Origin of the sequence: Bacillus sp. AF62, assembly GCF_050312695.1 — a bacterium.
In the GTDB taxonomy this organism is placed as follows: Bacteria; Bacillota; Bacilli; order Bacillales; family Bacillaceae_G; genus Bacillus_A; species Bacillus_A cereus.
Map to the genome: position 1 here is coordinate 1 of NZ_JBNPJZ010000066.1, position 57,671 is coordinate 57,671.

Here is a 57,671-nt window from a genome sequence, read left to right on the forward strand (position 1 = left end):
ACTTGTATAATTATGTATCATAGAAAATATCCTTTTTTGTACAGATTATACCATAGATTCTAAACAGGTTCTTAGGTGATTCATTCTTGAAAGAACCAGGTCAAGAGTATGCGGAGAGTAATGATGGAGGTAAGACTTGGAACTATATGTGTAGCGGGCTAAAGCATCATTACGCATATCAAATGGCAGTTAACCCAAATGATCCAGAAAATATTATTATCGCGACATCTTCAAATCCACGCGTAGCGCATGATTACAATAATGGAAATTGTGAATCATTTATTTATAAGAAAGAAAAAAATCAGTCTTGGGCAGAAATGAATGCAGGTTTACCAACTCCTAAAGGGACAATCATACCAGTATTAAAGGCAACAAGTGATGGAACGTTTTATCTGTTTAGCAATAAAGGAGTGTATCAGTCAGTAGACGGTGGTTCAAATTGGACATCATTAGAGATTCCTTGGGAGAATAGATTTATGGAACAACATCCATATGAGATGTTAATTATTAAATAAGTGACGGGTATATTTTTTACTACTATTCATTGGTAATGTTTAGTTGAATGTAAATTAAAAATGTAAAAAGCCAGGTAATGTGTTATTCATGCTACCTGGCTTTTTTGACCATCAATTTAAGGTTATTTTCATATTTGTGTAAATATGAAACAAGCAGGATACATGAATAGAGAATGGGTAAAATAATACCGAATGATCACTAGATTGTATCAATGATGCTATAAGAGTTTTTTTAGGTGAACTGAAGCAAGAAGCAGTGATTTAGATTCAGAGTGACTAGCAATTGGTGTTAGGGAGTTCAATGGTTCAAAAATGAACTCATTTCAACTCATATTCTCTTCGCAATGTATCATTTTGAAGAATATTAAAACTTAGGAGGAAATGAATTATGACAAAAGATTTCTATACTGCACTGAAAGAAAGACGTACTTACTATGGAATTAACAAAGAGGTACAAGTATCGGATGAAAAAATTAAAGAAATCGTGGAGTTTGCTGTGAAATATACTCCATCAGCTTTCAATTCTCAAACTGCGCGATTAGTTGTATTATTTGGTGAAGCTCATGATAAATTATGGGATATTACAACTGAAACATTAAGAAAAGTAGTTGGAGATGGAGATTTCTCAGGCACGCAACAAAAAATGGATTCTTTTAAAGCTGGTTATGGAACAGTACTATTCTTTGAAGATGAGGCTATCGTTAAATCGCTTCAAGAAAAATTTGCTGCATATGCTGAAAACTTCCCAATTTGGTCACACCAAGCATCAGGTATGCACCAATTAGTCGTGTGGACAGGTTTAGAAGCAGAGGGATTAGGGGCATCTTTACAACATTATAATCCATTAATTGATGATGAAGTAAAAACAGAATGGAATGTTCCTGCTAATTGGAAACTGATTGCGCAAATGCCATTTGGTAATCCAACGGCTGCACCAGGAGAAAAAGAATTCCAACCACTTGAAGAGCGTGTGAAATTTCATAAGTAACATTCAAATGTAATAAAGTGAAGCTTTAATTAGTAGTGGTCTTACTGTTCGCAAATAGCGGAGGAAGCTAACTGTATTGTGAAAAAAACTGTTTCGTCAAAAAAGTTTATTCGTTCTGTTAAAAACACTATTTTAATCTTTAAAGGAACAAGGTGATCGTTTTGATCACCTTGTTTCATTTCTTAAATTTTATTTTATTCATTCAAAAACGCTAGCTTTTCATAAATGTTTGAAAAACTAGCGTTTTAATTATAGATATTTGTAATTTGATTACTTAAAACTATATACGAAAAAGCTTTTATGCTATTCCTCAAGTTTTACCCATTCCTGTGACCACTCTTCTATTCCACGAATAATGGATTCTAAAGCAAATCCTTTTTGAGTTAAAGAATATTCTATACGAACTGGTGTCTCAGGAAAGACTTTACGTTCGACAATTCCTTCTAGTTCTAATTCTTTCAATCTTTCTGAAAGTAATCTTCCGCTAACAGGAAGAGAAGATTCAAGCGTACAAAAGCGCTGAGATCCAGAAAAAAGTTGGTAAATAATTAGTGCTGTCCATCGTTGGCTAAAAAATTTCATTCCTTTTTCAAAGCGAGGGCATAATGTAGAATCATTCATTTTCCTTCACCTCCTAAAATAAATTATATAACATCTTACTATTAGTAACAAATGTTTTTATAATTAATTACTTGACGTAAATTAATTACGTATGTATACTAACTTACATAAAGTAACTAAGTTGTTTTATGTAACTAAAACTCTTTTCTTTAAATGGCCAAAGTTGTAATGATACATATTGCATATAAGCTGAGAGAAAAAAGAATAGCATCTGTAAAAACACTTACGTTGTGTAAGTTAAACAATAAAAAATATAACAATGGAAGAGAATTTTTAGAGATTCTCAATACTAGGAGGTACCTAATGGTTACAACAGATACAATTCATATGTTAGAAGATAAAATTCAATTTATACATCAAGATGGAAAGGATATTTATTTAGTAGGACCTATCAAATTGCCAATTAATTTATATGGGGAGACTAAAGTTTTTCAATGGTATTCTTGGTTGCAATGTAGTGAGGTTACAAATAGTGTAGAAGGAATTATTGAAAAGCTTTCATCTATTAATTTAGCTGATATGCAGCAATCTAGTGTGCTTGTGTATGGTGATTTTGAGAATTCTGAAGATGCCCTAATTCGTATGCATAGTATTTGTCACACGGGTGATATCTTTGGTAGTAAACGTTGTGATTGTGGATTTCAATTAAAGCAGTCTTTACAAATGATTACAGAACATGGTTCAGGTGCTTTATTTTACTTAGCGAATCATGAAGGAAGAGGAATTGGTTTGTTTAGTAAAGCTATGACGTACCTCTTGCAAGAAAATGGGTTAGATACAGTAGAAGCTAATCTGAACCTAGGCTTTGAAGATGATGTTCGAAACTATGATGATACAATTGAAGTATTAAAAGCGCTACGCTCAAAACCTGTAAAACTTATTACAAATAATCCGAAAAAATTAGAAGCGTTACAAAAAGCTGGATTAAATGTTACGAGTCGTGAACCGTTATGGGGTGATATCTCAGAGTTTAATGAGAAATATTTGCAAACGAAGATTCAGCGTTCTGGACATTTTGAAGGGGGACACTTACATGCTTGAGCATGAATTGTATATGAAGCTAGCACTAGAAAATGCCAAGGCTATGAAGGGACAAACGACTCCAAATCCATTGGTTGGATCTGTAATTGTAAATGATAATCGAATTGTAGGGGTCGGAGCACATATGAAGGCCGGAGAACCACATGCCGAAATACATGCGATACGTATGGCTGGAGAACAGGCACGTGGTGCTACAATCTATGTAACTCTTGAACCTTGTTCTCATTATGGTAGAACAGGGCCTTGTGCTGAAGCAATTGTACAAGCAGGAATTAAGAAGGTAGTAGTTGCTACACTTGATCCAAACCCGCTTGTTTCTGGACGTGGAATTAAAATTCTACAAGATGCAGGTATTGAAGTACTTGTAGGAGTGTGTGAAGAAGAATCTAAAAAAATGAATGAAGTCTTTAATAAATATATTTTGACAAAGCGTCCATTTGTAACGATTAAATCAGGAGTTACATTAGACGGGAAAATCGCTACGTCTTCATCGGATAGTAAGTGGATTACATCTACAGAAGCAAGACAAGAAGTACACCAAATACGAAACGAAAATGCGGCTATTTTAGTAGGAGCGAATACTGTTCAAAAGGATAATCCATCATTGACAACGCGTATTCCAAATGGACGAAATCCACTTCGAATAATATTGGACTCGACATTACGCATACCGATGGAAGCTAACGTTGTTACAGATGGAGAAGCTCCTACCTGGATATTTACAACAAGTAATCATGCAGCGAAAAAAAAGAAAGCATTAGAAAATGCAGGAGTTAAAGTATTTGTTACTAGCGGAGAAAAGCATATAAACTTACATGAAATGCTTGATGTTTTAGGGCAAAAAGGAGTTTCCTCCCTGCTTATTGAAGGTGGTGGAGAGGTAAATGCTTCGTTTATTGAAAATAAATTGATGGATAAACTTATATTATATGTCGCACCAAAAATTATTGGGGGCAGATTGGCGCCTAGCTTTGTAGGGGGGACTGGTATTACTAAAATGCAAGATGCAATTGAATTTAAGGATATATCATTTACCCAGGTTGGAAAAGATTATAGATTTATTGGCTATCCAGAATATCGGAAAATATAAGGAGAATAAAAGCTACTTATATTTTCCGATAAATGGATTGCAGAAAGGAGCGATGAAGAGTGAAGTTTGGATTTGATATCGATGATACATTAATTGATTTAAGGCAGCATGCTTTTCATTTATATAATAAGAAATTAAACAAAAAAGTAGGATTGGATGTATTTCATTCTTTAAAAACAATTGAAATTCATGAAGCATTTGGCATGAATTCGGAGGAAGGCAGTCATATGTGGAATAGTTTGCTGGATGAGATTTATTATACTTCTTGTTCACCGTTTCCATATGCAGTAGAGACATTACAAGAATTAGAAAGACAGGGACATGAAATATACTATATAACAGCTCGGCCTAAAGAGCATGGAGAGCAAACAAAAAAATGGTTAATAGAAAAAGGTTTTCCGGTACATGAAGATCGCTTTTTCTATGGAATGAAAGATGAAGAAAAAATACACTTCATACAAGAAATGAAATTAAACTATTTCTTTGATGATAAGCCAGCTGTCTTAGAAACGTTAATAGGAAAGCCAATAAAAGTGTATGCAAAAACTACTTCTTACAATCAACATCTCAATATCCCGCGTATTACAAGTTGGACAGAGTTAGGAGATATTATAAAGAAAGAAATGTGAGGATTTAACTGGCAAATCAAATAGAGCTAAGAGTATATTGAGTGTTACAATTTTAGAGGAAAGACATAGGTGTTATGTCTTTCCTTATTTTTTAATACTATCGTTTTTATTAGTGCGATGTGCTAGGAGTACTTCTAATAGAGAGAAAATAGAAAAATGAGCAATAAGAAAAATATTTTTAAGCTAGTCTTGTATAGCAGTGTAATTTATATATCAATGATGGGTTCCCCTGGTGCCACAATATTTTTGGATATTTTGGATGAGAAGTTTAAGAATTAATAGGGTGTGTTCATAATCATGAATTTTTGGAAAACCAAAATTACAATGTTAGGTTATTTTGAATCAGTAGTGGATGATATGCAAAATTGCATATCACAAAATAAACATCGTAATTTTTGGATTCTTGGTATAAAATACATTACTTAAACTATATATTAGAATGGAGAAAGTGAATTGGAATTATTAAGAAACAGTAAGGTTGGTACAAAACTAAACATATTAATAACTATATCAAGTATTGCATGTATAGTATTATCCCTAATAGGGTTTTGGGGATTAGAAAGAGGGAAAAGTACTTCCTCTAATATGTATGAGGATAATTTACTACCAATTGAGTGGATTGGTATTGTAGAATCTAATTTTTATCATGTTAATATGAACTTTATGGAAATTATGGTATCAAAAGATGAAAAAAGAATGAATGAATTAATAAGAGAAATGGACGGAATTCGTCAGGAAAATGATCATCTTTTAAAGCAGTTTGAGGCTAAAGTTATTTCTACTAAAGAAAAAGAATTATATAACACGTTTTATGAAACATTTAATGAATTAAGAACTCAAATGAAGAAAGCGCAAGAATTAGGGAAATCTAATAATGAGGAAGCATATGCATATTACCTAAAAGAGATTGAACCTAATATGCAAAAATCAATAAAATCAATTCGGGAATTGATTTTATATAATAGTAATAATGCAGAGCTTTTACAGAAGGAAAATAATAATAGTGCTCAAAATACAATGATAATGTTTATAAGTATTTCGCTTTTAGCAATTTTGATAATTATATTAACTGGATATGTTATTAAATTAACTATCCGAAAACCACTTGTGTTACTACAAAATGATATGGAAAAAGTAGCAGCTGGAGATTTAACAACACGTACTCCTTATAAAGCAAATAATGAATTAGGGCATATTGTTCAGTCTTTTAATAGTATGTTAGATAACCTTCAACAATTAATTGCGAATGTTAAGATGACAACACAAGAGGTTATTTCTACTACGGAGGGCGTATTACAAGATACAAATCGAGCGTCTAGTATTTCAAATGAGGTTGTACAGACTGTTTTAGAAGTAAAAACAAAAATAGAAGGACAGGTAACTAGTATTCAGGAGAGCTCATCCTCAATGGAAGAAATTACAACAGGGGTGCAAACTGTAGCTGAATCTTCAGCAGTAGTCGCTGAGGTAGCAGTAACAACTACAGAACGAATAAATATCGGTAGTGAAGTGATAAATCACTCTATTCTTCAAATGAATAGTGTGCATGATGTTGTTGAGGAAACATCAAAAGTAATAAATAAACTTGTTACACGTACACAACAGATTGATACAGCTCTCGCTGCAATTACTAATATTGCCGAACAAACGAATCTTCTTGCCTTAAATGCCGCTATTGAAGCGGCACGTGCTGGAGAGAATGGGAAAGGATTTGCAGTGGTTGCCGCAGAAGTTCGAGACTTGGCTGAGCAATCTAAAGAATCTGCAAAAGAAGTTAATCATTTAATAAAATCCATTCAAAAAGATACCAAAGATACAGTTAATGTCATGCAAAAAGGACAACAAAAGGCAGTAGAAGGAAAAGAAGCTGCTTACAAAGCGAATCAAACCTTCTTGTCTATTATGAGAGATATTGATAAGATTACAAGTCAAATTCAAGAAGTATCCGCAGCGACAGAAGAGATGTCTGCTGGTACAGAAGAAGTAAATGCTTCTCTTTCGCTAGTTTCTGAAACTGCAACGGATGTGAAAAAGGAGACGCTTCAAACAGTAAATTCAATTCAATCACAGGCCGTATCAATTGAACAAATATCAATCCAATCCAACAAAATGAAAGAAAAGGTGGAAGAATTAACGGAACTGGTTTCAAAATTTAATATTACAGAACAAAAAGGATGAGTAAATCATAAAAGTTTACGTATGGCTATCAGCCTAAAAATAATTGATTTTTCGCGATTAAAAAGATTTTAGTAATTAATTCAATCACAAGTATAAAAACATGAAGACTTAAGGGTCTTCGTGTTTTTTTATTGAATAATGTATGAAAAAAATATTGATCATTATACGATATTTTGGAAGTTATCACAAAATATTCATATATGCAAAATTACATACATTAAATGATTGATAATCATGAATTAATGTAACTATAATAATTACACTTATAAATAACTTACTGGCCATAATTATAAGTGAGGAAGGAGGAATTTGTTTTATTGTATTTTGTATATAAAAAAATAGAAAAGGAGATATGCAAATGAAAAGATTACTTGTTATAGGCATCATGTATACAATGTTTTTCCTCATAGGAAATATACATTTACATGCTGATGAACGAACAAATGTAAAAGAAATTACTAGTTTAGAAGAGCCTACTTGGATATTTCAGGCGGGCATAAGTAAGGGTAAATATCACGATCGACAAGATTTAGGATTTATTTTGCAGAGAAATACACCATTAAAGGTAAGACAAACGAATCCTAATTTTAAAGACAAATTAACATTACGTTTATTGTCTAATGACTCTAAAAATGAAAAATCCATACAAGTAGGAAATGAATGGATTACCATTCAAGGTGATACGCCTTTAGTTCCTTTCATAGATACTCCGTATGGTGAAGAGCACGCTGTACTTGAGTACCAAGTAGGGAATGAAAGTGCTACTAAACCTCTTCCCATTTATAAACAACAAGGAAGTGTATCTCAATTTTTTAGCACATGGGATCAATTTGATGGAGAGTATGCATTAATTCAAGGGAAGAGTTTTCAATTATTTGTACCTAAAAAAGATAAAGAGTTAGTAAGATCTTTAAAAGATTTTCAATCGTTAGATGAGTTAATTGCGTATTATGAAGATATTTTTGCGATGTATGATTCAATTATTGGTTTAGATGGCTCAACTGTTGAAAATAGAAAAAGTCAAAATCGTTATTTCTTAAAAGCAGATATATCCGGTGCTGGCGGTGCCTATTATGGTACAAATTGGACAGCGAATAGTTCAGATAGTACAAAAATGTGGTTAGATAAACTGAGTTGGGGAACTTTACATGAAATCGCTCACGGATACCAAGCTGGTTTTGATAATCAAGGAATATTTACAGGAGAAGTTTCTAATAATCTATTCGGTGTTCAATATCAATATAGCAAATATGGAAAAAAAGCAGATCAAGTTGGTTGGTTGTTTAATTTCGGGAAAAAGGAACAGGTAGAACGGAATTTATATAATGCTTTAATGAAAGAAAATAAAACTTATGATGATTTAGATTTACGACAAAAACTTATTCTTTTAACGATGGCGAAACAAAAAGCTGGCGATGAAGCTTTTGCAAAAATGTATCAAGGTTATCGAAAACTAGCTAGCAATGCTGCTTTCAAAAAAGGTGACCATTCTTTACCAGATTTAATGAATCAGTATTATAGTGAGAATGGACAAGTTGATTTTACACCTGTTTTTGAAAGATGGGGCTTTAAGCTTAATCATAAACAAATAGAGATGAATAGGGCGAAAGGTTTTCCGGCTGTTACTTCTTTAGCTTTTATAGTGCCTGAATCACAATTAGCGAAAGCAAGAGCTATAGTTGATCCGGATATTCCGATAAACTCCAATTTCGAAATAGTTACGAATCAGCAAATTGCTCCACTTGGACTAAAAGGGAATTTGCATATCCATTTAAAAACAAATGAAATAGATACATTGAAAGGAGGAAAAATTAAATTAAAAGAAGGGAATACAGTTGTTCAAGAGAAAACAATTGAAACAACAGATATCAATTTACAAGACGTACCAAATGGAGTTTATACAGTTGAGATTTCAGGTGGGAAAACGGATAGTATGTACCATTTTAGTTCGTATTATGCCTATGTAAAAGAAAAAGATAATAGTCTAACGATTGATGTTAACGAGATGAAAGTGAGTAAGTTGGTAAATCAAACGATTCAATTCCTAGGATTAGGAGATGACCAGTTTGCCGAATTAAATACAGACTTAGAGCAAAAGCAAGCTGTTTTTACAGTTACTACTAAAACTCCTCATAGCTATTATACAGATGAAAAATACGCATCAATAGAGGTGTTTAATGATAAGGGAGAAAAAATTTATACGAAGGAAATGGAAGGAACAAATGTAACGATAGTAAACGATAGCATTTCACTAAAAGAAGGATATAGAATTAAAATCTATCATGATGAAATAAAAAAACGATTAACTAGTAAAGCTACTATTATTAATCCCATGAATAAAACGAATGAATTTATAATGACAAAATGGGGATTGAAAAATACTTATTTGAAAAATAATCCAGAAGAAAATCTTATGCAAAGAATTGATGAAGAAATGGAAGAAATTATAGGTAATCAAGTTTTAAAAGAGATACCAATGCAAAAATTAGAAATGAAAAAGAATGTGTGGATGGCTATAAATATGTTATCAGAACCACAAAAAATAACGTATATAAATAAATATAAAGATAGCTTATATAATGAGTAATTTTTGAGAAATGAAATGAATCTAAAAGTAAAGACGCAATCTATCTATATTATGAGGAATCACAATTCATAAACAGTAGATAAACATAGATAGTTTGAAATACCTATGTTTCCAATTCTGAAAAACATTTATTTAACTTAATAATAAGATTGTAAAGGAGTAAGAATATGAAGAATTTCGTAAAGGTAGGTTTAACTACAGGAGTGGTGTTATCGGCGATTATGCCCTATGGAGGAGTACATGCGGCAACAGAAGATTTAAAAGTGGAAACAAAGGAGGATACGTTCCGAACAGGTAATTTAACAGCACCTTCTCAAAAATCAGCAGAAAATGTAGCAAAGGATGCACTAAAAGGAAAAACAGAACAAGCATTATCATCAAAGCAAGTTAATACGGAATCCAAAGTTAATTATAATGTTACGCAAAGTCGTAAATCTTATGATGGTACTACATTGGTACGTCTTCAACAAACGTATGAAGGACGTGATGTATACGGATATCAACTAACAGCACATATTAATGATGATGGTGTACTTACGAGCGTTTCGGGGGATAGTGCCCAAGATCTACAACAACAGGAAGATTTGAAACAACCTATTACTTTATCAGAAGAGGATGCAAAGAAACAGCTTTTCAACATCTATGGAAATGATCTTACATTTATTGAAGAACCAGAAATTAAACAAGTGGTATATGTAGATGAAAATACAAATAAAGCTACAAACGCATATCAAATTACTTTTAGTGCATCTACACCTGAATATGTATCTGGTACAGTATTAATTGATGCTTTTGGTGGTAATCTATTAAAAGAACTCGTTCAAAAATTGGGTATACAAGTAGATAGTAGTATTGTCCAATCTGCGACAGCAAATAAATCACAAGATCCTTCAAAATTAACAGGTACAGGAAAAGATGACTTAGGTATTAATCGTACGTTTGGAATTACGCAGCGAAGTGATGGAACGTACATGCTTGCAGATTATTCTCGTGGTAAGGGAATTGAAACATATACTGCTAATTATAAAGATTATAATAATTATAGAAGAAATGTATGGGGGTATCTCGATGATTTAGTAACAAGTAATTCTACAAATTTTACTGATCCTAAAGCAGTTAGTGCCCATTATTTAGCAACGAAAGTATATGATTTTTATCAAGAAAAATATGGCCGTAACAGCTTTGATAATAATGGGCAAAAAGTAATTTCTGTCGTTCATGGTTGGAACACAAATGGTACGAATAAAGGAAATCCTAAGCAGTGGTTTAATGCATTTAGTAATGGAGCTATGTTAGTATACGGAGATCCAATTGTTAGAGCATTTGATGTGGCAGGACATGAATTTACACACGCGGTTACAAGAAATGAGTCTGGACTTGAGTATGCAGGAGAAGCTGGTGCAATTAATGAGGCTCTATCTGATATTTTAGGAGTAGCAGTTGAAAAGTATGCCAATAACGGAAAGTTCAATTGGACAATGGGAGAACAATCAGGTCGTATTTTTAGAGATATGAAAAACCCATCATCTATCTCTTCTAGATATCCGGAGGACTATAGACATTATAATAACTTACCTATTGATGCTGACCACGATCATGGTGGTGTACACACGAACTCTAGCATTATTAATAAAGTAGCTTACTTGATTGCTAGTGGTGGAAGCCATAATGGAGTAAATGTACATGGCATTGGAGAAGATAAAATGTTTGATATTTTCTATTATGCAAATACGGATGAATTAAATATGACTTCTGATTTTAAAGAATTAAAAGAAGCTTGTATTCGTGTAGCAACGAACTTATATGGTAAAGACTCATTAGAAGTACAAGCTGTCCAACAAGCCCTTAAAGCAGCTTATATTTAATATTATTGTGATGAATTATAAACTCTTTTATTTTAATATAGTGATTAATTTGTATGTATAGACAAAAACCTTGTAGAATTTTTCTTCAAGGTTTTTTTAAATGTTATCCCGCTATTTGCCGGGAAGTAAGATCCCGCCTCAAAATTCAGCGGAAGCAAAGAAGTTAGGTGGGGGTCGGGCTGATTAAAGTTTCACTTTATGTTATATGGTTTTTAGTTAATTAGGATAAAAAATAATCCTATAACTGTATGTAAGAATGTGTAATTTTACACTCTTTTTTATGATAGAAAAGGATACTACTTTAGTAAATATAAAAAGTTAGAAATTATAGTATATAGGGCACTTTTTTGTTCCTATGGAACTTTAAAGTGCGTAATTTTCTTTCTAGTTAATATAGATCATAATGGTATTTACTGGTTGGTTTTAGCTTTACTCTGTTGTTGATGTGATTTTTTAACATGACAATGATTAGAATCAGGATTATCGATTAGATCTAAATGATGATAATTTCGATTTTTAATTCAGTACAGAGTCCAATAGCTACATAATTTTCGTTTATCCCGCTATTTGCCGGGCAGTAAGACCCCCACCTCAAAATTCAGCGGAAGCAAAGAAGTTAGGTGGGGGATGAAAAAAAACCACTGATTAAAGTTTCACTTTATACTCTTTCGAAAAAAGGGTGGATCTGCTTATTTTTTGTTAAAGATAAGAGAAGTGAACCACAATATAAACGTAATTATTTATTCCAACGTAAGTCAATCATTTAGCACATGAATTTGGAGGGATTTACATGCATATGCAATTAAAAGGAAAAACAGCACTGGTTACTGGATCTACGGCAGGGATTGGAAAAGCAATTGCCACTTCATTAGTAGAGGAAGGAGCTACTGTACTTATTAATGGACGCCGTGAAGAAAATGTTAATCAAACGATAAAAGAAATTCGAGCGCAGTATCCTGATGCTATCCTTCAACCCGTAGTAGCTGATTTAGGAACAGAACAAGGGTGCCAAAATGTGATTGAAAAGTACCCTGAAGTAGACATTCTTATTAACAACTTAGGAATTTTTGAACCTGTAGAATATTTTGATATCCCTGATGAAGATTGGTTTAAATTGTTTGAAGTCAATATTATGAGTGGTGTTCGACTTACTCGCTCATATTTGAAAAAAATGATTGAAAGAAAAGAAGGAAGAGTCATCTTTATTGCTAGCGAAGCAGCTATTATGCCATCTCAAGAAATGGCTCATTATAGTGCGACTAAAACGATGCAACTCTCACTTTCTCGTAGTTTAGCTGAGCTGACGACAGGAACGAATGTGACTGTTAATACTATAATGCCTGGTTCGACTTTAACGGAAGGAGTTGAGACTATGCTAAATAGTCTTTATCCTAATGAGCAATTGACAATAGAAGAAGCTGAGAAGCGATTTATGAAAGAGAATCGACCAACCTCTATTATTCAAAGACTTATTCGACCAGAAGAAATTGCCCAGCTTGTCACTTTCTTAAGTAGCCCACTTTCCTCAGCGATTAATGGTTCCGCGTTGCGAATAGACGGGGGATTAGTACGTAGTATATTCTAATAAAAAAAGCAAATTGCGATATGAAAACAGCCGAATTTTTCTACTATAAGAAAAATTCGGCTGTTATTTTTTACTTGTTGTAAAGGAGGAAAAGCGTTTAGCGTTGTGGCATCTCTCATGTTAAATTGGTAATTAAGAAAAAGGTATGCTCCATTTGAAGCATACCTTTTTAGTTTGCAATTTTATTTATCTGTATTTAGCTCGTCTTGATTATCAAATTTCTCTAAAACCTTTAATAAAATAGTTAAGATAATTGTGGATACGATTGCAATAATTAAAATGCCATGAGGTGATAGTTGAACCGAGGTTAATGCAACTTTAGCTATGCCAAAATATCCTACATAAGTAGCTAAGAATGATGTAACCACTGAAATCGTAAATCCTAAAAATCCTAATTCATCTAGTTTCTTTTCAGGTAATCCACATAAACTTAAAATCTTAGTAAAAATAGCAGCTACTATGAATAACTCAATGGACAGAATAAATAATGACATGACTCCAGAATATACAATTTCATCTGGCATCCATTTCCCTAATGCTAGCATTAGAAGAGCAGGAAGGAAGAGTGGTAAAAATAGTCCTAAAATCATGACTACGATTTCCATTTTATTTGGTGCTTCATTATTATTTTGATTGCTCATAAATCCTCCTAAATAGTAATATGAATGATAGTCTCATGAAGAGTTCAACATATACTATCACATTAAATTATTGAATTTAATATTATTTTTTATTCAGAAAATGGGGTGCAATTGAGGTCCTCAAAATATGGGTTATTTTCGTATTTAAACTGTAAGAAATTATATAGTTGGATTCAGCTGGGGTTTTCAAGGATTAGATAGTTTAACAGTAAATTTTAGATATGTAGGTACTTATGGAAGAGGGACAGTAATTTGAAGTTTTCGTAATTCAGATATATCAATAACTTTTCTGTTGGATATGTATGTAGCATACATGTAGAGGGAATTAAAAACTATAATAAATAAAGTTGCATAAATTGACCTTTACGCAACTTTATTGTTCTTCCAACGATTACTGGCAGCATGAAATTTGATAAATGATGTTAGCAATAAAGGAAGCTTATTTATTCTGTTACTTTCTAGCAACGAGCAATCATTATTTTTATCGAACTATAGTTACCAAACGTTTTTTAACACTATTTTTCCTATTGCTTTATTCGACTCCAAATATTCATGTGCTTGTGCAACTTCATCAAACGTAAAAGATTTAGAATCTAGCAATGGACGAAGTTTTCCTTCTTCTACAATTTGCGTTATTTTCGTTAAGATTTCTCCGCAATCATTACGCTTATCTGTATGTAATATTTTTAACGCCATAAAAGTAACGTGCAGAGAGAGTCCTTTTGCGTGTAAAGGAGAGAGGTCATGGGTTGAACGAGCTGCAATTGTTACGACGGTTCCATTGACCGCAGCAGCTTCAAAAGAATGATCGAGATTCTTGCCACCTACTGTATCAAATATAACTTCAAATCCGTTGCCATTCGTATGTTTTTGCACATATTCTTGAACAGATTCTTCTTTATAATTAATGGCTACGTCAGCTCCCAGACGATGAGCTATTTCAATTTTTTTCTGCTGAGAAGCGGTTGTAAAAACTTTAGCGCCTGCCCATTTAGCTAGTTGAATGGCTACGTGTCCTACGCCACCAGTAGCTCCATGAATGAGGACATTTTGACCAGGTTTAATATTTGCACGATCAAATAAAGATTCCCAAGCTGTAATTGCCACTAATGGTAGAGCAGCTGCTTCTTCCATTGTTAAATTGTTAGGTTTGTGAGCAATTAATCGCGCATCAGCAAGCATAAATTCTGCAAGTGCACCACCAGTTTCTTTAAAACCTCCGGCACATCCGTATACTTCATCCCCTGATTTGAATTTCGAAACACCTTCTCCTACTTCAATAACAATACCAGCTACATCGCCGTGTAATATAGCTGGAAACTCAGGAGCGACTGCTGAAACAGCGCCACTACGCATTTTTGTATCGATTGGATTTACACTTGTTGCTTTTACATTGATTAGAACATGACCTGGTAAAAGTTTTGGTTTTGAAACTTCTTCTAATTGAAATACAGATGAATCCCCAAAAGAATGGATAATTTGTGCTTTCATAGTTTATACCTCCTGTTTGTGGTTATAGCATAGCAAAGTACGAAAAATAAGTATAATATTTTGAATTTGGTTAGTGAGAATTTTATATAAAGAAGAGGAAAGTGCATGAAATGAAATAATGTAACGTACTTCTAAAAACTACTGTAAAGTTTTTTGAAGAAAGGGTAGATGTTATTTTTGCAGCATGATTTATTATTACTCACTTAGTATAGGTACTTAAAAGTGCCTACATCACTTTAAAGTACGTACTGTTATTCATGTTATGGCCGATTTATAATAACACTCGTAGCACAAAGAAAGTTATAACGATTACAATCGGCAACAATGTGGTGTTACAGCATTGTCTATGAAATTTGAAAAGAAATATTAAGAGTAAAGAAAAGTATAGATTTATATGAATGAAGGAAAGTGAGTGAAACACATGGAAAAGTTTGCGAATCATTTTGGATATAATCGTATGTTTGCGAAAGATCAACTTACATTAGGAGTTCACATTCCGATTGAAAATTATCAGTTTCATGCTCCAACGATGGAAAAACAAGTAGAGTTGGTACAAAAAGCGGAACAATACGGTTTTACAGGTGTATGGCTTCGCGATGTATTGCTGCAAGACCCTGATTTTGGTGATCCTGCAACAGGTCAAATTTACGATATGATGATTTATTTGACGTATTTAGCAAGCAAGACAGAGAAAATCGCATTTGGAACGTCGGCAACAGTGTTGTCACTTCGTCATCCATTGCGTGTAGCAAAAGAAATTGCTACATTAGATCAACTATTTCCAGAAAGAATTATGCTTGGCGTTTCATCCGGTGACAGACGTGCCGATTTCAAAGCGTTAGGTGTTAGTCATGAAACACGAGGTGAAAAGTTTAGAGAAGCGTTTGCTTACTTGGAAGAAATTTTGTATAAAAACTTCCCGTCTATCCAGTCGACACTAGGAGAAGTTCATGGTGCGAATTTAGTTCCAAAACCGTCTAAACGTGTTCCAACCTTTATTACAGGTTTTAGTCAGCAAAATATGGAATGGTTTGCTGAACATGGAGATGGATGGATGTACTACCCACGTAGTCCGGTGCATCAGGCGGCAGCAATTGGACAATGGAGAGAACTAGTAGAGGATTATCATCCAGATGTATTCAAACCATTTATACAACCGATGCATTTAGACTTATCTGAAGATCCAAATGAACGTCCTACACCGATACGTTTAGGTTACCGTACCGGACGTAAGGCACTAATTGAATTACTTAATATATATAAAAGTATTGGTGTGAATCATTTATTTCTTGCTCTATTTGATGGTCAACGTCCAGCTGACGAAGTATTGGATGAGCTAGGAGAAGAAGTACTACCGCATTTCCCAGTCTTGTAAAGGAGTGAAAAGAATGAAAGCAATAGGACTTATGCAATATGGAGATAAAAGCGTACTACAAGAGATTGAAATGCAGACACCGCTATTGGGAGACAACGATGTACTGATTGAAGTATATGCAGCTGGTGTAAATCCTGTGGATTGGAAAATACGTGAAGGTTTACTTCAAGACGTAATTTCTTATGACTTCCCGCTCGTTTTAGGATGGGATGTTGCAGGTGTAGTTGCTGCTATAGGGCCAAACGTTACAGCATTTAAAGTGGGGGATGAAGTATATAGTCGTCCAGATATTGAACGAAATGGTACTTATGCAGAGTACGTGGCTGTAGATGAGAAGTATGTAGCGAAAAAACCGAGAAATCTATCTTTTGAGGAAGCAGCATCAATCCCTCTAGTAGGTTTGACAAGTTGGCAAAGTTTAGTGAAATTCGCTAATGTTCAAAAGGGTAATAAGGTTTTAATTCATGCTGGATCTGGCGGGATTGGTACGTTTGCTATTCAACTAGCAAAAAGCTTCGGTGCACATGTTGCAACTACGACTAGTACGAAAAACATACAGTTTGTAAAGGAGCTAGGCGCTGATACTGTCATTGATTACAAAACAGAAGATTTTTCTTTGCTTTTGCATAATTACAATATTGTATTTGATGTGTTAGGCGAGGATGTACTAAAGGATAGTTATAAAGTGCTTGCCCCAAATGGAAAGTTAGCGTCTATCTATGGTCCGAAAGGTATGGAAATTCCGCAAACTGAAGTAGCAAGAGAGAAAAATATTCAGAGTGACCATATATTTACTGAACCTAACGGATATGAACTTTCTCTTATTACAGAATTAATTGAGGACGGGAAGATTAAACCTGTTGTAACACATGTGTTGCCTTTACATGTAGAAGGCGTAAAAAAAGCACACCACATAAGTGAATCAGAACGTGCTCTTGGCAAAATTGTATTAAAGAAACATTGGTAAAGTATGAGGATTTAGAGAGAGCGTTGTGCTAAGTAGCGAATGAGCTAATATATTCTTTTCTAGCAATTGTTTTAAAAAGGGAGATAGCAAATGGATTCAATGACATTTCTTTTATTCGGAGCGACAGGGGATTTAGCGAAACGCAAAATTTACCCTGCTTTATACAAACTATTTAGTAATAAAAATATACCGCAATCTCTTTCGATTATCGGTATTGGCAGAAGGGGAATGTCAGATGTGGAATTTCAAACAATAGTAGGACAATCCCTTACTACATTTTCTAGAAAATCTACTGATGACGAATCAGGAGTAGAAGAATTTATTAGCACATTTCGTTATTGTCAATTAGATACAGCGAATATAGAGGACTATCAAGATTTGTTGAGTCTTGTAAAGAGGCGTGAAATAGAATTAAACATTCCTGAAAACCGCATGTTTTACCTATCTGTTATACCAGAAGTATTTGATGTCATTGCTTTAAATATTAAGGAAAGTGGATTGTGGGCTACAAAAGGATTAAACCGTCTTATTATAGAGAAGCCTTTTGATTATAATGTAACGTCTGCTCGCGAGTTTAATGGAAAATTAATTGAAGATTTTGATGAAACTGATATTTGTTATGTTGATCATTATCTTTGAAAATGAATGGTAACTAGGAATACACTTAGAAAAGTATTATGAAATAAATAGTATTTAATTCAAGACATTTTTATTGACGATAATAATTTATGTGGTTAATATATTAGACATAAGATTACTTAATTACTAAAAGTAATTAGATATAAAATATTTCGTTAAGTTCTATAAATAAGTAAGTTGCAGTAGAAATGCTTTGAATTGCCACTATTAATATTGGGGACAATGAGAGGGCGAAAGGTATAAAAAGAATTGGAATTAGATAACTCTTTGTTTTTTATAAAAACAGGAAGTATAAGAGTATGAGCTTCTGTACAATTCATTTTTAGTATATTGACGAGGATTATACAACAAGAGGGGGACTGAAATTGGAATCAATGACCTTTGTTTTATTTGGAGCGACAGGGGACTTAGCGAAACGCAAAATTTACCCCGCGCTATATAACTTATATAGAGATCAAAAGCTTCCAAAGCAGATATCTGTTATCGGGCTTGGAAGACGTCAAGTATCTCATGAAGATTTTCAAGAAAGAATAAAAGAATCAATAGAGACGTTTTCTCGTCAGAGGGAAGAAGGTACTCCGGAACTCGAAGGTTTTTTAGATAATTTTCGCTATTGTCCATTAGATGTGAGTAAACCGGAAGACTATGAGAGGTTATTACAAGTCGTTCGTCAAAGGGAAGAGGAACTACATATAAAAGGTAATAGAATGTTCTATCTTTCAGTTGCTCCTGAATTTTTCGAGACGATTGCTTTAAATATTAAGGAAAGCGGACTTGATAAAACAGATGGATGGAAACGCCTGATGATTGAGAAACCGTTTGGGCACGACCTTACATCTGCTCGTGAGCTTAATGATAAGCTTAGTCGCACGTTTAAAGAAGACGAGATATACCGTATTGATCACTATTTAGGTAAACCGATGATTCAAAACCTTGAAGCACTAGAATTTGCAAATCCTGTTCTCCAATCGATTTGGAACAAAGAACATATAGCAAATGTACAAATTACAGCTAGTGAAACAGTTGGGGTTGAAGAAAGAGCCGGATATTATGATCATGCAGGAGCCATTCGAGATATGGTTCAAAATCATATGTTACAAATATTAATGATGACTGCTATGAATCTGCCGGAAAAGGTTAATGCATGTGAAATTCGAGAGGAAAAACGAAAGGTAATGGAGACGCTTCGTAAAGTGAAAAAAGAAGACGTTCAAAGCCATATCGTTCGCGGTCAATACGCTTCAGGAGAGATAAAAGGCGGGCAAGTTGTAGCGTATAAAGAGGAGCCAGGAGTAAATCCTTCTTCTAACATAGACACATTTGTTGCTGCTCGTTTGTGGATCGATAATCCATTTTGGACTGGCGTTCCATTTTATATACGAACAGGAAAACGAATGAAAGAAAAGTCCACTCGTATTGTAATCGAGTTTAAAAATACGTTAAAACAGCAATATCAAGATAATAATCCAAATGCAGCACCTAACTTATTAATAATTGAAATTAGCCCAGGTGAGAATGTTTCATTACAGTTAAATAGTAAAAATCCATTGAAAAATGGAGAGATTGAACCGATGCGTATTAACTTTACTTGCGAGCAAGTGGATGTGGGAGTACCTGAAGCGTATGAAAGACTCATTCATGATGCGGTGAGTGGAGACGCTACATTCTTTGCACATTGGAGAGAAGTTGAATTGTCATGGGAATGGGTACAACCAATTCTTGAAGCGTTCGAGGAAAACTTATTACCACTTCATGAATATGAGTCTGGTTCATATGGTCCAGAAGCGTCTAATGAACTGTTGCAAGAAAGTGGATTTAAATGGTGGTTAGATCAAGAGACGGAAAAATAAGTACTTTCTTTCATGAAATCATTTAGGGGGACGATTACTATGACACAAAACATAAATCAATTAGCAGTGAATACACTTCGTACGTTATCGATTGATGCTATTAATGCGGCAAACTCAGGTCATCCAGGTCTTCCGATGGGAGCAGCACCAATGGCTTATGCATTATGGGCGAATCATTTAAATTACAATCCTAATCATCCAAAGTGGTTTAACCGTGATCGTTTCGTTTTATCGGCGGGACATGGATCTAGTCTGTTATATAGCCTACTTCATTTAGCTGGATATGACGTTTCAATTGATGACTTGAAAAACTTCAGAAAGTTAAATAGTAAAACACCAGGACATCCTGAGTTTGGTCATACTCCTGGAGTTGAAGCGACTACAGGCCCGTTAGGACAAGGGATTGCTAATGCTGTCGGAATGGCAATGGCAGAAGCTCATTTAGCAGCGAAGTTTAATAAGGGTGGTCACTCTATTATAGATCACAATACGTATGCTTTAGTCGGAGATGGTGACTTAATGGAGGGTGTCGCTTATGAAGCGATGTCAATGGCAGGACATATGAAACTTGGCAAGTTAATTGTACTGTATGATTCAAATGAAATTTCACTTGATGGTGAATTAGGCATTGCTTTCTCTGAAGATATTCAGAAAAGGGCAGAATCTGTACATTGGCAATATGTAAGAGTTGAAGATGGAAACGATGTCGATGCTATTACAAAAGCCATTACATTAGCGAAAGAAAATACGGATCAACCTACTCTTATAGAAATTAGAACCATTATAGGTTATGGAAGTCCAAAAGTTGCTGGAACGAACAAAGCACATGGTAATCCGCTTGGAGTAGAAGAGGCAACAGCGACAAAACAAGTGTATGGTTGGGATTATGAGGAAGATTTCTTTGTACCTGAAGAAGTAAAAGCTCATTTTAATGAACTGAAACAAAAAGGTATTGAAAAAGAAAATGACTGGAATGAGCAGTTCAACTCATACAGAGAAGCGAATCCTACACTGGCAGATGAATTAGAAAAAGCGATTACAGGTGAGGTTTTAATTGAATCGAAAGACATTCTATCCTTTGATACTGAAAAAACGATTTCCACTCGTGTTGCAAGTGGGGAAGCTATTAATCATTATGTGAAATCGATTCCTTCTATTTTCGGTGGAAGTGCAGATCTTTCTCATTCTACGATGACAGATATAAAAGGTGAAGCAGTATATGCAGTAGAATCATATGCTGGACGAAATATATACTTCGGTGTACGTGAACATGCAATGGGCGCGGCAGCGAATGGACTGGCTCTCCATGGAGGAGTAAAACCTTTCGTAAGTACATTCTTTGTATTTAATGATTACCTTCGTCCATCGATTCGACTGGCTGCACTGCAAAAGTTACCTGTTACTTACGTATTTACACATGATTCGATTGCTGTAGGAGAAGATGGTCCAACGCATGAACCAATTGAACAATTGGCAGCGCTTCGAGCAATTCCTGGTCTAACAGTTATCCGTCCGTCAGATGCAAATGAAACAGCAAGTGCTTGGGCGTATGCTTTACAGCAAACGGATGGTCCAGTCGTTTTAGTACTGAGTCGTCAAAATTTACCGGTGTTTAATGAAACGAAAGCGAACATAGAGAATCTCTCTAAAGGAGCTTACGTATTAACACAAACAAATGAAAATCCGGATGTAATTTTAATTGCGACAGGTTCTGAAGTATCCTTAGCTGCTAGTGCGAAAGCAAAATTAGAAGAAGATCAAGTTTCTGTTCGCATCGTTGCAATGCCGAGCTGGGAGTTATTCGATCGCCAATCGAACGGATATAAAGAATCCATTCTTCCGTCTTCTATAACGAAACGAGTATCTCTTGAGATGGGTGTATCTCTAGGTTGGGAACGTTATGTAGGACAAGAAGGAAAAGTACTATCAATTGAAACATTTGGAGCTTCAGGAACTGGAGCTGAAGTCATGAATCTATTTGGATTTACGACAGAAAATGTTGTTCAAATTACAAAAAATGTGTTGAATTCTTAAGCTATGACTGTGAATACCTTTGTGTACATACTAACATTTCAGTGCTGAAAGGTATTCCAGATTGTAGTGATATGGATTTTTAATAAAAGATGATTTGAGGAGGAATTATATTATGCAAGTAGGATTAATTGGGTTAGGTAAAATGGGATTAAATTTAGGGAAAAATTTAATGGATCATAAACATGAAGTAGTAGCATTTGATTTAAATACGAGCGCAGTAGAAGAAATGAAAGAGTACGGGGCAACAGGTACATCTAGTTTAAGTGAACTTGTTCAGTCATTACAATCACCAAGAATTCTTTGGGTAATGGTACCACACGCTGTTGTTGATTCTGTTATTGATGAGGTTACACCACTTTTATCAAAAGGAGATATTTTAATTGAAGCTGGTAATTCACATTATAAAGAGTCTATCCGCCGATATGAGCAATTAAAGAAAGATGGCATTCACTTTATGGATGCAGGAACTTCTGGCGGAATGGAAGGCGCTCGTAATGGTGCTTGTTACATGATCGGAGGAGATCAAGAAGCTTGGGACATCGTTGAACCTATCTTCCGCGATACTGCTGTAGAAAATGGATTCTTATATGCTGGAAAAGCTGGTAGTGGTCACTTCTTAAAAATGGTTCATAACGGAATTGAATACGGTATGATGGCTGCTATTGGTGAAGGATTTGAGATTCTAGAGAAAAGTGAATTTGACTACGATTATGAAAAAGTATCAAGAGTATGGAACAACGGTTCAGTAATTCGTTCTTGGTTAATGGAATTAACAGAAAATGCATTTTCTAAAGATGCAAAACTGGATGAAATTAAGGGGGTTATGCATTCTTCTGGTGAAGGAAAATGGACAGTAGAAACAGCATTAGACCTTCAAACAGCAACTCCTGTTATCGCAATGTCTCTATTAATGCGCTACCGCTCATTAGACAATGATACATTTACAGGAAAAGTTGTAGCAGCTCTGCGCAATGAATTTGGCGGACATGCAGTAGAAAAGAAATAAAGTGAAACTTTAATAAGTAGGGGCTTTATTCCATACCAATCAGGCTTTTACGGGATAAGCATATTAAACATGTAACTCATCAACGTTTAAAAACTGGAGGGAATTGATCATGAAATTTTTTATTGATACTGCAAATCTTGAGGACATAAAAAAAGCATATAAACTTGGAGTTTTAGCTGGTGTTACAACGAATCCTTCTTTAGTAGCAAAAGAGGGCGTTAAGTTTGAAGACCGTATCGCAGAAATTTGTCAGGCAGTACCTAAAGTTGAATCTGTTTCGGCAGAAGTAACGCCAGATGCTGTTACAGCTGAAGAAATGATTGCTCAAGCAGAAGAATTAATTAAAATTAACGGTGGCGATAAAAATGTCACGATAAAACTTCCAATGACGCTAGCAGGATTAGAAGCTTGTCGCTATCTTACTGAAAAAGGTGTGAAAACGAACGTTACACTTATTTTCACTGTGAACCAAGCACTTTTAGCTGCTCGAGCAGGTGCAACATACGTTTCTCCATTTTTAGGACGCTTAGATGATATTTCTGAAGATGGTGTACTATTAGTTGCTAAAATTGCTGAATTATTCGATGTTCATCAATTAGATACACAAATTATTGCGGCTTCTGTCAGACATCCAGATCACGTAACTCGTGTAGCGATGGCAGGTGCTCACATTGCAACAATCCCTTATAAAGTAATTGAGCAACTTGCTATGCACCCATTAACAGACCAGGGTATTGAGAAATTTGCTGCGGATTGGGCGAAAGCTCCTAAATTATAATGCATGAAAGTGAAGGTGCTTTCAGAAAATTGCTTTTCATGAGAGGACAAATCCTAAGTAACTTCATCGTTTAAACTGGATCCTGAGTTTGTAGTCTTACTACGTGAAAACAGCAGAGAAGAAAGCGTCATTCACTTTTAAAAAGGGAAAAATTGCTCGCGCGAAGCGTTTATCACAATAACATTATAATTATTAAAGAGAAATCCCCTTATTAGAGAGATGAGTTATAGTGTATCTCTAATAAGGGAGATTCTTTTTATATAAATCATTATGATGTGAAGATGCTTTTAAGTGTATAGCAATATGTAAAGGTATCTTTTACTCAAGTAAGAACTATATAGGTTCTTTTAATTATATAGCAATTATGAAAGGGTTTACATAAAGGGGGATTGAGTATGAATATGTACCTTTTAATGATTACATTATTATCAATTGTAATTGTTATTTTAGGGGTATCTTGGTGGAGATGGCATGCGTTTATTAGTTTAACGATTGCAAGTTTGTTTTTAGCAATTATGTCTGGAATGCCAATGGATAAAATAGTGAGTGCTTATGAAACGGGAGTCGGAAGTGTTCTAGGACATTTAGTAGGCATTTTAGTATTAGGTACAATTTTAGGGAAAATTATGGAAGAGTCAGGTGCTGGAATGCAAGTGGCAGAGTTCTTTATTAAATCCTTTGGGATAAAAAACTTACCGTGGGCTATGTTAATTGCAGGTTTTATTATTGGAATTCCGGTGTTTTTTGAAGTAGGTATTTTAATATTACTGCCGTTAGTAATTTCAATTCATAAAACTACGAAACAAAATATTTTATTGATAGCGTTACCAGCAATTGCTGGGCTATCTGTCGTACACGGCCTTGTTCCTCCACATCCAGGGGCAATCGTTGCAATTGGTATTTATAAAGCGAATCTTGGGAAGGTACTAATGTATTCACTCATTATTACATTTTTTGCAGCGATTATCGCAGGTCCTATATTCGCTAAATGGATTCACAAACGTGTAATTCCTGAAAATGAGCCAGAATTGATTCGTGTAAATACAAAATCAACGAAATTACCAGGAATAGGAGTTTCATTTTTAGTTATATTGTTACCTGTTATGTTAATGGTTTTAGCTGCAGCAGCTCCTTATGTGCCTCTTTCTACTACTTTGATGAAGATTGTCACATTAATCGGTAGTCCTATAATTGCACTATTGATTGCATGTTTTGCGGCGTTCTATTTTCTTGGATTTCGTCAAGGTATCGATAAAAAAGCTATTAAGAAGATAACAGAAGATAGCTTATTACCAATCGGTTCAATTGTTGCGATTATTGGTGCTGGCGGGGGATTTAAGCAAATTCTTATCGATAGTGGTGTAGGCAATGCTATTGCTCAAATGTCTGAACATTTAGCTCTATCTCCAATTGTATTAGCATTTATGGTTGCTGGATTAATTCGAATTGCGACAGGGTCAGCGACAGTCGCTTTAACAACAGCAGCGGGTATCGTTTCTCCAATCGTTGAAAATACGACAGGTGTGAACTTAGAGTTACTCGTTATTGCAACAGGTGCAGGAGCACTTATGTTTTCACACGTAAACGATGCTGGTTTTTGGATGGTAAAAGAATACCTAGGGTTAACAGTGAAAGAAACATTTAAAACATGGACGGTATTAGAAACGTTACTTTCATTTATCGCTTTTGGAGGAGTTTTACTACTCGATATGTTTGTTTAAGATAAAGATGTTTCTATTTAGATAATTGTGGCATACAACGTTATCAATAGATAAAAGGAATGTATTTTTATGGTGGGATACTGTAACAATTTTTTGTTAGGAGGAAGAAATGGTGAGCTCAAAATATATGATTGGTGTAGACATTGGGACAACTAGTACAAAATCAGTTCTATTTTCTACTGATGGATCTGTTATTGCTAGTCATGGAATTGAATATCCTTTATATTCTCCTACGCCTGAAACAGCGGAACAAGACCCAGAAGAAATTTTTCGTGCAGTAATAAATACGATTAAAGAAACTGTACGATCAAGTAGTGTACAGCCAAGTGATATTCTTTGTGTCTCTTTTAGTTCGGCAATGCATAGTATCATTGCTGTAGATGAAAAGGGAGAGCCGTTAACGAGATGTATCACTTGGGCAGATAATAGAAGTGCAAGCTGGGCGGAGAAAATAAAGAATGATATGAATGGTCATGAAATTTACCTTCGTACTGGGACACCAATTCATCCGATGTCACCACTTTCGAAATTAGTTTGGCTACAGAATGAGCAGGCAGAGTTATTCGCAAAAAGTTATAAATTCATTTCTATTAAAGAATATGTTTTTTACAAGTTATATAAAGAGTATGTAATTGATTATTCTATAGCGTCAGCAACAGGGATGTTTAATTTAAAATCTTTAAAATGGGATGAAGAGGCTTTACATGTTGCGGGAATTACAGATGAAAAGCTTTCAAAGCTTGTTCCAACAACGCACAGTTTAACAGGATTAGATGAAGAGCTTGCCAAAGAGATGAATGTACTTGTTTCTACGCCTTTTGTAGTAGGAGCGAGTGATGGAGTACTATCTAATTTAGGTGTAAATGCAATAGATCCTGGCGTTGTGGCTGTTACAATTGGTACAAGCGGTGCGATTCGTGCTGTAACAAATCGTCCTGTAACAGATCCAAAAGGGAGAATCTTTTGTTATGCGTTAACTGAAGACCATTGGGTAATCGGTGGACCAGTGAATAACGGCGGTATGATTTTCAGATGGGCTCGTGACCAATTGGGTACTTCAGAGATTGAACTTGCGAAGCGTTTAGGGAAAGATCCATATGAAGTACTTACTGAAATAGCAGCAAAAGTGAATCCTGGATCTGACGGTTTATTGTTTCACCCGTATTTAGCAGGGGAAAGAGCTCCTTTATGGAATGCAAATGCACGAGGATCTTTCTTTGGACTCGGATTGCATCATAAGAAAGAACATCTTATCCGTGCTGTTTTAGAAGGCGTAATTTATAATTTATATACGGTTCTTCTCGCTTTAAAAGAGTTAATTGGCGAACCGAAAAAAATTCAAGCGACAGGCGGCTTTGCAAGGTCGGAACTTTGGAGACAGATGATGGCGGACATCTTCCATCAAGACGTATATGTTCCGGAAAGTTTCGAAAGCTCTTGCTTAGGAGCTGCAATCCTCGGTTTATATAGTTTAGGTGAAATAGATACATTATCCGTAGTTTCTGAAATGGTAGGTGCAGATTTTCATCATGAGCCAAACATGGAAAGTGTGGAAAAATATAAAGATTTAACGCCAATCTATATTCGTCTGTCCCGTCAATTGGAAGAAGAATATGAAAGTATAGCAGCGTACCAAAAAAAGTGGGTTTAAAAGCTATTTACCAAGAAAATATGGTAACGTATAAAGAGGTACTCCGATTTTTTAGGATACTCTTTCAACATAAAATATTTTAAGAAGTATGATGAATGAAAAATATAGGGAGAGAGGGTTATGAAAATGAAGGATAACAAAGAGTTTATTGGATATGTTGGAACTTACACGAAAGAAAATAGCGAAGGAATATATAAGTTTACTTTAGACACAGAAGCAAAAAAAATTAGTAATGTAACACTTGCCGCTAAGCTGGATAACCCTACATATGTAACGATTAACCGAAATAATGAATATCTCTATTCAGTTGTTAAGGAAGGCGAATCTGGCGGTGTAGCTGCTTATTCCATTGATAGTCATACTGGAGAACTAAAAGCGAAAAATAGACAAGTAGTAGAAGGGGCTTCTCCTTGTCATATTAGTGTTGATAGTGGAAATCATACAGTAGTTACAGCAAATTACCATAAAGGAACGATTGAGTCTTTTAAAGTAAATGAAGAAAATGGAACTGTAAATCCTGCTGCATCTATTATGGCACATGAAGGTTCAGGTCCGAATAAAGAAAGACAAGAAAAACCACATGCACATTACGCGGGATATACTCCTGATGAAAAATATGTGATAGGTGTTGATTTAGGGATAGATAAATTAATTACGTATGAAATAAAAGATAGTACATTAATAGACGTGAATAGCCTGTCTGTGAATCCGGGAAGTGGACCAAGACACATTGCTTTTCATCCAAATGGAAAATACGCTTATGTAATGACGGAGCTTAGTTCAGAGGTTATTGCGCTAACATATAACTCGGAAGAAGGATCCTTTACAGAATTACAGTATATTTCTACTCTTCCAGAACAATTTGATGAAAATAGTCAAGGCAGTGCTATCCATATTTCTTCTGACGGCCGCTTTGTATATGCAGGTAATCGTGGTCATAATAGTATTGCTGTTTTCAGTGTGGATCAAAACTCAGGCCAGCTTACATTTGTGGAACATACATCTACAGAAGGAAATTGGCCGAGGGACTTTGTATTAGATCCTACTGAAAAGTTTCTTGTTGCTACAAATGAAAAGTCACATAATCTTGTGCTATTTTCAAGAGATGAATCTACAGGAAAGTTAACACTTTTACAATCTGATGTTGCTGTGCCAGAGCCTGTTTGTGTGAAGTTTTTAAATGTTTAAGTTGTGTCCGATATAATTTCATATACTCAGAAAACAATAAAAAGCAAAGCGATATCGCTTTGCTTTTTATTGTTTCTTTTTCGGTCTACGTACTAACTCACCGCCGCAATTTGGACAAACGTTTTGCCTTTCTTCTGTACATGGTGCGCAAAATGTACATTCGTATACGCAAATGTAAGCTTCAGAATCTTGCTCGAGTGATTGATCGCAAATTTGACAGTTTGTTTTCATTTCTAGTGCCATAATAAGTCTCTTTTTAGTTTGAAAATTTATAATTTAATTATAATTCATTAAATAGAAATAGTCCTTTTCAATTGAAAGGAAATCGAATGATAAAGTTATGAATTGAAATGAAAGATGCTAGTTTATTTTAAAATTGATTATTTATTACAGTTGGAATATTATGAAATAGTCAAAAGACAACAGGGGGTATAGATTTTGACTAATCATAACGATCATTTAAAAGCAAACTGCGAAACATGCTTCGGTCTATGTTGCGTTGCATTACCGTTTGCAGCATCGGTAGATTTTGCAGTGAATAAAGATGGTGGTAAACCATGTTCCAACTTACAATCAGATTTTAAATGTAGTATACATAAAAATCTTAGAGGAAAAGGTTATAAAGGTTGTACAGTATTTGAATGTTTCGGTGCTGGGCAGAAGATTTCTCAGGGTACGTTTAAAGGGATTGATTGGAGGAAAGATGCAAAGCATGCAAGAAAAATGTACGATGCTTTTCCGGTTATGCATCAACTTCATGAAATGCTTTGGTATTTGAATGAAGCGATTCTTTTAAAGGCAACACAGCCAATTCATAAAGAGCTGGAGACCGCAATTGAGGAGACAGAGCGACTTTCGAATTTAAATCCAGATGAGTTAATGAAAATAAATGTTCCAATGCATAGGGCAGAGGTGAACATTCTTCTTTTAGAAACGAGCGAATTAGTATGGAAGGAAATGAATACTGCGCGTAAGAAACGAATCATTCACCGCGGAGCAGACCTTATGGGAGCGAATCTGAAAAAGAAAAATTTACAAGGTGCAAATTTAAGAGGAGCTTACTTAATTGCGGCTAACTTAAATGGTGCAGATTTAAGAGGAGCAGATCTCATCGGAGCAGATTTGCGAGATGCAGATATTCGCGGGGCTGATTTTACTAATAGTATTTTTCTGACGCAAGTTCAAGTTAATGCTGCTAGAGGGGACAAACATACGAAATTACCGAAATTATTGTCTCGTCCATCGCATTGGAGTGCGTAAAGAGTGAGGAGTATTTAGTGTGGATATATTTCAGTATTTAGAAGAGATGCAAGAGGATGTCTTTTCGTTAGCAGTAGAGCAAATAGAAGCGAAGTATTATGATATTTGTTGCATGTTGGCATCTACAGAATATGCAGAACGAATTAAAGTAATTGATGTAGAGTCATATAAGGTAAGTATTCGAGTAGGTTTGGATGCAGCTGTAGAAATGGCTACTAATGAAGAAGCAAAAGCGATTTATTTTGAGTATGACCTTGATAACGAGTGGACTAGTCAGTTTTATATTTGTGAGGAGTATGCTCCACTTGAAGAAGAGGATGATGATTGGGCTTCTGAATGGACATATGATGTTGAGGGACCGGAGTCTGTAGAATTAGCGGATATGTATAATGAAAATGGCTTTGACACAAGTGAAAAAGCAATCGGTATCACTTTATATTTAATTGCTAAAACGCTGTGTAGTTTTATAAGTGTACGTAGTGAAGTGCAAAATAATATACCGATTTGTATTGGTTTTCACGACCAAGATCCAATAATGCGAACAGGCAGAGACTAAGAATCTCTGCCTGCTTTTTATTTCTTTTCAAAAGTAGTAATTAAAACGCTACATATAATAAGAATACCACCAATAAAAAAGTTACTATTTAATGTTTCATTTAAGAGCAACCAACCAAGTAACGATCCAACGATAGGTTGGAAGAAGAAAAATAAGGAACCTATGCTTGCATCCAGTAATTCTAATCCTTTATTCCAAAGGAAAAAGGCACCTGCTGTTGAGACGATTCCTAAGTATAATACGCCTAATATTACGTACGTATTTACTGTTCCGATAGAGGCCGCTTGTAGCTCCCATATCATAAAAGGTGTAATAAAAAAGAGTGAAAAGAAAATTGCGTACGTTGTAATAACTAAGGATGAAAATTGGATTGAAGCGATTTTTACATAAATAGATAGTAAAGCCCACGTAATAGCGGCTCCAACTAAAATGATTGTTCCGATAAAATAGGAGCCAATTTCAATATCCCATCCGATTACGATAATGACACCGATTGTCGCTATTATAGTAGATAAAAGTCTACGAGCAGTTAGTTTTTCTTTCAAAATGAGCGCTGCAAATATAACCATAAATGCAGGTGTAGCTGATGTAACTAACGAGCCTGTATGAGCGTCGGATAATTTTGTTCCGATAAATTGGCATGTGATCGAAATGAAATAGCCGATAAATCCAATCCAAGCGAATAGGAGCCAATCTTTTTTGCGAATGGTTACTTTTTTCTTTTGCTTTTTCTCAGCTAGTTTCAAAATGCCATATAAAACAACAAAAGCGATAATAAAGCGTAGCCAAAGGAGTGTTAGTGGTGGGATAAAATCGAGTACGTATTTGCTAACAACATACATACCGCCCCATATACTTGCTGCTAGTGATAAGTATATAGCTCCTAAAATTGTTTGTTTCATGTAAAGTACCTCCGTCTATTTTTAGGGTATTATGAGTTCCCTAAGACGAGGCGTAGTGTATGTGTTATATGATTGCCCGTCTTAGTTTATAGACGGCCTACAGGTTGATCGTTTTCGAATGAAGTGTTGTAGTACATGCGTGCATTCCTCCTCTTTAAGTTATAATGATATTATAACTTAATTTTCTGATTATTGGAGGTTGTTATGAAATATATCGTTATAAAATCACATGTTAGCAATTATCCTAATCCAATTCGCTTAGAAGAGGGGGATGTAGTGAAAATGATAGAGAGTTACGCTGGTCCGGAAAACTGGATGTTTTGTCACGAAGAGAAGTATAACCGGAAAGGAGGGGTTCCGGAGCAAATTATAAGAAAAGATATGAATAGAACAGGAATTATTATAAAACAATATACTGCGAAAGAATTAAATGTGAGTATTGGAGAAAGATTGATCGGATTAGAAGAATTGAATGGATGGGTTTGGTGCGAAGGAAGAGATGGTGAGAAGGGCTGGGTACCAAAGGAAAACTTACAAAAATATTAATAATAATATTTGATCAATAATTAGGAAACATATTTTTGCTTATGAGTATATTGGTTGTAGGATAAAAAGTAGATTAATAGAGAAAGAGGAGGAGATTGTAATAACTACAACCGTTATTTCTCATTTTTATAACGAAGAGTATTTGCTACCATGGTGGCTTATGCATCACACGAAACTGTTTGATCATGGTATTTTAATTAATAAAGGTTCAACAGATCGTTCCGTTGAGATTTGTAAAAAATTCGCACCGCATTGGGAAGTGCGAGATTCTGTAAATCCAGAGTTTGATGCATATGCGACAGATCATGAAGTGATGAGGATAGAACAAGAAGTACAAGGATGGAAAATGGTTTTAAATACGACTGAGTTTCTTTGCATGCAAGATAAAAATCAGTTTTGGAAATCGCTAAATGAATTGGGGGGGAGGATGTATTGGCTGGACGGGCTTATTATGGTTGATGATCCTAACTACAACTATCCGGACCTTAACTTTGGAATACCTTTAATGAAACAGCGATTTCATGGTTATTTACCAGAAGATTGGCCGTTATGGAGAAGAGGTAGATTTATTCATAATCATGAGCATGGAAGTTATACGGTTGGAAGACATTTATCTGCGCATGAATCGATGATTTATCCACCTCTTGCCTGTATATTATGGTTTGGGTTTAGTCCGTGGAACGATGCGATGAGAAAGAGAAAGTTACAAATTGGTCCAACTCTTTCTGAAGCTAGTAAGCATGGGGGAATGGGGACGCACCATATTATTACGCTGGAAAGATTAGAAGTATGGTATAAGGAATTAGCGAGAGGAACGAAGGATTTACGTTTTAGTGATGCATATCGTTATGTTTTTGTATAAATGATTTCCACCATAAAATTGTTTCTTCTATTCCTGTATTTAAATCGTATGTTGGTTTCCAGTTTACTTCAGTTTTTAAACGTTCTACACTAACGCCGACAAATAAAGGTTCATCCTTAGAGAAAGGAATCGCGTCTAGTTTAATTAAATGTTCTTTTCCTATTTTTTTAGCGATGATAGAAGCTAGTTCTTTAATTTGTACAGATTGACCTGAAGCGATATTGATGGTGCCTGTAACGCCATGTTCTAATATTGTTACGAGAGCGTCAGCGACGTCACTCACATGGAGGAAATCTCTCGATTGTTTTCCATGTGTACATAGTGCTTCCTCATTTTTTAATAAGGAAGTGATAATGTTAGAAACGAGCCGATTACCTTGTTCGTAAGGTCCATACATATGAAAAATGCGGCCCCAACACATGCTGAGGCCTGTTTGTTGTGCATACGTTTCTAACCAGGAGTGCAGTGCGTTTTTACATAATGAATACGGGGTTTTATAAGAAAGAAGCGGCGAATCTTCAAATAATACGCCGTTAAACCATTCATATTCTGCGCCAGTACCTGCAACGACAACACGCTTTCCGCCGCATGTTGTGAAGTGTTGAATCAATGAAATACTAGACTTTAGCCAATAGTAATTATTAATAGATACATAGCATGCTGGTGGCACTGCTTCCCAAGCAAGGTGAATGAGATGGCTAGGCTGAACGTCGGAAATGAATTGTTTTACTTCGTTATCGCGAAGCAAGTTTACTTTATGCCAATGGCAAGGGAGGTGAGAGGGTTTATTTTTATTATACGTGGCGTGCACTTCATATCCCTTTTGTATAAGTGAATGTACAACATATTTACCTATCCAGCCACTACCACCTGTTACAACAACTTTCTTCATGGCTCGATCACCTCAACTTCTGGAACCGTCACTAAAAATTTACCGCCCCATTCACGAATGAAAGAGCATTCTTTCATAATTTCGTCTTTCAAATTCCAAGGAAGTATGAAAATGTAATCCGGTTTTGTACGTTTAATTTCTGCTGGAGATTTTATTGGAATACGAGTTCCTGGTAAAAGGAGATTTTGTTTGTGAGGATTTTTATCTACTGTATAAGCTAGAAACTCTTTACCTATCCCGCAATAATTCAAAAGGGTGTTTCCTTTAGCTGGAGCACCGTAACCGATAATTTGTTTGTTTAAAGTTTTCGCTTCAATAAAAAACTTTAAAATATTTATTTTCAATTGTTCGATGCGTTTAGAAAAAAGGAGATAGCAATCTAAAGTATCTAACCCTTGGTCGACTTCTTTTTGAATTAATTTTGTAACATTGGAATGGATAGTTGATTGGGCACTTAGATGGTTTACAAAAATCCGTAAGGAACCACCATGCGTTGAAAGTTCTTCTACATCAACAATTTGTAAATGATGATGAGCTAAAATTTTTTGAAGGCTTATAAGTGAGAAATAGGAGAAGTGCTCATGATAGATAGTATCGAACTGATTAGATGATATGAGGTTTAATAAGTGCGGGAATTCAATTGTTATCGTTCCATCACGTTTTAATAAGGTTTTTAAACCAGAGACAAAATCATGCAAGTTTGGAACGTGTGCTAATACGTTATTTGCGACGATTAAATCAGCTTGTGGTAATTTTTTTGCTAAGTCATTACTGAAAAAATTCACATGAGTAGGAATTCCTTTTTTGATAGCGATGTCTGCTACGTTTTTTGCTGGTTCAATTCCCAACGCATCGATATTTTCTTTTTGAAAGTATTGTAATAAGTACCCATCGTTACTTGCAATTTCAATCACTTTTGAATGTTTCGTTAAGTTGAAACGCTTAATCGCCATTTCTACATATTGTTTAGCGTGTAGTAGCCAACTTGAGGAGTAAGAGCTGAAGTATAAATAGTTATGAAAAATATTTTGTGGGGATTCAAATTCATCTAGCTGTACGAGTAAACAAGAGTTACAAACAAATGTGTGCAGCGGATAAAAAGGTTCCATTTTATATGAGCTTTCAGGAGCTACAAATGAATTAGCAAGAGGGGAAACGCCCAAATCTAAAAAAGTGTTGGTTAGTAATGAGTGGCAAAAACGGCATTTTTTCTGCTCCATTTTATAGCCCCCTTATAAATTTTTGAATGCATCGATTTGTTGTCGTGTGAAAGATTCTATATTTTCACCAGATGCATATTTTTTGTACCAATCAACAGTCCAAGCGATAGCATCATCTGTTGATAACTTAGGAGTCCAGCCGAGTTTGTTTACTGCTTTTGTACTATCGAGTGTTAAAACAGGTGATTCATAAGGAGTATTTGTAGAGGAGGAAATGATTGTTAGTGGGTTATTCCATAATTTTATTACAGATTCAATGACATCATGAACGGTTCTGTTAGGTTCATTCATTGGGCCGAAATTCCACGCTTCTGCATATTTAGCATCATTCCAAAGTTTCTCAGCTAAAAGGATATAGCCATGTAGAGGATCTAAAACATGTTGCCACGGACGGACGGCATATTTGTTTCGAATACACAAAGTATGCTTGTGCAAATATGCCCGAATGATATCAGGGAATAATCGATCTTCTGCCCAATCACCACCGCCGATGACGTTACCAGCTCTGACTGAGGCGAGTTTCTGGGTATTAGTGCGGAAGAATGATTTTTGATAGGATGTTGCCACTATTTCAGCGCAAGCTTTACTAGCGCTATAAGGGTCGAAACCTCCTAGTCGGTCATTTTCCACGAACGCTCCGTCGCCACTACCGTCATTCTCATAACATTTATCGCTTGTCACATTAATAATGGCACGTACGCTTTCGAAGGACTTTGCTGCTTCTAGCACGTGGACAGTACCTAAAACATTCGTTTTGAATGTATCGATAGGATTTTTGTATGAAGCGGTTACGATTGGCTGAGCTGCTAAATGAAATATTATGTCAGGTTTATGCTGCTTCATGGCATGAAATAAAGAATGGTAATCTGTAATATCGCCTTTCATTGTCGTGCACTCTTTTGCTACGTTACCCTGTTCAAAAATGTTAGGAATGGATGGGGGATGAGAAGAAAAGCCTACTACTTCTGCACCTAAAGAACTTAAGAAAAGGGTGAGCCAGGAGCCTTTAAATCCAGTATGTCCCGTAATAAATACTTTTTTCTTATTCCAAAAAGATGATGAAGCCATATTACCAAACCTTCCACGGAGCGTTATTATTTTCCCATAGCTCGACTAATTTATTTTTATCGGGCAATGTATCCATCGGATGCCAAAAACCAGAATGTTGATATGCGGCCAATTCATTTTTGTTTACTAACTGAACTAAAGTGTCTGTTTCAAAAACAGACTTATCTCCACTAATGTAATTGAAAACTTCAGGATTTAAAACGAAAAATCCACCGTTAACCCATCCGCCATCACCTAATGGTTTTTCTTGAAAAGATGTTACAGACTGTTTATCTAATATGAGAGAACCAAATCTACCAGGAGGTTGTACGGCAGTAACAGTAGCCATTTGCCCATGTTTTTTATGGAATGTAATAAGTTCTTTTATATTTACATTACTTAATCCATCACCATAAGTGAGGCAGAAAGGTTCGTCTCCGACATAATTTTGAATCTTTTTCACTCGGCCACCCGTTTCGGTATTTACACCAGTATCGATTAGTGTAACTTTCCATGGTTCTACACGATGAGAATGGCTAGTAATTGTATTATCGCTTAACTGTATTGTGAAATCAGACATGTGTAAGTTGTAATTTAGAAAGAACTCTTTAATTGCATATCCTTTATAGCCTAAGCAAATAATAAACTCAGTAATCCCGTAATGACTATACAAACTCATAATGTGCCATAGAATGGGCTTTGTTCCAATTTCAATCATAGGTTTCGGTTTTAAATGTGTTTCTTCCCCAATTCTTGTACCGTACCCACCAGCAAGAATAACAGCTTTCATTTTTTCCTCCTAAAATAAAAATTTATTATTTATACAGTATTCATGTTTTATGCAAATGAGATTGTTTTTGATTAAGCGAATGAAAATGTTTGAGGTGATGACGATGCAGAAAATATTACGGTTTGAATTTTGGGAATAATTCTTGATATTCGGGGTTATGACGGAGGTCTTGTGTTAGGTTACTAAGCTCTAAAAAACGTATGTCCAGTACTTCAGGAGATTGACCGTAATGTGTTTGAAGCCCCATTTGAATACCCCTTTTTGAAAGGGTAGGTGTAATTTGTAATTTTCTTGCCTTTGATTGTTCATTCCAAGGGCTAAAATAGAATTTTAAAATAAATGAAGGATAGTCATAAATTATATATCCGTGCCGCGAATGATGTCTACCAGGTAAATATGCACCGTCTAGATGATTGTGAATAAATCTCCAAGCACATCCGAGACTTGGGTTATAAGGGAAGACACCGTGGTATCGCTGTTCTACTAAAGGGATAGAATATCTAGGCTTTGAATAATTATAATTATGATTATCTATCATTAAAATCATTCTAATCGCATACATGTTTTGGCCTAGTGTATGAAGAGATGAAAAAAATTCTTCAGTATTATTACAACAAAAGAATTCAGTAGTATTTAAAACGATTTTCCAACCTGAAACTTCTCTTTCAATTTCCATCACTTCAATATCAGTATTAGTTGGATCAAACTCAAGAAATCTTGAATTTCGTACTTCCCAGTGGGGTGCTAATAGTTTACAAATCTCTACGGAACGATCTGTAGACCCTCTATTAATTAAAATGCCGTGATCGAATATTTTCGTGTGATGCATAAGCCACCATGGAAGTAGGTATTCTTCATTATAAAAATGAGAAATGATTGTCTTTTTCATATTAATTCCCTCCTATACAAGCAATCATTATTAGTAGGATATGCTTTTAAATAAGAAAGGTTAAAAGTGGCAGACAATGTAGTGATTAGGTAGTAGTTTAGTAATTTTATTGTATAAGTGTAGATTACTCGTATTGAATCATCATAGGAGGAGATTGGAATTTTGTATAAATTGTGAATAATAAACCGTCACGTTTGACTGTACAGTTTATGTGTTGTATGATGTAAGTAATATAAACAAGGGGGGAAGATCGTTGGGAAGGTGTATCGAATCGGACAGTTGGCTCTCATGGCTCACGTGTCGAAACGAACGATTGATTATTATACGAATCTAGGTATCTTAAAAGCGGAGCGATCTCAATCTAATTATCGCTATTACGACGAAACAGCATTTGAGACATTACAATTTATTGAGAAGTGCAAAGAAATGCATATGCCGCTTTGTGAGATTAAAGAGAAAATCGAGGAGAAGAAGAAGCTGCTCGGTATCAATGAACACGTTTCGAAACAAGTGAATGAAGTGACAGACCATATTCATCAATTAGAAGTGGAGCTTACTGAGTTAAAGCCGCTTTTAGATGGATTGACTGATTCACAACGTGAAAAAATATCGAAATCTTTATCTGGTCAAACGACAGCTTTAATACAGACACTTGCTCTATTATTATAGAATAAGTGAAATCCGACCTCTTTAATTTTTGTATCGGGCTATGTTTTCTAACAAACAAATAAGAAAACATTATAGTATACAGGAGGTGGACACCTTAGTTTTTTAACTAAGGGGATTCATTGGAAATATTTAATTTAGTCATGGTTGCGATTTTAATCGCATTTACTGGATTTTTCGTAGCAGCAGAGTTTGCGATTGTAAAGATACGTTCAAGCCGTATCGATCAGCTTGTTGCGGAAGGAAAACGCGGTGCTTTAGCAGCGAAAAAGGTAACAACAAATTTAGATGAATATTTATCTGCTTGTCAATTAGGTATTACAGTTACAGCTATGGGATTAGGTTGGTTAGGTGAACCGACAATTGAAAAGTTATTACACCCGTTATTTGAGAAATGGAACTTAAATCCTTCTATTTCATCAGTATTAACATTTGGTCTTGCTTTTATGATTATGACGTATTTACACGTTGTAGTAGGGGAATTAGCTCCGAAAACGATGGCAATTCAAAAGGCTGAAAGGGTAACGTTATTATTGGCAGGTCCATTAATGATGTTCTATAAAGTAATGTATCCATTTATTTGGGTATTGAACGGTTCAGCTCGTGTGATAACTGGTTTATTCGGTTTAAAGCCAGCTTCAGAACATGAAGTAGCTCATACAGAAGAAGAATTACGCCTTATCCTTTCAGATAGCTATGAAAGTGGCGAAATTAATCAAGCTGAATACAAGTATGTAAATAACATTTTTGAATTTGATAACCGTATTGCAAAAGAGATTATGGTACCGCGAACAGAAATCGTTGGTTTCTACCTGGAAGATTCAGTAGAAGAACACATGAAAGTGATCCAAAATGAGCGATACACACGTTATCCGATTTTTGGAGAAGATAAAGATGATATTATCGGTATGGTCAACGTAAAAGATTTCTTTATTCGATATATGACCGAGGATCAAAAAGATTTATCATCTATTCGCTCGTATATGCGTCCGATTATTGAAGTGATGGAAACGACTCCAATTCACGATTTATTACTTCAAATGCAGAAGAAGCGAATTCCAATGGCTGTTTTATATGATGAGTACGGAGGAACAGCCGGAATTGTAACGCTTGAAGATATCTTGGAGGAAATCGTCGGCGAAATTCGTGACGAATATGATGAAGATGAAGCACCGCCAATTCAACATGTGAACGAGCAACATATTATTGTTGATGGAAAAGTGCTTATCTCAGAAGTGAAAGATTTATTTGGATTACACATCGAAGAAGATGATGTGGATACAATCGGTGGATGGATTATGATGCAAAATCATGAAATCGAAGAAGGACAACATGTTGAGGCAGAAGGTTATGAATTTAAAGTGTTAGAAAAAGACGCTTACCAAATTAAACGTGTTGAAATTCGTAAGATGGAACAAGAACAAGAACAAGAAGAAGAGAAAGCAGCAACTGTGTAAGTTGCTGCTTTTCTTCTAAAGTACAAAAAATGAGAACTTAGGAGCGGATATTTTGATTCAAGAAGCCTTACGTGTATATCGATTACAATTGTATGTGATCTTTAGTGGTTTACTACTTATGTGGACGATTACTCCGTTTGGAAAACAAGTGACAGGGTTCGGTATTGGATTAGCAGTAAGCGCCTATTGTCTTTGGTTATTAGCTCGCAGAGTGGAGAAACTCGGGAAAAGTATCGTAATGAAGGAAAAGGCTCCTGGATTAGGAGTTTTAAACCGATTTGCAGCTGCTATTTTAGGAGCTATCATCATGTATGAAATTGAGCATGAAATGGAAATGTGGGCATTCGGTACAGGTATTTTAGGTGGTCACTTTTTAATGATTGCAAATTTAGCTTATGCAAATATACAATTAGTGAAAGAAGAAGAGAAGCAAAGGGAACATGCTTCGAAAAATATAGAGCTATGATGAAAGGGACCTAATCGGGTTCCTTTTTTAGTTTAGCGATAATATACAAGTAATCAAATTAACGACAAATATAATACGCTTCTTTTTTTCGTTTTTCAATAGTATGAAAAATAATAAAAAAATTTTAAAAAACCCATCGATTTCTAAAGGTTATGTATGTTATTATGACAAAAGACTTTTTGAAAGAGGTGGATACCAATGTTACAAGCGCTACTTATTTTTGTGCTTCAAATTATTTACGTTCCAATTTTAACAATCCGTACGATTTTGCTTGTAAAGAATCAAACAAGATCCGCTGCTGGTGTTGGATTGTTAGAAGGAGCTATTTACATTGTCAGTTTAGGTATTGTGTTTCAAGATTTATCAAATTGGATGAACATCGTTGCCTATGTCATTGGCTTTAGTGCGGGGCTGTTATTAGGCGGTTATATAGAGAATAAATTAGCAATTGGTTATATTACGTATCAAGTTAGTTTACTAGACCGTTGTAATGAATTAGTAGATGAATTACGCCACTCTGGATTTGGTGTTACAGTATTTGAAGGCGAAGGTATTAATTCTATACGTTATCGCTTAGATATCGTCGCAAAGCGTTCTAGAGAGAAAGAGCTTTTAGAAATCATTAATGAAATTGCACCGAAAGCGTTTATGTCTTCGTATGAAATTCGCTCGTTTAAGGGTGGATATTTAACGAAGGCGATGAAGAAAAGAGCGTTAATGAAAAAGAAAGATGAACATGCATCGTAAAAAAGAGGAGTAGTGCTGCATTAAAAGCGCAGTATAAGTCCAAATGTAAAAGGGAGGAATCTATTTTGATGTAGATTCCTCCTTTTTCTATGAAAAATATTCATCTATTAATTCAAAAAACTAAATCGTATAATTATTTTTTTTACTCATTCTCAAATTAATGATTAGCCATATAATTTGAAAAAATACCGGTATGATAAACGCAATTAATAAAACGATAAGTGATATTGATTTAATTTCAGGTGTTTGAATAACACCAGCACCATCAACATCTCGTAGCCAAATGATAGCTGCCCATATTCCAAAAACGATAATCCAAAATATGTTACCAATCCACCAAGAAATCCATCGTCTTTTCATGATAGCACCCCTTACATTTATCTACTGTTAAAAGTATATTTTCGTTCGTTACATTTATAATGAAACAACTTTAAAATTAGTTTTTAACTGTATATCTAACTTGTTTGAAGGTTACTATTTCTCCATCATCATTATCATCTTTCGTTTGCAAAAGTTGAACTTTTGGTTTGTAGTCTGTCCGATGAGCGTGTTCGATATCTTTAATGTTAAGCTTGTAGGATTCACCATTCTTTAGCTTTTGTTCTAACACTTTTTTATTAGCAACATAAATAAAAGTTACTTTATTTTCATCAATTCCCTCAGTCTTAATTTCTAACTCATTATCTTTTGTTGTAATCGTTGGTGTTAATAGTGCCATACTGCCGTTTCCAGTTTCTAAAGAATTTTCTGCTATAGTTGAACATCCTGATAGTATGATTCCGGTGAATAGAAGAACAAGTAATTTCCTTTTCATAACATCCCCTTCGATTCTATGTGATTTTTGATTTTGGCATTGTTAGATTGCTAGTGTGGAGCGTAAATGTTTAGCTAGTACTCTTTTTATTGTACCATAATATGTAAATTAAAAAAGGCTGTATATCCAATGTAAGAGAGACTGAAAAATTTACTTATTGTTGTAAATTCGTGTGTTTTAGCTTCTATTTCACTCGAAATGTAGACGAGAGAAAGAAATTTTTTTATAGAAATTACAATTTTTACATTTTACAATAATGATAGGGAATAGATGAATTCATTTACTTCGGAGGTAGTTATTTGAACATTAATGAGAAGGCAATTGAAATGTTTGAACAAAATAAATATGAGGAAGCAATGGAACTGTTTCAACAAGCAGTACATGAATCTAGAGACGTACAATCTCTCAATAATCTGGCTTGGATGTACTTTTATGAGGAAGAGAATGATGATAAAGCTCTTGAATTAATAAGAGAAGTTGTTAAGTTGAATCCTTCTTCATACTTTCCTTATAACATCTTAGGGGACATTTACATGAAACAAGAAAAATGGACAGAAGCGAAAGAAGCATTACAAAAGTCTATTTCGATTCAACCATCAGATGAAGCATATCATAATGTAGCTGTAGCGCATTATAACCTTGGAGAGCTGGAAAAAGCTTCAGAATTTTTCTTGCGAGTTGCAGGGGATTCGGACTATATCATGTATAGCTATGTAAAATGTTTAATTGATTTAGAACGAACGACAGAAGCAAAAGATAAGTTAGATACTTTTAACAGGGAATCTGATAATTTTTTAGGGGAAATTAATGTAGCAGATTTATATGTTGAGTTGAATTGCTATAAAGAAGCAATTGAATGGTTCGAAAAGGGATACAAAGAATGCTGGAAAAGTCCTAATTGGATTAGTAGATTTGTGTATGCTCTATATAAAACGAATAATTTCTCCCGTATAAATGAAGTTATACGGGAATCTATCGAAGCGAAAACAGCAGAAATAAAAGATGTCGAGAATGAAGAAGTAGAAGACAACTGGACAGAGAAAGATAAGAAAGAGTTAATTGAGGAATATACAGAAGCGAATAATGATTATAAAACAATGATAGAACGTATTAAATCTGGATATGTTCCAGGGTTAGAATTTGAAACGGATTTTATAGGTGGGTGCTATTTGTTTGGTTGTAAAAGGCATAATCATCTTGAATATGAACAATAAAAAGATTCGACTGTCACATATGATGGTCGAATCTTTTTATTAATAGAAGAACCTGAACCATTGAGCTCACTTGATGAAGAACTAGCTGAGCCGTCTACGAAATACTATTCTTTATATAAAGCTAGGATGGTGCCAACTACTTTTATTATTAAGGCGAGAAAGTAAAGTGTTTTATAAAAAGCAGCCTATCGTTTCAAATAGATGAAATGATAGGCTGCTTTATTTTTAAAAAAATAAGGTCAGAGGTGTACTTTTTTTATAAAAATGCATTTCATATAAAAGGTGTAATTACTTTTGGGAAGGGGGATTGTTGTGCATCATCATAGAAATTGCAGGAAATTCGGAGTGGCACTGCCTCTTCCACTTATAGGAGCAACTGGCCCAACAGGTAATAGTGGTCCAATCGGTCCAACTGGAGGGCATGAAGGTCCTGTTGGTCCTACAGGGGTGACTGGACCAACGGGAGCAACTGGGCCCCAAGGTCCTCAAGGTATCAGGGGGATACAAGGTCCTCGAGGGACAACAGGAGCACAAGGAATACAAGGAGCTATTGGTGATACAGGAGAGCAAGGTATAACTGGCCCAACTGGTCTTCAAGGTGCTCAAGGATTAATCGGAAACCAAGGTCCAATTGGTGATATTGGAGTACAAGGATTAGAAGGAATACAAGGAGCTACGGGTCCTGCTGGTAGTCAAGGTATACAAGGCACACAAGGAATACAAGGGGAAATAGGTGAGCGAGGACAAACGGGAGCACAAGGAATGCAGGGAGAGAGAGGCATAACTGGAGTCTCGGGTGTAACTGGTCCGCAAGGTCCTCAAGGTGTTCAAGGAATACAAGGAGAGCAAGGGGCTATTGGTATACAAGGAGAAGACGGCCTCCGAGGGATACAAGGAATTACTGGAGAGGAAGGGCCACAAGGAGCTCAAGGAATACAAGGTGAAGTGGGTCCAACTGGTTCTACTGGAATACAAGGTGCTCAAGGGATAAGTGGAATAAAGGGGATAACAGGTGCAATAGGTTTACAAGGCCCACAAGGTGTGCAAGGAATACAAGGTATAACGGGAGCAACAGGCTTTCAAGGGATAAAAGGAATAAGAGGTATAACGGGAGCGACGGGTAGTATTGGTATTCAAGGCTTAGAAGGACCACCGGGCGGTCCGACGGGAACAACCGGTCCAATTGGTCCATCTAGTGGAGTGACTGGTCCATCAGGTCCACCAGGTCCACCAGGAGGTCCACCAGGTCCAACGGGAGCGACTGGTTCAACAGGTGTAAGCGGAGGGATAGGATCAATTGGAGCGCAAGGAGTGCAAGGTATAACAGGTCCAACAGGTCATCAAGGTGTAAGGGGAGCGCAAGGTTCCCAAGGTGTAGTTGGAGCAGTTGGAGTACAAGGGGCACAAGGTCCTCAAGGTAACCAAGGTATAACAGGTCCAACAGGTGCAGAAGGTTCTCAGGGAATACAAGGTCCGCTGGGAGTAATTGGTCCAACAGGTGCAGAAGGTCCTAAAGGTATTCAAGGTATTCAAGGTGTAATAGGTCCAACGGGTGCACAAGGAATGGTGGGAATACAAGGCGTATCCGGTCCAGTTGGTGTTACAGGAGCGGAAGGAACTCAAGGTGCACAAGGAATCCGAGGAGCAACCGGTCCTGCAGGAGCACAAGGTATACAAGGAGTTCAAGGAATTCAAGGGGAGACAGGAGCAGCTGGAACACAAGGTCCTCAAGGGGTTCAAGGAATACAAGGAACTACCGGATTGACAGGTACACAAGGTGCCCAAGGTTCTCAAGGAGTGCAAGGAATACAAGGTGTGCAAGGAATTATCGGTCCAACAGGAGCACAAGGAATTAGAGGCCCCCAAGGAAATACAGGGGAAATTGGTATAACAGGACCTCAAGGAGTCCAAGGAGCGCAAGGTAATCAAGGGCCCCAAGGTCCACAAGGAAATGTTGGAATTACAGGTGCAACGGGTGAAACTGGGGCTACTGGAGCAACCGGGGCAACTGGCCCACAAGGTGTGCAAGGTGTTCAAGGGATTACGGGAATACAAGGAATAACGGGAACGACAGGCAATACAGGTGCAACGGGTCCGCAAGGAATACAAGGTATACAAGGAGTTCAAGGTTTGCAAGGACCAACTGGAACAAGTGGAGTGACAGGTGCTAGTGGTAGTATAGGACCAGTTGGAGCGCAAGGTAGTCAGGGGCAACAGGGGCGACAGGAGCAACAGGAGCAACTGGAATCCAAGGAGTGCAAGGAATACAGGGTCCAACAGGAGCAACCGGTTTAACAGGTTTGCAAGGAGTACAGGGGCCGATGGGAGCAACGGGTCCAACGGGTGACCAAGGCATTCAAGGTCCACAAGGGATACAAGGAGTAACCGGCCCGACAGGTCCGCAAGGTCTACAAGGAATCCAAGGTCCACTCGGCCCAACCGGTCCGAGTGGACCCCAAGGAGTGCAAGGGGCACAGGGGCCAATTGGTCCAACCGGCCCACAAGGGATACAAGGCATACAAGGTGAGCAAGGAGTAAGAGGAGCGACAGGTCCAACTGGTTTACAGGGTCTACAAGGTATACAAGGTCCAAGTGGCCCAACCGGCCCACAAGGCGTGCAAGGCGTACAAGGTCCGAGTGGCATAACAGGTCCAACCGGTCCCCAAGGAATACAAGGTATTCAGGGACCACAAGGAAGTATAGGCCCAACCGGTCCTCAAGGAATACAAGGTGTGCAAGGTCCACAAGGCCCAACCGGCCAGTCGGGAGCAACGGGTCCTCAAGGAATTCAGGGAATTCAAGGTCCAATTGGTCCAACCGGCCCCCAAGGAATTCAGGGGATACAAGGCGTGCAAGGTCCTCAAGGCCCAACCGGTCCAACCGGCCCACAAGGTCTACAAGGTCTACAAGGAATAACTGGCCAGTCGGGGGCAACAGGTCCAACAGGAGCAACCGGCCCGACGGGGGAAACGGGTCCCAAAGGTCCACAAGGAATCCAAGGTCCACAAGTAGCAACGGGTCCAACGGGAGCAACCGGTGAGGCGGGAGTAACCGGTCCTCAAGGAATCCAAGGAATCCAAGGTCCTCAAGGGATAACAGGTCCAACGGGAGCAACCGGACCGACGGGAGAAACGGGTCCCCAAGGTCTACAAGGAATCCAAGGTCCACAAGGGATAACGGGTCCAACAGGAGTAACGGGCCAGACGGGATTGACTGGTGCAACTGGCCCGACCGGAATCCAAGGCATACAAGGAATAACAGGAGCGACAGGGGGAACGGGAGTAACAGGCCCAACAGGTGCAACTGGCCCAACGGGCTTAACTGGAGCGACAGGATCATCTGCTATATCTACAGGTGGTGGCTATTTCTTCTCTACATCAACAAGTACAATTGCAGCAAATACTAACATTCCAATTAATTCTGGATCCACTGTATATGGAACTGGTGTATCTTTAACTAGTGCTACGACAGTCACAGTAGCGACGCCAGGAATATATTTAGTAAGCTACTATTTCCAAGGGGATGCAAATGGTGGGAATGAGACAGTATCTGTGAGATTACTATTAAATGGAACGCAACTAACAGGGAGTTTTATACAAAACGTAACGACATCAACTGTAGTAATCGAACCAGCCATTTCAAATACACTTCTTGTGAATGTGACGAGTGCCAATTCAACATTAATATTACAAAATGGCCCGTTAGGTGTAGGGCATGTGACTACTATAGCAGGTGCGATTACAGCAAGTTTAAATGTAGTGAGAATTTTATAAAGAATATAAAAATTTTCTTTATCTTTTCGGTTGAAAAATATGCTGAAAGAAGTATTTGTGATGTAAGTTATCTACAACTTTATTTGCTTGATATGTGCGTTGTTTTTCAATTCGTAGTCTTTGCTCCATCATTTTTATTGCGTGATCAGATAAACGTAACATAATACATTCTCCTTTTCTATAAATATAGGTGACTATTTGATATCGATCCCATATTTATAATTAAGGAGGCAAAATGTGTAACATAGGCAAAAAGCACCTTCCTCTCCCATTACGCTTACGAGGTTAGCTGTCGGACTCGGGAAGTGAGAGTTTCCCTACTTAAAAAAGATTCGCCCCAAGTAGCATAGCTACAAAAATGGTTCCCCCGCTCCAAAATTTGGACTCAGCAAAAGGTTTTATAAAGTAAAAAATAACATAAAGGAGCGAATAAGTCAAATTATTTTGTGTATTCTGTCTTTTTTAATTGCGTAAGAATCATACCGTCAGGAAGTATTGTATCTGCTACTGTAATGAATCCGTGTTTTTTATATAAAGTAATAGCAGGGGTATTCGCTTTACCTGTTTGTACAATGTATGTCATTGAAGAGGGAAACATGTTAAATATATAAATTAGGAGTTTCGTTGCGATTCCTTTTTGAAAAAAATCGGGCGATACAACTAGCCTATGGATATCGATTAGTTTTTCTTCTTGTACAAAAGAAATAAAACCGACAAGTTTATTTTCAGAAAAATATCCATAGAATGTTTCAACGCAATTTTGAATATCGTTTACAGTATCATATAAACGAGGTATGGCAGTACTATTTAAGTAGTCTGCTTCAATTTTATAAGCTGGAATTTGAACCTGTAAAATGGATGTTGCTACTTCAAAAGAAGTGGAATTTAACTTAAGAATCATAGATAATGAAGCCTCCTTTAAATATGGTATATGAATATAATTGCTTTATGGGTGAGTTTGACAATATTTTTCTTTTTTGCATATAATATATGTATCTCCATATGTAAAATAGTAGTAAATATATTTCTATAGTGAAATATGATTAGCAATGATAAATACATATGTTTGTATTAAATCATACAAACTATAATAGAAATGGAGGACTAAAAATGGGATGGATTATCACATTAATAGTTGGTGCTATTATAGGTGCAATTGCTAGTTCTATAACAGGTAAAAATTTCCCAGGTGGTATGTTCGGAAATATTATCGCAGGTTTATTAGGTGCTTCGTTAGGTGGTAGATTATTTGGATCCTTTGGGCCATCATTTGGTGGGATTCATGTCGTGCCAGCATTATTAGGTGCAATCGTGTTAATTTTTATTGTATCATTTGTAGTGAAAGCTGCAAAGAAATAGATATATAGATTATGATGAAGAGCCCTGAATAAGGGCTTTTCATCATTCGAAGAGGTGGTTTCATTGGAGAAAATAAATATAAGAAAAAGAGATAAGTTAAGAAAGTTTTTTAGAGAACAAAATTATTTGGCGGTATTACTTGGATTTGCGTTATTGTTCATTAATATTTTATTGCTAACAAAAATATCATTTGTTTTTACACCGTTTATCGTATTTTTAAAAACAATTTTCTTCCCAGTACTATTAGCGGGCGTGCTATTCTATATTTTACATCCATTCGTTTCGCTTTTAGAAAAGAAAGGTGTTTCAAGAATCGTATCGATAGCCTCAATATACTTAATAGTAATTGGATTATTTGTGTTTTTAGTTTTAACGGTTATTCCTATTATCAAAGATCAAATTGACGCATTGATAGATAATCTACCATATTTTGGTCATGAAATCGAAAGGGCAGCACGTAGATTTGGGGAAAGTAACTTACTCGGTAAAATTCAGGAGAATTTAAATATTGATGTTGCGAATATTGTAAAAGACTACACAGTTGATTTTACAAAGTCATTATCATCAGTAACTGGTAATGTAACTGGATTTTTGAGTACTATTACAGAGGTTGTTTTAACATTTGTAATGGTTCCATTTATATTGTTCTATCTTTTAAAAGATGGTGAGCAATTACCGAATCACTTTTTAAAGTTCATTTCAGAGCAAAGACAACCAGCAGCAATGAGAATACTAGATGATATGCATTATGCGATTAGTTCGTACATTAGGGGGCAAATTATAGTTAGCTTGTTTATCGGTATTATGCTATTAATTGGTTACCTTATTATCGGTATTAAATATGCAGTACTACTCGCTATTTTAGCGATGATTGTAAATATCGTTCCGTACGTAGGACCAATTATCGCAATTACACCAGCGTTAATTATTGCGTTTATTGATTCGCCAGGGATGGTTTTAAAGGTAATTATTGTAATGATGGTTGTACAATTAGCAGAAGGTAAATTTATTTCTCCGCAAGTTATGGGTAAGAAGTTAGATATTCACCCAATTACAATCATATTTATCATTTTAACTGCCGGAAACTTATTCGGGATTATGGGCATTATTTTAGCCATTCCAGGATATGCGATATTAAAAGTGTTAGTTACACACGGTTATAGATTTGTTAAGTTGAATACATGAAAAAAAGAGCTAAAACAGTGGGAACTGTTTTAGCTCTTTTTTATTAACAATTCATTTGCATATTGGCGTGCCCATTGATCCGCTTCCAATATAGCATCAAGTGAAGGATCTTTTACATTATGATGAGCTTCAACTGTTTTGTAAATTGTTTTTTCAATATCGAAAAAGGCAATTTCATTTTTTAAGTATAGTGCATTTGCAATTTCATTTGCTGCATTTAATACAGCGGGAGTAGTACCACCGATTTTGCCACATTCATATGCGTATTGTAGACAAGGGAACTTCTCTAAATCTGGTTTTTCAAAATGTAAACTACCGATTTCTAATAAATTTAATTTTTCATAGGAAGAAGGTAGCCGAGTGGGATAGTGAAACGCATATTGAATCGGCATTCTCATATCAGGAGCACCGAGCTGTGCCATAACTGATCCATCAATAAATTCTACTAAAGAATGAATGATACTTTCTTTATGAATCATTACATCAATTTTTTCATACGGAATATCAAATAGCCATCTCGCTTCCATTACTTCAAAGCCTTTATTCATTAATGTGGCAGAATCAATCGTTAGTTTTGCACCCATTAACCAGTTTGGATGTTTTAAAGCGTCCTTAGCTTGTAATGTTTGCATTTCTTCACGTGTTTTATCACGAAAAGCACCACCGGAAGCTGTTACAATTAACTTCTCAATCTCTTTATTATTTTCTCCGTTTAAACATTGGAAAATAGCTGAATGCTCACTATCTACTGGAATTAAGCGACATCCGTTTTGTTTCGCTAGTTCAGTTACGATATGTCCAGCTGCAACTAACGTTTCTTTATTAGCGATGGCAATATCGTTCTTCGCCTTTAATGCTTCAATCGTTGGAAGTAGTCCGGAAACTCCGACAACAGAACTTAATACAAGATTTGAATCAGGGTGAGTAGCTACCGCAATTAAGTCATCAGTTCCGTATGTGATTTTTGTATTCGCTGAAATACGCGTACGAAGCGTGTCTGCTAAGTCTTTTGTCGCAACGCTTACAATACGAGGTTGAAACGTTTTGATTTGTTGCTCAAGAAGATCGATATTATAATTTGCGGTTAAACCGACGATTTTGAAATGTTCAGGATGAGCTGAAACGACATCTAATGCAGATGTGCCGATGGATCCTGTGGAACCTAAAATGGATATATATTTTACCATGAAAAAACCTCCAAAGTTGTTTCGAATATTTCTGCAAACCTATATATCATTAGACAATTGAAGTGGAAATTCCTGCTATATAAAATAGAAAATTCGGGTTTGTTTGGAAGTGAAATGTGATAAACTGTAAAAAATAACGAAAAAGCAATGAAAGAGAATAGTACATATTCGAAACTTTTCAGAGAGCTGATATGTGGTGAGAATCAGTAAGGGATGAATATGGAATGGACTCTGGAGCTTCTAACTGAAATGAGTAGGTAAAGACGGTTACTTCACGTTATTGAAGTATGAAGTGAGCTAATGATAGCTAATTAAGGTGGTACCGCGGGAGTCTCTCGTCCTTTTTTAAGGATGAGGGGCTCTTTTTATTTTGAGAAAGGAGGAGTTAGTGTGAGTGAAAAAATAATGTTAACAGGAATTAAGCCGACAGGTTATCCGCATTTAGGAAATTATATTGGTGCGATTAAACCTGCATTACAAATGTCAAAGAATAATGAAGGAAAAGCATTGTACTTTATAGCTGATTATCATGCATTAAATGCTGTTCATGATCCAGAGAAGTTCAGCAGTTATACGAAAGAGGTAGCAGCTACTTGGTTATCGCTTGGACTTGGGGAAGATGTTATTTTTTATCGACAAACAGAAGTGCCGGAGATTCTAGAATTAGCTTGGATTTTAGCTTGCCTAACTCCGAAAGGTCTTATGAACCGTGCTCATGCGTATAAAGCGAAGGTGGAGCAAAATAAAGAAGCAGGGTTAGAGGTCGATGCGGGAGTGAATATGGGGTTATACACGTACCCGATTTTAATGGCAGCTGACATATTATTATTTCAAGCTACTCATGTACCAGTTGGAAAAGACCAAATTCAGCATATTGAAATTGCGCGTGATATTGCGACTTATTTTAATCATACATTTGGCACGACATTTACACTTCCAGAGTATGTCATACAAGAAGAAGGAGCTATTTTACCTGGTCTTGACGGAAGGAAGATGAGTAAAAGTTACGGAAATGTGATCCCATTATTTGCAGAGCAAGCAAAACTACGAAAGTTAATATTTAAAATCAAAACAGATTCTTCACTTCCAAATGAACCGAAAGAACTAGAAATCTTATTTACAATTTATAAAGAATTTGCGACAGAAGACGAAGTACAGTCATTACGTGAAAAATATGAGACTGGAATCGGATGGGGCGATGTGAAAAAAGAGTTGTTTCGCGTTGTAGATCGTGAGTTAGCTGGACCTCGTGAAAAGTACGCAATGTATATGAATGAGCCGAATTTATTATATGAAGCGTTAGAAAAAGGTGCTGAGCGAGCAAGAAAAATCGCGAAGGTAAATTTAGTAGAAATTAAAAAAAGGATTGGATTTGAGAGGGGGCGCTGAGCGTTCCCTCGTTTTTCGATATAAATTATTCTTCATATTGATACGTAGAGCAAGGAGTTCGCACTTCTTTTCCGAACTTATTAGTTGCATATATGAAAAAATATGCTAATATAGGGTTACTTATTAAACATGTTTAATAAGTAAAATTAAAGTCACTTATTAAAGTTGTTTAATAAGTTGGCCCCATTCAATAAAAAAGGAGATGAATGTATGAAAACGGAGAAAGAAAAGATGGTTGCAGGAGAAATGTATATTGCGGATGACGAAGAATTGGTGGCTGATAGGGTGGAGGCAAAACGTTTAACACGCCTTTATAACGAGGCGATGGAGACAGGAGATGAGAGGCGTTTTACGTTATTAAATCAGCTTTTAGGTTCTTCAACTGATGGGAAAGCACAAATTAATCCTGATTTTCGTTGTGATTACGGCTACAATATTCATGTCGGAAAGAGCTTTTTCGCAAATTTCAATTGTGTGATTTTGGACGTTTGTGAAGTTCGAATCGGTGATAATTGTATGTTTGCACCTGGTGTTCACATTTATACTGCTACTCATCCATTACATCCGGTGGAACGAAACTCTGGCAAAGAATATGGAAAACCGGTAAAGATAGGTAACAATGTTTGGGTTGGCGGAGGAGCTATTATTAACCCTGGTATTTCAATTGGAGATAATGTTGTAATTGCTTCAGGGGCAGTTGTGACAAAAGATGTACCTAATAATGTAGTTGTTGGTGGTAACCCAGCTAAAGTTATTAAAACGATAGACTTATAGAAATCGTTTTTTATGAGTGCATGAATAAACAGATGTCGTATCGTATAGAAAAGGTGAAAGATGTTTCATATAAAGAAAAATAGTACGGAAAATCGTACGAAGACATTACTTACTTCTTGAAACGCTCTTTTTCGTATTTGTTTTGCCGGTTTTCTCGTTTGCTGTAAGTTTCTATCATGCCTTTCGAGAGGACTCCCACCTCTAAACGTAAGTGAAGGTGGTGAGGTGAATTGAAAGAAATATTTTATTTTCAAGAAAACAATAGAAACATACGTTCTGTTTTGCTATAATATCCTTAACAAGGAGGTGAATAAAATGACAAAGGAAAATCCGTCAAACTATAAAACTCTTCAAATTTGGATTAAAAAAGGGCATCGTATGTATTCTTATTTTCAAGAATGTTGTCATAACGCTAAGAACATGTACAACACCACAAACTTTTATATACGCCAGGTGTACACTGGATTAACACAAGAAAAAGAGTTGCAGCCTTTGCAAAAAGAAGTTCTGGATAATATTCATAAAAATATTGATAAGATGAATGACACACAACTTCTTGCCTATCAGAAGAAATTGGAAAAAGAGAAATTAAAGCCTAAAGAAGAACAGAAAGAGATTACATGTAATTTGTTTTCAGAACCTAATTTTGAAAAACCTTATGTAGATTACAACTTTCTAGATGCACTATTTAAGGCTATGATTCAAAATGATTATCGAGCTTTGCCTACGCAATGTAGCCAGTCAATCATGAAGGGTTTGTTCCAAAATTGGAAATCTTTTTTTGCTAGTTTAAAAGACTATAAAAAGAATCCAAACAAATATGCTGGAACGCCTAGGATTCCAAAGTATATTCGTTCTTCTGAAAAAGAGATTCTGTATACAAACCAAGATTGCATCATTAAAAACGGTAGATTTTTAAAGTTTCCAAAGACGAAATTGCAATTAAATATTGGGAAACTAGGTTTCACTGAAGGTAAACTGAAACAAGTTCGTGTGATTCCAAAATACAATGAATATGTAGTGGAGTTGGTAATTGATGTTCCTTCTGAACAACAAATGATTGAAGAGAATGCTCGTTATATGAGTATTGATTTAGGGATTGATAACCTTGCAACCATCGTAACAAACACAGGTATGAAACCTGTCCTTGTTAAGGGCAAACATATCAAAAGCATAAATCAATATTACAACAAAATGAAGAGTCATTTTACAAGCATTCTTAGAAATGGAAAACAAACGAATGAAGGACCTTTTACTTCTAAAAGGATAGAAAAACTTCATCAAAAACGTTACTTGAAAATAAAAGACGTCTTCCATAAAGTTAGTCACCATATCGTAAAACTAGCTCAAGAAGAAGTTTGTAAAATCGTTATTGGTCAAAACAAAAGTTGGAAACAAGAAACGAATATGGGAAAAAGAAATAACCAATCGTTTTGTCATATCCCGCATAATTTACTGATTCAAATGATTACATACAAAGCAAATGCTGTAGGCATTCAAGTTGTTGTAACTGAAGAATCATATACATCGAAAGCAAGTTTTCTGGATAACGACTTCATTCCAACGTATGGAGAAAATGACCAAAATACAACTTTTTCAGGAAAACGAATAAAGCGCGGCATATATCGTTCAGCAAATAAAACTTTAATTCATGCAGATGTAAATGCTGCGGCTAACATTTTACGAAAAGTAATCCCAAATGCATGGACAAATGGGATAGAGGGGTTAAGCGTGAAACAGCTCGCTAATGTGTTAACTCCCCTGACGTTAATCGTCCGTTAGGTCGAAACGTTAGAAACCCCCACTTCAAGCTTTCCTAAGTGGGGGAGTGTTCATTGCTTTAGAAAATGATGTATGATATATTGTCAACGCAACTTATTAAAAGTGTTTAATAAGTATGTTGATTAAGGTGGTGAGCGATTTGAGTGAACAATTTGTTACTCAAAAATCGATTAAAGAGACGATCCTTCGCGGCATTCGTACAGCTCTTCTAGAGCGAGGTAGTGCAACGAAAGTTGAACTTAGTAATACATTAGAAATCAGTTTTCCAACGATAAGTAAATTTATAGAAAAAATGAAACAAGACGGTGAAGTCACTTTAGCCGGTTTAGATGATTCAAGTGGTGGAAGAAGAGCAAAACGATATGAATATAATCCAGAATATATGTTAGGTTTAGCGATATTTTTAGAAAAAAATGAGACGAACTATACAATTTTTAACTGTTTAGGGGAAGTAAAAGAACAAGGCAGTACTTCAAGTGCATTAATCGATACGGGTCTAAGTGTATTGACAGAACATATAGAAAGTCTTATAGCTACGTTTCCAAAGATAAGTTCAATCTCAATTGGTGTTCCTGGTGCTGTCGATAATGGGCGTATTTTCTATATTCCTGGATATGAAAAGTTCCAAAATTTTAATTTGAAAAGTCACTTGGAGGAACTGTTTTCTATACCAGTAGTAATAGAAAACGATATGAATGCTGCAGTACTCGGCTATCATAAAAATACTGGAAACAATGAAAATTCCTCTCTTGTATATTTGTATTCAGGTCAAAATGGCCCAGGTGCGGGGATTATGGTAAATGGAGATGTCGTACGCGGAAGCACATTTTTCTCAGGAGAGATATCTTTCGTCCCGCAGTACGATAATAAAAATTTCTTGCAAGCTTTGAGAAGTGAAGATTCGAATAATCCAGAGGAATATAATATAGATGCTATTACTCGTTTAATAGCTACATGTATAGCTATTATTAACCCTCATGGATTCATCTTCTGTGATGATGAAGTGAACCAAATTGTAATAGATCAGATTTTAAAAAGTTGTCCGCAGTACATTCCGGCAGAACATATTCCGAAAATAACAGTGAGCAACTGGAAAGAAGATTATTTATATGGGTTAAAAAGTCTTGGACTTGATCTTATGATTACGAGAACAAATAAAGAAAATTAAATGTACTGGCAATGAAGCATCCAATTGCCAGTTGAATAACATAAAAGAAAAGGTGTCGATTATGAAAATTGAACATGTAGCAATTTGGGTGAATGATTTAGAAAGAATGCGTGATTTTTATAAACAGTACTTCGGTGGTGAAGAAAATAGCTTATATCACAATCCGAAAAAGCAGTTTGAATCTTATTTCATAACTTTTGAAGGCGGTGCGCGTCTAGAACTTATGAAGCAGGTAGGGATAGACGAGAAAGTACAAACACAAACAATAGGATATGCGCATATTGCTTTTTCAGTAGATAGTAAAGAAAAAGTGAACGAATTAACTAATACATTAAGAGAAGCAGGATACTCAGTGTTAAACGGGCCGCGTACTACAGGGGATGGTTATTATGAAAGTGTAGTAAGTGATCCTGAAGGAAATCAGATTGAGATAACAATCTAACATTATATTTACTAATAATTGATAAAAAATAAAATTTTGTTGTTCCCCCAAATGTGTACGAGAAACCTATTATTTCTGCAGAAAGGGGGACATAACGTTGAGTGAAATCATTTTTATTTTCTGTATATATCCATTGCTTGTTTGTATTGTTTCAATAGCTGGAGCATATAAAGTAGGTACATTTTATGTGATGCCAATAGTAACATTTCTTATTTTTCTTATGTTAAATGTTACAGTGCACGATCCAGCATTTTTCTTTTGGGTGGGCATGTATACTATTCTTTCATTTATTGTTTCTTATATAACTATCCTTTTTATAAAGGGATATAAAGTTGTAAAAAGAGAGCGTTAATATCATTTTGGGGAAATAGGGATTTACGGTGAACGATAACAACCTCATTTCACGTTGTAATGATGGGAAATGAGGTTGTTTGATTTCTATTTTTTATTGGAGTGATGAAAATCGCGAAGAATCTTCTCAATGACTGGATGAAGAGTACTAGGTAACTCATCAAGCGGAAAGAAACGTAATTCTTTTGACTCAGTTTTATCACATACAAGCTCCCCATAAAATTCTCGGCAAATATAAACAACGAGTACACCGTGTACTTGATCGCCGTTTGAATAGATTTGAAAGTAATCTGGTCCAGAGTATGTACGGAATAGTTCTGGATTTTTAATAATAAGTCCAGTTTCTTCATATACTTCTCGCTTTAAAGCGTCTTCTAATGTTTCGTTATATTCTAAGGCACCGCCAATAATGCCCCAGCGGTTAAAATCTGTACGGAGCTGCAGCAATACTTCATCTTTTTGATTTAATATAATGGCGTGCGATCCTATTAGAATAAGTGGATGATTTCCTACTAGATTTCTCATATCTTCAATATAACCCATGTCATTGCTCCTTGTATTTAATAATAGTTAGGAAGTTCTTTTAACATTCTTTCTGTTTTACGTGCTGTAAAGGCTAAGTTATGGTCATCTTTCGTTCTAAAAAATAATGTGCGTAAAAAGGTTTTAATGTTGGCACATAAAATACAATACTCATTAAGCGAAAGGCGTTTTCTAATTTGAGGAAGCCTTTTTATTTTTTTTTGAATAATAGAAATTAACTCGTTTTGAGGAAAATCATGATACAGCATTGCTAGTAATGGAGTAACGATGCGCTCATCTTCGTTATTATGAAAAAGGTCAGATGGAATAAAGATTTTATTTAATAAACAATGAATTAATTCTTCGTACCATTCAAAAGTGGTATACGTATTATGAACAATTTCAGTAAAGGCATCAGATACGTGAGCAAGACAATGAGCCCATCCTTTATTTTCGATATAGCCCCGAAAATCTGTTTCTAAGTTTGTGTAAGTAATGAGTTTATTTTTTATTTCTTCGATATCCTCCTCTGTACAAAAGTAGTGCGAATTAGCGAATTGGAGTATTAACGCAATTAACGAAACAGTGTAAGAACGTGTGAAAACCCCATCTGTATGTGGGGAGTAAATGTCACAATATAAATACTCATCACTTAAACAAGTTTGCAGAAGTAATTTCAGTTGATCATCCATAAGGAATTCATGATGAATGAAATGCGCAAAACATTTATATATAAGTTGGTAACGAACGTAGCTATCAGTCGTTCCGATATACTGAAGCATGTTCAAAGTTAACTCATTTACGTCTATATGCTGTAGTTGCGTATAGTCATTTTGTTGTATAAGCTCTAACTGTTGTTGCAATGCTGTAATGTCCACTGGAGAACCTCCTCCGCACTTTAAAGATGCGATCTTTTCTAGTATTCTATATATTCAAGGACAATCCTGCTCATGCAAGGAGAACGATTAGAA

52 protein-coding genes, 4 pseudogenes, 1 riboswitch and 1 other annotated feature are annotated in these 57,671 nt (G+C 35.7%); of the genes and pseudogenes, 39 read left to right on the forward strand and 17 right to left on the reverse strand.

The window, feature by feature from the left end:
• Window positions 1–71 precede the first annotated feature (71 nt).
• Window positions 72–515 (forward strand): annotated as a pseudogene (locus tag ACQRBL_RS15505) (WD40/YVTN/BNR-like repeat-containing protein); the annotation flags it as partial.
• A gap of 388 nt (window positions 516–903) precedes the next feature.
• Entirely contained in the window at window positions 904–1,503 is a 600-nt protein-coding gene (locus tag ACQRBL_RS15510; RefSeq protein WP_000158940.1) for a nitroreductase family protein, read from the forward strand.
• Between the two features lie 303 nt (window positions 1,504–1,806).
• On the opposite strand, the gene ACQRBL_RS15515 is transcribed toward ACQRBL_RS15510, so the two are convergent.
• On the reverse strand, window positions 1,807–2,124 hold the full coding sequence (locus ACQRBL_RS15515) for a winged helix-turn-helix transcriptional regulator (RefSeq protein WP_016124968.1): 318 nt from the start codon (window positions 2,122–2,124) through the stop codon (window positions 1,807–1,809).
• A 303-nt stretch (window positions 2,125–2,427) separates the two neighbouring features.
• Here ACQRBL_RS15515 and ACQRBL_RS15520 point away from each other — a divergent pair, with 303 nt between their 5' ends.
• The 7 genes from ACQRBL_RS15520 (at window position 2,428) to ACQRBL_RS15550 (ending at window position 13,099) form a co-directional block, all read left to right on the forward strand.
• The gene (locus ACQRBL_RS15520; RefSeq protein ID WP_023522565.1) at window positions 2,428–3,165 is read left to right on the forward strand and encodes a GTP cyclohydrolase II; all 738 of its coding nucleotides are present in this window, start codon (window positions 2,428–2,430) and stop codon (window positions 3,163–3,165) included.
• Complete coding sequence (gene ribD / locus ACQRBL_RS15525; RefSeq protein ID WP_023522564.1) at window positions 3,158–4,255, forward strand: bifunctional diaminohydroxyphosphoribosylaminopyrimidine deaminase/5-amino-6-(5-phosphoribosylamino)uracil reductase RibD; 1,098 nt, start codon at window positions 3,158–3,160, stop codon at window positions 4,253–4,255. Before ACQRBL_RS15520 ends, ribD begins: the two co-directional genes overlap by 8 nt.
• A 59-nt stretch (window positions 4,256–4,314) precedes the next feature.
• Window positions 4,315–4,884: a 5' nucleotidase, NT5C type gene (locus ACQRBL_RS15530; protein WP_000668221.1), complete on the forward strand. Its 570-nt coding sequence runs from the start codon at window positions 4,315–4,317 to the stop codon at window positions 4,882–4,884.
• A gap of 453 nt (window positions 4,885–5,337) precedes the next feature.
• Complete coding sequence (locus tag ACQRBL_RS15535) at window positions 5,338–7,062, forward strand: methyl-accepting chemotaxis protein (protein ID WP_411995893.1); 1,725 nt, start codon at window positions 5,338–5,340, stop codon at window positions 7,060–7,062.
• 358 nt (window positions 7,063–7,420) lie between these two features.
• Window positions 7,421–9,649 (forward strand): putative mucin/carbohydrate-binding domain-containing protein, encoded by a 2,229-nt coding sequence (locus ACQRBL_RS15540; protein WP_411995894.1) that lies wholly within the window; start codon window positions 7,421–7,423, stop codon window positions 9,647–9,649.
• Between the two features lie 167 nt (window positions 9,650–9,816).
• On the forward strand, window positions 9,817–11,514 hold the full coding sequence (locus ACQRBL_RS15545) for a M4 family metallopeptidase (RefSeq protein WP_411995895.1): 1,698 nt from the start codon (window positions 9,817–9,819) through the stop codon (window positions 11,512–11,514).
• 790 nt (window positions 11,515–12,304) lie between these two features.
• A complete protein-coding gene (locus ACQRBL_RS15550; RefSeq protein WP_411995896.1) occupies window positions 12,305–13,099 on the forward strand; it encodes an SDR family NAD(P)-dependent oxidoreductase in 795 nt (264 codons plus the stop codon).
• Between the two features lie 182 nt (window positions 13,100–13,281).
• On the opposite strand, the gene ACQRBL_RS15555 is transcribed toward ACQRBL_RS15550, so the two are convergent.
• Window positions 13,282–13,740: a hypothetical protein gene (locus tag ACQRBL_RS15555; RefSeq protein WP_023522558.1), complete on the reverse strand. Its 459-nt coding sequence runs from the start codon at window positions 13,738–13,740 to the stop codon at window positions 13,282–13,284.
• A 495-nt stretch (window positions 13,741–14,235) separates the two neighbouring features.
• Window positions 14,236–15,231 (reverse strand): zinc-dependent alcohol dehydrogenase family protein, encoded by a 996-nt coding sequence (locus ACQRBL_RS15560; RefSeq protein WP_023522557.1) that lies wholly within the window; start codon window positions 15,229–15,231, stop codon window positions 14,236–14,238.
• A gap of 421 nt (window positions 15,232–15,652) precedes the next feature.
• Between ACQRBL_RS15560 and ACQRBL_RS15565 the strand changes: the two genes are divergently transcribed.
• The 10 genes from ACQRBL_RS15565 to ACQRBL_RS15610 all read left to right on the forward strand — a co-directional run bounded on the left by ACQRBL_RS15565 (window position 15,653) and on the right by ACQRBL_RS15610 (window position 28,440).
• A complete protein-coding gene (locus ACQRBL_RS15565) occupies window positions 15,653–16,606 on the forward strand; it encodes an LLM class oxidoreductase (RefSeq protein WP_023522556.1) in 954 nt (317 codons plus the stop codon).
• Window positions 16,607–16,619: 13 nt separating this feature from the next.
• The gene (locus ACQRBL_RS15570; protein WP_023522555.1) at window positions 16,620–17,573 is read left to right on the forward strand and encodes an NADP-dependent oxidoreductase; all 954 of its coding nucleotides are present in this window, start codon (window positions 16,620–16,622) and stop codon (window positions 17,571–17,573) included.
• Between the two features lie 90 nt (window positions 17,574–17,663).
• On the forward strand, window positions 17,664–18,212 hold the full coding sequence (locus tag ACQRBL_RS15575) for a glucose-6-phosphate dehydrogenase (RefSeq protein WP_023522554.1): 549 nt from the start codon (window positions 17,664–17,666) through the stop codon (window positions 18,210–18,212).
• Between the two features lie 365 nt (window positions 18,213–18,577).
• The gene (gene zwf, locus ACQRBL_RS15580; RefSeq protein WP_411995897.1) at window positions 18,578–20,062 is read left to right on the forward strand and encodes a glucose-6-phosphate dehydrogenase; all 1,485 of its coding nucleotides are present in this window, start codon (window positions 18,578–18,580) and stop codon (window positions 20,060–20,062) included.
• Window positions 20,063–20,101: 39 nt separating this feature from the next.
• Window positions 20,102–22,096 carry a transketolase gene (gene tkt, locus ACQRBL_RS15585; RefSeq protein ID WP_411995898.1) on the forward strand — a complete coding sequence of 665 codons (1,995 nt, stop codon included), beginning with the start codon at window positions 20,102–20,104 and terminating at the stop codon, window positions 22,094–22,096.
• A 112-nt stretch (window positions 22,097–22,208) separates the two neighbouring features.
• The gene (gnd, locus tag ACQRBL_RS15590; RefSeq protein WP_001195925.1) at window positions 22,209–23,102 is read left to right on the forward strand and encodes a phosphogluconate dehydrogenase (NAD(+)-dependent, decarboxylating); all 894 of its coding nucleotides are present in this window, start codon (window positions 22,209–22,211) and stop codon (window positions 23,100–23,102) included.
• Window positions 23,103–23,211: 109 nt separating this feature from the next.
• Window positions 23,212–23,880: a fructose-6-phosphate aldolase gene (fsa, locus tag ACQRBL_RS15595; protein ID WP_000667692.1), complete on the forward strand. Its 669-nt coding sequence runs from the start codon at window positions 23,212–23,214 to the stop codon at window positions 23,878–23,880.
• Between the two features lie 395 nt (window positions 23,881–24,275).
• Entirely contained in the window at window positions 24,276–25,601 is a 1,326-nt protein-coding gene (gene gntP / locus ACQRBL_RS15600) for a gluconate permease GntP (protein WP_411995899.1), read from the forward strand.
• 109 nt (window positions 25,602–25,710) lie between these two features.
• Entirely contained in the window at window positions 25,711–27,252 is a 1,542-nt protein-coding gene (gene gntK, locus ACQRBL_RS15605) for a gluconokinase (RefSeq protein ID WP_000254953.1), read from the forward strand.
• A 120-nt stretch (window positions 27,253–27,372) separates the two neighbouring features.
• Window positions 27,373–28,440 (forward strand): lactonase family protein, encoded by a 1,068-nt coding sequence (locus ACQRBL_RS15610; RefSeq protein ID WP_411995900.1) that lies wholly within the window; start codon window positions 27,373–27,375, stop codon window positions 28,438–28,440.
• Between the two features lie 66 nt (window positions 28,441–28,506).
• Here the strand turns inward: ACQRBL_RS15610 and ACQRBL_RS15615 are convergent, their stop codons facing one another.
• Complete coding sequence (locus ACQRBL_RS15615; RefSeq protein WP_001162791.1) at window positions 28,507–28,683, reverse strand: DUF1272 domain-containing protein; 177 nt, start codon at window positions 28,681–28,683, stop codon at window positions 28,507–28,509.
• A 195-nt stretch (window positions 28,684–28,878) separates the two neighbouring features.
• Here ACQRBL_RS15615 and ACQRBL_RS15620 point away from each other — a divergent pair, with 195 nt between their 5' ends.
• Window positions 28,879–29,700 (forward strand): pentapeptide repeat-containing protein, encoded by an 822-nt coding sequence (locus ACQRBL_RS15620; RefSeq protein ID WP_000181453.1) that lies wholly within the window; start codon window positions 28,879–28,881, stop codon window positions 29,698–29,700.
• Window positions 29,701–29,719: 19 nt separating this feature from the next.
• Window positions 29,720–30,256, forward strand: coding sequence for a hypothetical protein (locus ACQRBL_RS15625; protein ID WP_000350943.1), 537 nt, complete (start codon window positions 29,720–29,722; stop codon window positions 30,254–30,256).
• Window positions 30,257–30,273: 17 nt separating this feature from the next.
• Here ACQRBL_RS15625 and ACQRBL_RS15630 read toward each other — a convergent pair whose 3' ends face one another.
• On the reverse strand, window positions 30,274–31,158 hold the full coding sequence (locus ACQRBL_RS15630; RefSeq protein ID WP_411995901.1) for a DMT family transporter: 885 nt from the start codon (window positions 31,156–31,158) through the stop codon (window positions 30,274–30,276).
• A gap of 204 nt (window positions 31,159–31,362) precedes the next feature.
• Here ACQRBL_RS15630 and ACQRBL_RS15635 point away from each other — a divergent pair, with 204 nt between their 5' ends.
• Complete coding sequence (locus ACQRBL_RS15635; RefSeq protein ID WP_411995902.1) at window positions 31,363–31,704, forward strand: SH3 domain-containing protein; 342 nt, start codon at window positions 31,363–31,365, stop codon at window positions 31,702–31,704.
• A gap of 61 nt (window positions 31,705–31,765) precedes the next feature.
• Window positions 31,766–32,566, forward strand: a complete 801-nt coding sequence (locus ACQRBL_RS15640; protein ID WP_098563774.1) for a glycosyltransferase family 2 protein — start codon at window positions 31,766–31,768, stop codon at window positions 32,564–32,566.
• On the opposite strand, the gene ACQRBL_RS15645 is transcribed toward ACQRBL_RS15640, so the two are convergent.
• The 5 genes from ACQRBL_RS15645 to ACQRBL_RS15665 all read right to left on the reverse strand — a co-directional run bounded on the left by ACQRBL_RS15645 (window position 32,535) and on the right by ACQRBL_RS15665 (window position 37,404).
• On the reverse strand, window positions 32,535–33,458 hold the full coding sequence (locus ACQRBL_RS15645) for an NAD-dependent epimerase/dehydratase family protein (protein ID WP_140157130.1): 924 nt from the start codon (window positions 33,456–33,458) through the stop codon (window positions 32,535–32,537). The two genes, ACQRBL_RS15640 and ACQRBL_RS15645, sit on opposite strands and share 32 nt — an antisense overlap.
• Window positions 33,455–34,678, reverse strand: a complete 1,224-nt coding sequence (locus ACQRBL_RS15650) for a class I SAM-dependent methyltransferase (protein ID WP_071731197.1) — start codon at window positions 34,676–34,678, stop codon at window positions 33,455–33,457. Before ACQRBL_RS15650 ends, ACQRBL_RS15645 begins: the two co-directional genes overlap by 4 nt.
• A 12-nt stretch (window positions 34,679–34,690) precedes the next feature.
• Window positions 34,691–35,746: a CDP-glucose 4,6-dehydratase gene (gene rfbG, locus ACQRBL_RS15655; RefSeq protein ID WP_411995903.1), complete on the reverse strand. Its 1,056-nt coding sequence runs from the start codon at window positions 35,744–35,746 to the stop codon at window positions 34,691–34,693.
• A gap of 1 nt (window position 35,747) precedes the next feature.
• Window positions 35,748–36,515 (reverse strand): glucose-1-phosphate cytidylyltransferase, encoded by a 768-nt coding sequence (rfbF, locus tag ACQRBL_RS15660; protein ID WP_411995904.1) that lies wholly within the window; start codon window positions 36,513–36,515, stop codon window positions 35,748–35,750.
• Window positions 36,516–36,630: 115 nt separating this feature from the next.
• The gene (locus ACQRBL_RS15665) at window positions 36,631–37,404 is read right to left on the reverse strand and encodes a glycosyltransferase family 2 protein (RefSeq protein WP_065484533.1); all 774 of its coding nucleotides are present in this window, start codon (window positions 37,402–37,404) and stop codon (window positions 36,631–36,633) included.
• Window positions 37,405–37,665: 261 nt separating this feature from the next.
• On the opposite strand from ACQRBL_RS15665, the gene ACQRBL_RS15670 reads away from it, so the two are divergent.
• The 4 genes from ACQRBL_RS15670 (at window position 37,666) to ACQRBL_RS15685 (ending at window position 40,740) form a co-directional block, all read left to right on the forward strand.
• Window positions 37,666–38,073 (forward strand): MerR family transcriptional regulator, encoded by a 408-nt coding sequence (locus ACQRBL_RS15670; protein WP_000285635.1) that lies wholly within the window; start codon window positions 37,666–37,668, stop codon window positions 38,071–38,073.
• Between the two features lie 119 nt (window positions 38,074–38,192).
• Complete coding sequence (locus tag ACQRBL_RS15675; protein ID WP_000402260.1) at window positions 38,193–39,527, forward strand: hemolysin family protein; 1,335 nt, start codon at window positions 38,193–38,195, stop codon at window positions 39,525–39,527.
• Window positions 39,528–39,579: 52 nt separating this feature from the next.
• On the forward strand, window positions 39,580–39,993 hold the full coding sequence (locus tag ACQRBL_RS15680; protein WP_023522542.1) for an ATP synthase subunit I: 414 nt from the start codon (window positions 39,580–39,582) through the stop codon (window positions 39,991–39,993).
• A gap of 198 nt (window positions 39,994–40,191) precedes the next feature.
• Entirely contained in the window at window positions 40,192–40,740 is a 549-nt protein-coding gene (locus ACQRBL_RS15685; RefSeq protein ID WP_000938438.1) for a DUF2179 domain-containing protein, read from the forward strand.
• A gap of 120 nt (window positions 40,741–40,860) precedes the next feature.
• On the opposite strand, the gene ACQRBL_RS15690 is transcribed toward ACQRBL_RS15685, so the two are convergent.
• Window positions 40,861–41,100 (reverse strand): DUF3923 family protein, encoded by a 240-nt coding sequence (locus ACQRBL_RS15690; RefSeq protein WP_023522541.1) that lies wholly within the window; start codon window positions 41,098–41,100, stop codon window positions 40,861–40,863.
• Window positions 41,101–41,176: 76 nt separating this feature from the next.
• Window positions 41,177–41,554 carry a hypothetical protein gene (locus ACQRBL_RS15695; protein WP_023522540.1) on the reverse strand — a complete coding sequence of 126 codons (378 nt, stop codon included), beginning with the start codon at window positions 41,552–41,554 and terminating at the stop codon, window positions 41,177–41,179.
• A gap of 299 nt (window positions 41,555–41,853) precedes the next feature.
• On the opposite strand from ACQRBL_RS15695, the gene ACQRBL_RS15700 reads away from it, so the two are divergent.
• The 4 genes and pseudogenes from ACQRBL_RS15700 to ACQRBL_RS15715 form a co-directional block, all read left to right on the forward strand.
• A complete protein-coding gene (locus tag ACQRBL_RS15700; protein WP_023522539.1) occupies window positions 41,854–42,768 on the forward strand; it encodes a tetratricopeptide repeat protein in 915 nt (304 codons plus the stop codon).
• A 42-nt stretch (window positions 42,769–42,810) separates the two neighbouring features.
• Window positions 42,811–42,933: pseudogene (locus tag ACQRBL_RS15705) on the forward strand (class I SAM-dependent methyltransferase); the annotation flags it as partial.
• Between the two features lie 147 nt (window positions 42,934–43,080).
• A pseudogene (locus tag ACQRBL_RS15710) lies at window positions 43,081–45,071 on the forward strand (collagen-like protein); the annotation flags it as partial.
• Between the two features lie 57 nt (window positions 45,072–45,128).
• Window positions 45,129–46,541, forward strand: a pseudogene (locus ACQRBL_RS15715) (collagen-like protein); the annotation flags it as partial.
• An 18-nt stretch (window positions 46,542–46,559) separates the two neighbouring features.
• Here the strand turns inward: ACQRBL_RS15715 and ACQRBL_RS15720 are convergent.
• Together ACQRBL_RS15720 and ACQRBL_RS15725 are read right to left on the reverse strand one after the other, a co-directional pair.
• On the reverse strand, window positions 46,560–46,703 hold the full coding sequence (locus tag ACQRBL_RS15720) for a hypothetical protein (RefSeq protein ID WP_000945243.1): 144 nt from the start codon (window positions 46,701–46,703) through the stop codon (window positions 46,560–46,562).
• A gap of 96 nt (window positions 46,704–46,799) precedes the next feature.
• A riboswitch (cyclic di-AMP (ydaO/yuaA leader) is annotated at window positions 46,800–46,942 on the reverse strand.
• Window positions 46,943–46,980: 38 nt separating this feature from the next.
• Window positions 46,981–47,442: a GNAT family N-acetyltransferase gene (locus tag ACQRBL_RS15725; RefSeq protein ID WP_023522535.1), complete on the reverse strand. Its 462-nt coding sequence runs from the start codon at window positions 47,440–47,442 to the stop codon at window positions 46,981–46,983.
• A 209-nt stretch (window positions 47,443–47,651) separates the two neighbouring features.
• Here ACQRBL_RS15725 and ACQRBL_RS15730 point away from each other — a divergent pair, with 209 nt between their 5' ends.
• Window positions 47,652–47,900, forward strand: a complete 249-nt coding sequence (locus tag ACQRBL_RS15730) for a GlsB/YeaQ/YmgE family stress response membrane protein (protein ID WP_000539730.1) — start codon at window positions 47,652–47,654, stop codon at window positions 47,898–47,900.
• A gap of 63 nt (window positions 47,901–47,963) precedes the next feature.
• The gene (locus tag ACQRBL_RS15735) at window positions 47,964–49,085 is read left to right on the forward strand and encodes an AI-2E family transporter (protein ID WP_000411478.1); all 1,122 of its coding nucleotides are present in this window, start codon (window positions 47,964–47,966) and stop codon (window positions 49,083–49,085) included.
• Between the two features lie 29 nt (window positions 49,086–49,114).
• Here ACQRBL_RS15735 and ACQRBL_RS15740 read toward each other — a convergent pair whose 3' ends face one another.
• Entirely contained in the window at window positions 49,115–50,272 is a 1,158-nt protein-coding gene (locus tag ACQRBL_RS15740; protein WP_411995906.1) for a 1-deoxy-D-xylulose-5-phosphate reductoisomerase, read from the reverse strand.
• Window positions 50,273–50,410: 138 nt separating this feature from the next.
• Window positions 50,411–50,618 (forward strand) — a binding site (T-box leader).
• 44 nt (window positions 50,619–50,662) lie between these two features.
• On the opposite strand from ACQRBL_RS15740, the gene ACQRBL_RS15745 reads away from it, so the two are divergent.
• From ACQRBL_RS15745 to ACQRBL_RS15770, 6 genes are all read left to right on the forward strand, one after another.
• Window positions 50,663–51,661, forward strand: coding sequence for a tryptophan--tRNA ligase (locus ACQRBL_RS15745; RefSeq protein ID WP_065484526.1), 999 nt, complete (start codon window positions 50,663–50,665; stop codon window positions 51,659–51,661).
• A gap of 210 nt (window positions 51,662–51,871) precedes the next feature.
• Window positions 51,872–52,435, forward strand: a complete 564-nt coding sequence (locus ACQRBL_RS15750) for a maltose O-acetyltransferase (protein WP_000845630.1) — start codon at window positions 51,872–51,874, stop codon at window positions 52,433–52,435.
• Window positions 52,436–52,750: 315 nt separating this feature from the next.
• On the forward strand, window positions 52,751–54,217 hold the full coding sequence (locus tag ACQRBL_RS15755) for an RNA-guided endonuclease InsQ/TnpB family protein (RefSeq protein ID WP_327897984.1): 1,467 nt from the start codon (window positions 52,751–52,753) through the stop codon (window positions 54,215–54,217).
• Window positions 54,218–54,356: 139 nt separating this feature from the next.
• The gene (locus tag ACQRBL_RS15760; protein WP_411995907.1) at window positions 54,357–55,385 is read left to right on the forward strand and encodes an ROK family transcriptional regulator; all 1,029 of its coding nucleotides are present in this window, start codon (window positions 54,357–54,359) and stop codon (window positions 55,383–55,385) included.
• Window positions 55,386–55,446: 61 nt separating this feature from the next.
• The gene (locus ACQRBL_RS15765) at window positions 55,447–55,827 is read left to right on the forward strand and encodes a VOC family protein (protein ID WP_000687573.1); all 381 of its coding nucleotides are present in this window, start codon (window positions 55,447–55,449) and stop codon (window positions 55,825–55,827) included.
• Window positions 55,828–55,924: 97 nt separating this feature from the next.
• Entirely contained in the window at window positions 55,925–56,179 is a 255-nt protein-coding gene (locus tag ACQRBL_RS15770; protein ID WP_001289515.1) for a YbeF family protein, read from the forward strand.
• A gap of 86 nt (window positions 56,180–56,265) precedes the next feature.
• Here ACQRBL_RS15770 and ACQRBL_RS15775 read toward each other — a convergent pair whose 3' ends face one another.
• Together ACQRBL_RS15775 and ACQRBL_RS15780 are read right to left on the reverse strand one after the other, a co-directional pair.
• The gene (locus tag ACQRBL_RS15775; RefSeq protein WP_411995908.1) at window positions 56,266–56,721 is read right to left on the reverse strand and encodes an NUDIX hydrolase; all 456 of its coding nucleotides are present in this window, start codon (window positions 56,719–56,721) and stop codon (window positions 56,266–56,268) included.
• A 17-nt stretch (window positions 56,722–56,738) separates the two neighbouring features.
• Window positions 56,739–57,578 carry a DUF2785 domain-containing protein gene (locus tag ACQRBL_RS15780; protein WP_053563955.1) on the reverse strand — a complete coding sequence of 280 codons (840 nt, stop codon included), beginning with the start codon at window positions 57,576–57,578 and terminating at the stop codon, window positions 56,739–56,741.
• Window positions 57,579–57,671 lie beyond the last annotated feature (93 nt).

What these genes read in the sequence shown, in the direction of transcription:
- ACQRBL_RS15510 (WP_000158940.1), top strand. Translation starts at nt 904, where the DNA reads ATGACAAAAGATTTCTATACTGCACTGAAAGAAAGACGTACTTACTAT.
- ACQRBL_RS15515 (WP_016124968.1), bottom strand. Translation starts at nt 2,124, where the DNA reads ATGAATGATTCTACATTATGCCCTCGCTTTGAAAAAGGAATGAAATTT.
- ACQRBL_RS15520 (WP_023522565.1), top strand. Translation starts at nt 2,428, where the DNA reads ATGGTTACAACAGATACAATTCATATGTTAGAAGATAAAATTCAATTT.
- ribD (WP_023522564.1), top strand. Translation starts at nt 3,158, where the DNA reads ATGCTTGAGCATGAATTGTATATGAAGCTAGCACTAGAAAATGCCAAG.
- ACQRBL_RS15540 (WP_411995894.1), top strand. Translation starts at nt 7,421, where the DNA reads ATGAAAAGATTACTTGTTATAGGCATCATGTATACAATGTTTTTCCTC.
- ACQRBL_RS15545 (WP_411995895.1), top strand. Translation starts at nt 9,817, where the DNA reads ATGAAGAATTTCGTAAAGGTAGGTTTAACTACAGGAGTGGTGTTATCG.
- ACQRBL_RS15550 (WP_411995896.1), top strand. Translation starts at nt 12,305, where the DNA reads ATGCATATGCAATTAAAAGGAAAAACAGCACTGGTTACTGGATCTACG.
- ACQRBL_RS15555 (WP_023522558.1), bottom strand. Translation starts at nt 13,740, where the DNA reads ATGAGCAATCAAAATAATAATGAAGCACCAAATAAAATGGAAATCGTA.
- ACQRBL_RS15560 (WP_023522557.1), bottom strand. Translation starts at nt 15,231, where the DNA reads ATGAAAGCACAAATTATCCATTCTTTTGGGGATTCATCTGTATTTCAA.
- ACQRBL_RS15565 (WP_023522556.1), top strand. Translation starts at nt 15,653, where the DNA reads ATGGAAAAGTTTGCGAATCATTTTGGATATAATCGTATGTTTGCGAAA.
- ACQRBL_RS15570 (WP_023522555.1), top strand. Translation starts at nt 16,620, where the DNA reads ATGAAAGCAATAGGACTTATGCAATATGGAGATAAAAGCGTACTACAA.
- ACQRBL_RS15575 (WP_023522554.1), top strand. Translation starts at nt 17,664, where the DNA reads ATGGATTCAATGACATTTCTTTTATTCGGAGCGACAGGGGATTTAGCG.
- tkt (WP_411995898.1), top strand. Translation starts at nt 20,102, where the DNA reads ATGACACAAAACATAAATCAATTAGCAGTGAATACACTTCGTACGTTA.
- gnd (WP_001195925.1), top strand. Translation starts at nt 22,209, where the DNA reads ATGCAAGTAGGATTAATTGGGTTAGGTAAAATGGGATTAAATTTAGGG.
- fsa (WP_000667692.1), top strand. Translation starts at nt 23,212, where the DNA reads ATGAAATTTTTTATTGATACTGCAAATCTTGAGGACATAAAAAAAGCA.
- gntP (WP_411995899.1), top strand. Translation starts at nt 24,276, where the DNA reads ATGAATATGTACCTTTTAATGATTACATTATTATCAATTGTAATTGTT.
- gntK (WP_000254953.1), top strand. Translation starts at nt 25,711, where the DNA reads ATGGTGAGCTCAAAATATATGATTGGTGTAGACATTGGGACAACTAGT.
- ACQRBL_RS15610 (WP_411995900.1), top strand. Translation starts at nt 27,373, where the DNA reads ATGAAAATGAAGGATAACAAAGAGTTTATTGGATATGTTGGAACTTAC.
- ACQRBL_RS15615 (WP_001162791.1), bottom strand. Translation starts at nt 28,683, where the DNA reads ATGGCACTAGAAATGAAAACAAACTGTCAAATTTGCGATCAATCACTC.
- ACQRBL_RS15630 (WP_411995901.1), bottom strand. Translation starts at nt 31,158, where the DNA reads ATGAAACAAACAATTTTAGGAGCTATATACTTATCACTAGCAGCAAGT.
- ACQRBL_RS15635 (WP_411995902.1), top strand. Translation starts at nt 31,363, where the DNA reads ATGAAATATATCGTTATAAAATCACATGTTAGCAATTATCCTAATCCA.
- ACQRBL_RS15645 (WP_140157130.1), bottom strand. Translation starts at nt 33,458, where the DNA reads ATGAAGAAAGTTGTTGTAACAGGTGGTAGTGGCTGGATAGGTAAATAT.
- ACQRBL_RS15650 (WP_071731197.1), bottom strand. Translation starts at nt 34,678, where the DNA reads ATGGAGCAGAAAAAATGCCGTTTTTGCCACTCATTACTAACCAACACT.
- rfbG (WP_411995903.1), bottom strand. Translation starts at nt 35,746, where the DNA reads ATGGCTTCATCATCTTTTTGGAATAAGAAAAAAGTATTTATTACGGGA.
- rfbF (WP_411995904.1), bottom strand. Translation starts at nt 36,515, where the DNA reads ATGAAAGCTGTTATTCTTGCTGGTGGGTACGGTACAAGAATTGGGGAA.
- ACQRBL_RS15665 (WP_065484533.1), bottom strand. Translation starts at nt 37,404, where the DNA reads ATGAAAAAGACAATCATTTCTCATTTTTATAATGAAGAATACCTACTT.
- ACQRBL_RS15685 (WP_000938438.1), top strand. Translation starts at nt 40,192, where the DNA reads ATGTTACAAGCGCTACTTATTTTTGTGCTTCAAATTATTTACGTTCCA.
- ACQRBL_RS15690 (WP_023522541.1), bottom strand. Translation starts at nt 41,100, where the DNA reads ATGAAAAGACGATGGATTTCTTGGTGGATTGGTAACATATTTTGGATT.
- ACQRBL_RS15695 (WP_023522540.1), bottom strand. Translation starts at nt 41,554, where the DNA reads ATGAAAAGGAAATTACTTGTTCTTCTATTCACCGGAATCATACTATCA.
- ACQRBL_RS15720 (WP_000945243.1), bottom strand. Translation starts at nt 46,703, where the DNA reads ATGTTACGTTTATCTGATCACGCAATAAAAATGATGGAGCAAAGACTA.
- ACQRBL_RS15725 (WP_023522535.1), bottom strand. Translation starts at nt 47,442, where the DNA reads ATGATTCTTAAGTTAAATTCCACTTCTTTTGAAGTAGCAACATCCATT.
- ACQRBL_RS15730 (WP_000539730.1), top strand. Translation starts at nt 47,652, where the DNA reads ATGGGATGGATTATCACATTAATAGTTGGTGCTATTATAGGTGCAATT.
- ACQRBL_RS15740 (WP_411995906.1), bottom strand. Translation starts at nt 50,272, where the DNA reads ATGGTAAAATATATATCCATTTTAGGTTCCACAGGATCCATCGGCACA.
- ACQRBL_RS15750 (WP_000845630.1), top strand. Translation starts at nt 51,872, where the DNA reads ATGAAAACGGAGAAAGAAAAGATGGTTGCAGGAGAAATGTATATTGCG.
- ACQRBL_RS15755 (WP_327897984.1), top strand. Translation starts at nt 52,751, where the DNA reads ATGACAAAGGAAAATCCGTCAAACTATAAAACTCTTCAAATTTGGATT.
- ACQRBL_RS15765 (WP_000687573.1), top strand. Translation starts at nt 55,447, where the DNA reads ATGAAAATTGAACATGTAGCAATTTGGGTGAATGATTTAGAAAGAATG.
- ACQRBL_RS15775 (WP_411995908.1), bottom strand. Translation starts at nt 56,721, where the DNA reads ATGGGTTATATTGAAGATATGAGAAATCTAGTAGGAAATCATCCACTT.